Here is a 57371-nt window from a genome sequence, read left to right as displayed (position 1 = left end):
GCGACAGCTGGTGCGAAGCGCCCGGACGATTTCGCGTGGCGATGAACCGTTCTTCGGCTAGCTTGGCGCGCGGAGTGAAACATCGCGGGCGAACCGATGACCGACTTCCTGCGCCACTGCACCGGCGGACATGAGCGTGCCATTCCGGCGGGCACCATGCTGCTCGAGGAGGGGCATAGCACCGGGCATCTCTACATCCTGCTCGAGGGGCGGCTGGAGGTGATCAAGGCCGGCGCCACGGTGGCGGTCGTGTCGGAGCCGGGCGCGCTGTTCGGTGAAATGTCGCTGCTGCTTGAGCAGCCTCACACGGCGACCGTGCGCGCCGCCGCGGATTGCCTGATCTACGAAATTCCCGACGCTCGGCGCTTCCTGGCTGAAAATCCCGAGGCGACGCTCGCGATTGCGCGCATGCTGGCGCAGCGCCTGAACGTCGCCAACAGCTATCTCGCCGACCTGAAGCGGCAATATGCCGGCCATGGCACCCATCTTTCGATGGTCGGCGAGGTGCTGCAGAGCATGATCAACCTGCCGCCGCAGCAGGTTTCGCCAGGAACGGATCTGGAATCCGATCCACGACTCTGAGCCAGTCCGGCGCCGCCGTTACGGGTTGCGCCGGGCGTTGCAGCGGGCCGGCGAGATCGATCCATTCGGCTTGCCCGGCCGCCAACCAGAAGGCGCGCCCTTCATCGGTGTCGAGCACCATGTAGGTCGGCGGTCGCCCGGGCTGCCGTCCGGTGTTGAACACCCAAGTCTCACCGACGCGATCGAACCAGGACCCGTCCTTGATGAACGGCGACTGGTGGACGTGGCCGGAGATCACCATCGCCGGGCGGTGCCGCGCGATGAAGCCTTCGAGCTCGGTGTCGCCGAAGAAGCGCTTGCCGCCCCAGCTCACCGGCGAGTTGGCCGGCGGCGCATGATGCACCCAGATCCAGCGGGCTGCGTCGCGCGTCGCGGCGGCATCGAGCTGGCGTCCGATCGCGGCCTTGACCAGCGGACCGTCCCACCATGGGCAAAGCGAGAACAGCGTATCGCCGATCAGGACGTCATCGCCGTCGGCCGCGATGCCGAGCTCGCGGACCGTCCCGATCCAGGCCGCGATCTTCTCGCCATCCGGGCTGCGCTCCTCCAGGTCATGATTGCCCGAGCAGATCATGACCCGCGTCTTGGCCGCCAGGAGCACGAGATATGTCTTCACGACCACGATCTGGGCGCGAATGTCGACGATCGAGGCGAGATCGAGCGCATCGCCGGCGAACACCACCGCATCAAAATGATCGGCAGCCGCCGCCAGCCAGTCGAACTGCGGCAGCGAGTAATGAAGATCGGCAACGATAAGAGTGCGCATGTGGCTCCTGACGCGCCTGATCGAAGCAAGAGCGAGACCAGAACCAGCGAGACCAGAGGCTGTCCCGCTATTGCATTGCGCTGCTGCGCTCGCCAGCAGGTCCGCGCGCATCTATCGATCCCTCGCCCGCGGCGGTATGATGGGGCCGTTTTTCAGCCGCAGCTGCTAATTGCGAGTGTCCCATGTCTCGTCGTCCGCGACCGCCCATGACTGTTTCCTTCGTCCGCACAGGCGAGCGCCGCTACGCGGTGCGCGCGACGCTCGGCGACGGACGCACCCTCGAAATGAGCCCGGCGCCAGGCTTCGATCCCTGGATGCCGCATGATCTGCAACACTTCATCGTCGAGAAGCATCTCGGGATTGACGGCGCCGTGTTCGGGCGGCTCGCGGCCGGCGGCACGGCCGGGACTTTTCATTTGGTCCCGCATGCGACCTCGTCCCGCGAGACCGCGCGGCTGCGTCGCAGGCATGAGGCCAGGGACCAGCGCCTGATGCCGGAACGCAGCGAGGACTATGCCCGCTCCGAGCGCGCCACCTATGTGTGCTGGCAGGACTGGCTGCAGCAGGCTGACGATCCGGCGCTGCGGGCGCGCGGGGCCGAGATGGCACCGTCGGCGCGCAGCCTGCTAAATGGGATGTCAGCGGAGGAGCGCGCGGCCTACACGCCGATGCGGCGCGACGCCATCCGACAGGAGTTCGCGCGGCTGAGCCGATGTTGGAGCGCTCTCGCCGTCGGCGAAAGTCTCTCCGAACCGTGGTCAGAACCGGCCCACTTTCTTCCTCGAGCGCATCGCGGCCTCGTGCCTTGACAGGACAGGCGGCTGCATGCGCCATGCCGGCTCTTGCGATGACCTCAATCAGACAGGGCACATCATGCAATTGCCGGCAGGGGACGAGCGCAACGCCGACCAGATCGCCTATTGGAACGGGCCGGGCGGCCAGCGCTGGTCCGATCGCCAGGAGGCGCAGGACATCCTGCTCGCACCGGTGTCGCAGATCCTGATCGACCGCATCGCGGCCAAGCCGGGTGATCGTGTGCTCGATATCGGCTGCGGTTGTGGCGGCCTGTCGATCGCGCTGGCCGGGCAGGTGGCGCCTGGCGGGCATGTGCTCGGGGTCGACATTTCCGCCCCGATGCTGGAGCGGGCGCGCGCGGTGGCGCCGGCCGGGCTTCCCGCCGAATTCGTGCTGGCCGACGCGACCGTGCATCCGTTCGCGCCGGCGAGCTTCGATCTGCTGGTGTCGCGGTTCGGCGTGATGTTCTTCGCCGATCCGGTGGCGTCGTTCGCCAACATCCGCCGCGCGCTGAAGCCGGGCGGCCGGGTCGTATTCGCCTGCTGGCGCGAGCCGAAGGCCAATCCCTGGATGATCGCGCCGCTGCAGGCGGTCTATCGCCACGTCCCGAAGCTGCCGGAGATGGCGCCCGACGATCCCGGTCCATTTGCCTTCGCATCGGAAGCGCGGGTGACGCGCATCCTGGGCGAGGCCGGCTTCAGCGACGTCGCGCTGGAGGCACATGCGCTGTCGCTCGACGTCGCGATCGGCAAGGGGCTCGATGCGGCCGTACAATCGGCCTTCGAGATCGGCCCCGCCAGCCGCGCGCTGGAGGGGCATCCCCAGGAGACGCGCGATGCGGCGCGGCAGTCGGTCCGCGAGCTGCTGACGCAGTATGGACGCGGCGACAGCGTGACGCTCGCCGGCTCGATCTGGCTGGTGACGGCGCGCGCCTGACGGCGCTCAGGACTGCTCTTCCCAGATCATCGCCAGATGGACGATGGTCTGCACCGCCTTCTCCATGTCCTGAACGCTGACCCATTCGAGACGCGAGTGGAAGGCATGCTCGCCGGCGAAGATGTTGGGGCAGGGCAGGCCCATGAACGACAGCCGCGAACCATCGGTCCCGCCGCGGATCGATGTCCTGACCGGCGTCAGGCCGGCGCGGCGGATCGCCTCCTCGGCATAGGTCACGATCTCCGGATGCAGATCGATGACCTCCTTCATGTTGCGGTATTGCTGCCGAACCTCCATCCGGTAGCTCGAGCGCGGATAGTCCTTCAGGACGTCCCTGACGATGTCCTCGAGCAGCGCTTCCTTCTGCCGCAAGCCCTGCTCGCTGAAATCGCGCACGATGAAATCGAGCCGCGCCTGTTCGAGCGCGCCGGAGATCCCGACCGGATGCAGGAAGCCTTCCTTGCCCTCCGTCGTTTCCGGCGAGCAGCTATCCTTCGGGAGCCGCTCGATGATCGCAGATGCGATCTTGATGGCATGCTCCATCTTGCCCTTGGCAAAGCCGGGATGGGCGCTGACACCGTTGATGAGGATGGTGGCACCGTCGGCGGAGAAGGTCTCGTCCTCGATGTTGCCGGCGGTCTCGCCATCCATCGTGTAGCCGAAATCGGCGCCGAGCTTCTTCAGGTCGACCCGGTCGACGCCGCGGCCGATCTCCTCGTCCGGCGTGAACAGGATCTTGATGGTGCCGTGCTTGATCTGCGGATGGCTGATCAGGAACTGCGCCGCGTCCATGATCTCGGCGATGCCGGCCTTGTTGTCGGCCCCCAGCAGCGTGGTACCGTCCGTGGTGACGATGTCGTTGCCGATCTGGTCCCTCAACGCCGGATGCTCGGCCGCACGGATGATCTGGCTCGGGTCCTTAGGCAGCACGATGTCGCCGCCCTGGTAGTTGCGCACGATCTGTGGCTTCACGTCGGCTCCGGAGCAGTCGGGCGACGTGTCCATGTGCGAGCAGAAGCAGATCACCGGCACGGCCTTGTCGGTGGTGGCCGGGATGGTCGCATAGACGTAGCCGTGGTCGTCCAGATGGGCGTCCGAGAGGCCCATCGCCTGCAGCTCGGCTGCGAGCAACCGGCCGAGATTCTTCTGTTTGAGCGTCGAAGGGCAGGTCGGCGATGTCGGGTCCGACTGGGTGTCGATCACGACATAACGGAGCAGACGCTCGGTGACGGAGTGGGTGTAGCTGCGAAGCGGATCGGACATGTGCACCACAAGGACAGGAGAGATATGTTACCGTATGCATCGGTATATTAATATATCAGTTATTGCATGCCAGATACCAGGGTTCATCGGGCTATCAGTGGTTCCCCCGATCAAAGCGCATCCGCCGGCTCCTTTGCTGCGGAATGCGACGTCGCGACCCGCTGTGATCGGTACCGCCCGCCGGCGGCTGAATTGCGCGCTCCTGCGCGCATGGGACCTAAAGGATACCCAGTCCGGCGATTCGAAACTCATCTTCCTTTGCGGTCGTGCCGTTGCGGTCCCGAAGAAAAAAGACGGATCATCGACTTGGCCCATCATCATGCGCGATTTACGGCGGATGCCCGACGCCACTCAGAGAGACCGCGCTCCGGCGTCCTCGATTGACCGCTCATCAAGGACTTCGCACAGCTATCGGTTCATTGTCCTTGACTTCGAAACATCGCCCCTTTAAGTCGCACTCCTCCGCGGATTTCGCGATCACGCGGGAGTAGCTCAGTTGGTTAGAGCGCCGGCCTGTCACGCCGGAGGTCGCGGGTTCGAGCCCCGTCTCTCGCGCCATGTTTTCAATGGCTTAGCTTTCGATTTGATCCTTTGGCCGCCGCAAGCCGTGCGACCGCGTGATCTCTCCCCGGCCACCACCTGACGCTTCGCCGAACTGCAGGCGCTCCGTCGCTAATCTTTCCGATCGGGCACGAAAAAGGCCACCCAGCGGGTGGCCTGCGACCGCTGTCAGCAGCGGACCGACGGCTCAGCGCACCATCGAGTCGCTGGAACTCGTCACGGTCACAGGCTTGCCGGCCTTCACGACGTGCGATGCCGTCTGGCTGTAGTCCACATTGGCGCGGGTCGCGATACCGAAAGCGGTTACCGCGATGCCTGCGATCAGGGCAACGACGACGATCTTCATGTGAGTCGATCGGTCTGCGGAATGCAGCGAGTGGTTCATGTCAGCCTCCCGGCGTCTCAGAGCGCCACTTTGTTGCCTGGACATGTACCTCCGCTTTGTTTCGATCCGGTTTCTTCGTTTCCTCAAAATGGTTTCATCGGTTGCAGTCGGCGCGCCGGCAATCGGGAGTATGCGGCCGGAGCCCATGATCGGCACCCATGCCGGCATCGGCGGTGACCGCGGCCGCGCCGGCCGCCGCAGGTGATCTTGATCCGGCGGCCCTTCGTGACCATCTGACGTGATAACGGACGCCTATCGGGTGATGGTCCAGTCGCCTTGCTTGGATCGCTCGATCGAACGCTGATCCGCATCCCTCTCCGACCCCGCCCAGCCTGCGCACGGCGGCGTGCGCGCTCGCGATCGCTGATCACCTCAGCATCCCGCGCCGGTCCGTGCGACACCGTAATGCTGCGGGTCTGCAATGCGGCTCCTGCACGCGTCATCCGTGGCGCCGTGGCTCGGTGTGTCCAGGTTTCCGCAATGTGGGGAGGGATGACACCGGCGAGACGGCTTGTCTTGCGCGGCTTGGTGCGCTGCGCTAAGGCTTCGACCAATTCCAATGCAACGAATCTGCGGTTTGCACCGAAACCGCAGAGGAAAGTGGCGCCGATGACCGGCATCCTCCAGAACTATCTCCCCCTCGTCGTGTTCATAGGTGTCGCAGCCATCATCGGGGTGGTTCTGCTGATCGCGCCCTTCCTGGTCGCCTACCAGCAGCCCGATCCCGAGAAGCTCTCCGCGTACGAATGCGGCTTCAATGCGTTCGACGACGCGCGCATGAAGTTCGACGTCCGCTTCTATCTGGTGGCCATCCTTTTCATCATCTTCGACCTCGAAGTCGCCTTCCTGTTCCCCTGGGCAGTGGCATTCGGCAAGCTCGGCGCGGCCGGCTTCTGGTCGATGCTGGTGTTCCTGGCCGTGCTGACGGTCGGGTTTGCCTACGAATGGAAGAAAGGCGCGCTTGAATGGGATTGAGCCCGACCACGTCCTCGACCGGTCCGGTGATCGCACCGGCCCCGAAGGGCATTCTCGATCCCGCGACCGGCAGGCCGATCGGTGCCAACGACCCGTATTTCCTCGAGGTCAGGCACGAACTGTCGGACAAGGGATTCTTCGTTGCCACCGCTGACGATCTCATCACCTGGGCCCGCACCGGCTCCCTGATGTGGATGACGTTCGGCCTGGCCTGCTGCGCCGTCGAGATGATGCAGGTCTCGATGCCGCGCTACGACGTCGAGCGCTTCGGCTTCGCGCCGCGCGCCTCGCCGCGCCAGTCGGACGTGATGATCGTCGCCGGCACCCTGACCAACAAGATGGCGCCGGCGCTGCGCAAGGTCTACGACCAGATGCCGGAGCCGCGCTACGTCATCTCGATGGGGTCGTGCGCCAATGGCGGCGGCTACTATCACTATTCCTATTCGGTGGTCCGCGGCTGCGACCGCATCGTTCCCATTGATATCTATGTGCCCGGCTGTCCGCCGACCGCGGAAGCGCTGCTGTACGGTGTTCTGCTGCTGCAGAAGAAGATCCGGCGCACCGGCACCATCGAACGCTGAAGGTTTTTTCGTTATGGACGACGGCAGGCTCGACGCCCTTGGGCAGACGATCGTGAGCGCGCTTCCGGGCGCGGCGATCGGCCATTCGGTCGCTTTCAATCAGCTCACGGTGAGCGTGGAGCCGGGTCGGATCGTCGAGGTTGTGAAGTATCTGCGTGATGATCCGGCTCTCCGGTTCGTCAACATCACCGACATCACCGCGGTAGACTACCCGGAGCGCGCCAAGCGCTTCGACGTCGTCTACCACTTCCTGTCTCCGACCCTGAACGCACGGATCCGGCTCAAGGCCGAGGCCGACGAGACGACGCAGGTGCCGTCGCTGATCGACGTCTTCCCGGGGGCGGATTGGTTCGAGCGCGAGGCCTACGATCTCTACGGCGTGATCTTCGTCGGTCACCCCGACATGCGCCGCCTGCTGACGGATTACGGCTTCGACGGCCACCCGCTGCGCAAGGACTTCCCCACCACCGGCTTCGTCGAGGTGCGCTACGACGACCAGGAGAAGCGGGTGATCTACGAGCCTGTCAGGCTCAACCAGGAATTCCGCAAGTTCGATTTCCTGTCGCCCTGGGAAGGCGCGGACTATCCGCTGCCCGGCGACGAGAAAGCGACGAAGTGAGTGGGAGCGCGAGCATGAACGAGCAGAGCCCGGCACTCCGCAACTTCACGATCAACTTTGGCCCGCAGCATCCGGCGGCGCACGGCGTGCTGCGCCTTGTGCTGGAGCTGGACGGTGAGGTGGTCGAGCGCGTCGATCCGCATATCGGCCTTCTGCATCGCGGCACCGAGAAGCTGATCGAGACCAAGACCTACATGCAGGCGATGCCCTATTTCGATCGGCTCGACTACGTCGCGCCGATGAACCAGGAGCATGCCTTCTGCCTCGCCGCCGAGCGCCTGCTCGGCATCGAGGTGCCGCGCCGCGGCCAGCTGATCCGCGTGCTTTATTCCGAGATCGGCCGGCTGTTGTCGCATCTGCTGAACGTCACCACGCAGGCGATGGACGTCGGAGCGCTGACCCCACCGCTGTGGGGCTTCGAGGAGCGCGAGAAGCTGATGGTGTTCTATGAGCGCGCCTCCGGCTCGCGCATGCACGCCAACTACTTCCGCATCGGTGGCGTCCACCAGGACCTGCCGCCGAAGCTGATCGACGACATCGACGCGTTCTGCGACCCGTTCCTGAAGGTGGTCGACGATCTCGACCGGCTCCTTACCGGCAACCGCATCTTCAAGCAGCGCAACGTCGACATCGGCGTCGTGACCCTGAAGCAGGCCTGGGAGTGGGGCTTCTCCGGCGTGATGGTGCGCGGCTCTGGCGCGGCCTGGGACCTGCGCAAGTCGCAGCCCTATGACGTCTATGCCGAGATGGAGTTCGACGTTCCCATCGGCAAGAACGGCGATTGCTACGACCGCTATCTGATCCGCATGGAAGAGATGCGCCAGTCGGTGCGTATCATGAAGCAGTGCATCCAGAAGCTGCGTGCACCGGACGGGCAGGGCCCGGTGATGATCACCGACAACAAGATCGCGCCGCCGCGCCGCGGTGAGATGAAGCGCTCGATGGAAGCGCTGATCCACCACTTCAAGCTCTATACCGAGGGCGTGCACGTCCCCGCGGGTGAGATCTATGCGGCGGTCGAGGCGCCGAAGGGCGAGTTCGGCGTCTATCTTGTCGCCGACGGCACCAACAAGCCCTACAAGTGCAAGATCCGCGCGCCGGGCTTCGCGCATCTGCAGGCGATGGATTTCATCTGCCGCGGCCATCTGCTCGCCGACGTCTCGGCCATTCTCGGCTCGCTCGACATCGTGTTCGGAGAGGTGGACCGCTGATGGGCCATGCGCCGATCCAGTTCGATCGTGCTTCCGGAGCGCTCGAAGGAGCGAACCTCTGGGAGCGCACGGCTGCATTGGCGTTGTCGACCGGCTCGAAGATTTCCTCGCATTTCTCGCATCGCGGCTACAATCGCTGCGCCAACCTGCTGCGCTTGGCGCTGCCCGAGCGCGACATCGCGGTGAAGCTCAACCCGGACGCCGTGTTCGAGTTCCCCTATGGCGACGGCTACTGGAGCAAGCTTCTCAACCGCGACTATCACTATGAGGACGAGCTCGAGCTGCTGTTCCTCGGCACCGTCGATGTCGACTACACCTTCATCGATGGCGGGGCCAATTACGGCTACTGGTCGGTGCTGGTGTCGAGCACGCCCTACGGCTCGCACAAGGCGATCGCGATCGAGCCGTCCTCGGCGAACTTCGCCAAGCTTGCGAACAATGCGCAGATCAACGGCGGCCGCTTCGAAGTGATGAAGTGCGCCATCGGCGAACGCCGCGGCGTCGCGCATCTCACCGGTACCAAGCACGAGGCCTTCAGTATCGCCGGCGACAGCGCTGGCGGTGAGCAGGTGCCAGTGATGGCGCTCGACGATCTCATCGACGACGGCAACGTCGCCGCTTCCGGCAAGTACCTGATCAAGCTCGACGTCGAGGGCGTCGAGATCGAGGCGATCAAGGGTGGGGCGCGGCTGCTTGCGACCGACAGCATGGTCCTGTGCGAGGAGCACGGCCAGGATCGCAATCATACGGTGTCGCGCTACATCCTCGATGAAACGCCGATGCAACTGATGGTCTACGACCCCGCGAGCGGCCGCTTCGAGATCGTGACCGAGCTGTCGATCCTCGACCGCATCAAGGCGTCCGCTCACGTCGGCTATAACGTGTTCGGAACTGCAAGTGCCTTCTGGCAGAATCGCGTCGCAGCGCTCAATGCAAGTGCCGCGCGCCGCATGCAATGAAAGACTGAAGAGCCATGTCCGTCCGCCGTCTTGCCCCGAAGGAAGTCCAGCCCGCGAGCTTTGCGTTCACGGAGGAAAACCTCGCCTTCGCCAAGGCTCAGATCGCGAAATACCCGGAAGGCCGGCAGGCCTCGGCGGTGATCGCGATCCTGTGGCGCGCCCAGGAGCAGAACGAGGGTTGGGTGTCGGAGGCGGCGATCCGCGTCGTCGCCGACATGCTCGGCATGCCCTATATCCGCGTGCTCGAGGTCGCGACCTTCTACACCATGTTCCAGCTACAGCCGGTCGGCAAGAAGGCGCACGTGCAGGTCTGCGGCACCACGCCGTGCCGGCTGCGCGGCGCCGAGGAGCTGATCGAGGTCTGCAAGCACCGCATTCATCACGACCCCTTCCATCTGTCGAAGGATGGCGACTTCAGCTGGGAAGAGGTCGAGTGCCTGGGCGCCTGCGTGAATGCGCCGATGGTGCAGGTCTGGAAGGACACGTATGAGGACCTGACGCCGGAGAGCTTCGGCAAGGTGCTCGACGGCTTCGCGACCGGCAACCTGCCGACGCCTGGTCCGCAGAACGGCCGCCAGTTCTCGTCGCCCGCCGGCGGTCCGACCACGTTGAAGGAAAAGACATGAGCCGCAAGCGCACCCGCGTTGCGGCCCTGAGCCAAGAGGGCGCCGCGATGAAGAACTGGCGCTACGTGGCGCTGCATACGCTCGCGGCCGCCGCTTTCATTTTCGTGCTGCAGCGGTTCGCGCTCAACGCGACGCTGGAGTCCAGTCTGCTGTGGGCGCTGGTGTTCGGCGGCTGCGCCGCCTTCATCGCCACCATGCAGTCGAACCGCTGACATCCGAGGAAGCCGTCTGATCATGCTCGACGACAAGGACCGCATCTTCACCAACCTCTATGGCCTGCACGATTGGGGCCTCGAAGGCGCACGCCGGCGCGGCAGCTGGGACGGCACCAAGGCGCTGATCGAAAAGGGGCGTGACTGGATCATCAACGAGATGAAGGCCTCGGGCCTGCGTGGCCGCGGCGGAGCCGGATTTCCGACCGGCCTGAAATGGTCGTTCATGCCGAAGGAATCGACCGACGGCCGGCCGAGCTATCTCGTGGTCAACGCCGACGAGTCCGAGCCCGGCACCTGCAAGGATCGCGAGATCATGCGGCATGATCCGCATCATCTCGTCGAGGGCTGTCTGCTCGCCAGCTTCGCGATGAATGCGCATGCCTGCTACATCTATGTGCGCGGCGAGTTCATCCGCGAGCGCGAGCGGCTGCAGGCGGCGATCGATCAGGCCTATGAGGCCAACCTGATCGGCAAGAACAACATCCATGGCTGGCCGTTCGATGTCTACGTCGCCCACGGCGCCGGCGCCTATATCTGCGGCGAGGAGACCGCGCTGCTGGAGAGCCTCGAGGGCAAGAAGGGCCAGCCGCGGCTGAAGCCGCCATTCCCGGCCAATGTCGGCCTCTATGGCTGCCCGACCACGGTCAACAACGTCGAGTCGATCGCGGTGGCGCCGACCATCCTGCGCCGCGGTGCGGCGTGGTTTGCCGGCATCGGCCGTCCGAACAATGTCGGCACAAAACTGTTCTGCATCTCCGGTCACGTCGAGCGGCCCTGCAACGTCGAAGAGGCGATGGGCATCCCGTTCCGCGAGCTGATCGAGAAGCATTGCGGCGGCATCCGTGGCGGCTGGGATAATCTGAAGGCGGTGATTCCGGGCGGCTCGTCGGTGCGCATGGTGCCGGCCGATCAGATCATCGACACGCCGATGGATTTCGACAGCCTGTCGAAGCTGCGCTCCGGTCTCGGCACCGCCGCCGTGATCGTGATGGACAAATCGACCGACCTGATCCGGGCGATCGCGCGCATCTCCTATTTCTACAAGCATGAGAGCTGCGGCCAGTGCACGCCGTGCCGCGAGGGCACCGGCTGGATGTGGCGCGTGCTGACCCGCATGGCCGAGGGCCGGGCGCACAAGCGCGAGATCGACATGCTGCTCGAGGTCACCAAGCAGATCGAGGGGCACACGATCTGTGCGCTGGGTGACGCCGCGGCGTGGCCGATCCAGGGCCTGATCACGCATTTCCGTCACGAGATCGAAGCGCGGATCGACCAGTATTCGCACAAGGCCGATGTCGACGACGTCGGCGTGCGCGATCCCGCGCACATGGTGGCGGCGGAGTAGGCGATGGCAGGCCGACCTGCCAGCAAGGTTTTCCTTCGCGCCTGTCGCGCCTTCACGGTGCGCGACGGCGCGGTGGCTTGTGGTTTGAGAGAGATGTGAGGCAATGACCAAGATCATCATCGATGGCAAAGAGATCGATGTGCCGCCGGAGTACACGCTGCTGCAGGCGTGCGAGGCGGCAGGCGCCGAGATCCCGCGCTTCTGCTATCATGAGCGGCTGTCGATCGCCGGCAACTGCCGGATGTGCCTCGTCGAGGTGAAGGGCGGACCGAAACCGGTCGCGAGCTGCGCCTGGGGCGTGCGCGATTGCCGGCCGGGCCCGAAGGGCGAGCCGCCGGAAATTTCGACCCGGTCGCCGATGGTCAAGAAGGCACGCGAAGGCGTGATGGAATTCCTTCTGATCAACCATCCGCTCGACTGCCCGATCTGCGACCAGGGCGGCGAGTGCGACCTGCAAGACCAGGCGATGGGCTATGGTGTCGACACCAGCCGCTTCGCCGAGAACAAGCGCGCGGTCGAGGACAAGTATCTCGGCGCGCTGGTCAAGACCTCGATGAACCGCTGCATCCAGTGCACGCGCTGCGTCCGCTTCTCGGCGGAGGTCTGCGGCGTGCCGGAGATGGGCGCGATCGGCCGTGGCGAGGACATGGAGATCACGACCTATCTCGAGCAGGCGCTGAGCTCGGAGCTGCAGGGCAATCTGGTCGACATCTGCCCGGTGGGCGCGCTGACCTCCAAGCCTTATGCGTTTGCGGCGCGTCCCTGGGAGCTCGGCAAGACGCAGTCGATCGACGTGATGGACGGCGTCGGTTCGGCGATCCGCGTCGACACCCGCGGCCGCGAGGTCATGCGCATCCTGCCGCGCATCAATGACTCCGTGAACGAGGAGTGGATCTCCGACAAGACGCGTCATGTCGTCGACGGCCTGCGCACGCAGCGGCTTGACCGTCCTTATGTTCGCGAGGATGGCAAGCTCCGCGCTGCATCCTGGCCGGAAGCGTTCAAGACGATCGCGACCAAGCTGTCGCGCATCGACGGCAAGCGCATCGGCGCGATTGCCGGCGATCTCGCCGCAGTCGAGGAGATGTACGCGCTCAAGGATCTGCTCGCCAAACTCGGCTCGACCAACGTCGCGGTGCAGGGCGGTGACAGCTTCGATGCCAAGCTCGGCCGTGCGTCCTACCTGTTCAATCCGACCATCGCCGGCATCGAGCAGGCCGACGCGATCCTGATCGTCGGTGCCAATCCGCGCAAGGAAGCGGCTGTGCTCAACGCCCGCATCCGCAAGCGTTGGCGCTCCGGTCAGCTCAAGGTCGGCGTCGTCGGTCCCAAGGCCGATCTGACCTATGCGTACGAGCACATCGGCGCTGGCACCGACTCCCTGAGCGACGTCGCTGCCGGCAAGCATTCGTTCGCGACCACCTTCCGTAACGCCAAGAACCCGATCGTGCTGGTCGGCGCCGGCGCCGCAGCGCGCCACGACGGTGCGGCGATCCTGTCGCTGGCCGCCAAGATCGCGATGGACGTCAACGCCGTGCGCGACGACTGGAACGGTTTTGCCGTGCTGCACAATACGGCGTCGCGGGTCGGCGCCCTCGACATCGGCTTCAACGGCACCGGACTGACCGGCGCCCAAATGACCACCTTCGGCACGATGGACGTGATGTTCCTGCTCGGCGCCGACGAGGTCGAGGTGCCCGAGGGCGTGTTCACCGTCTACATCGGCACCCACGGCGACCGTGGCGCGCATCGCGCCGACGTGATCCTGCCGGGCGCAGCCTACACCGAGAAGTCCGGCCTCTACGTCAACACCGAGGGCCGGGTTCAGGTCGCCGGCCGCGCCTCGTTCCCGCCGGGTGAGGCGCGCGAGGACTGGGCGATCATCCGCGCGCTGTCCGACGTGCTCGGCAAGAAGCTTGGCTACGACTCGCTGGCCGCTCTGCGCGCTGCGATCATCAAGGCCGTGCCGCATCTTGGCCGCATCGACCAGATCGAGGCGGGCAAGATCGCCGACATCAAGACCCTGGCGGGCAAGGGCGGCAACCTCGAGAAGGCGCCGTTCAAGCCGCTGATCGACGACTTCTATCTCACCAACCCGATCGCGCGCGCATCGGCGGTCATGGCGGAATGCTCCCGCCTGGCCTCCGGGCAGATGCTGACGGCAGCGGAGTGAGCGTGACCTGATGGCTGATTTCTTTGCAAGCTCGTTCTGGACCGGCTTCCTCTGGCCGCTGATCGTCATGGTCGCGCAGAGCGTCCTGCTCCTCGTCGTCCTGCTGGTCGCGATTGCCTACATCCTGCTGGCCGACCGCAAGATCTGGGCGGCGGTGCAGATCCGCCGGGGTCCCAACGTGGTCGGGCCCTGGGGCCTGTTTCAGTCCTTCGCCGACCTGCTGAAGTTCGTGCTCAAGGAGCCGATCATTCCGGCCGGCGCCAACAAGGGCGTGTTCCTGCTGGCGCCGCTGGTCTCCTGCGTTTTGGCGCTGGCGGCCTGGGCGGTGATCCCGACCAATCTCGGCTGGGCGATCGCCGACATCAATGTCGGCATCCTCTTCATCTTCGCGATCTCGTCGCTGTCGATCTACGGCATCATCATGGCCGGCTGGTCGTCGAACTCGAAGTACCCGTTCCTGGCGGCGCTGCGCTCGGCGGCGCAGATGGTGTCCTACGAGGTCTCGATCGGCTTCGTGATCATCACGGTGCTGCTGTGCGCCGGCACTCTGAACCTCTCGGCGGTGGTCGAGGCGCAGCATGCCCGCGGGCTTGCGAGCCTGATCGGCCTGCCGCAGCTGACGATCCTGAACTGGTACGTCTGGCCGCTGTTCCCGATGTTCGTGGTGTTCTACGTCTCGGCGCTGGCCGAGACCAACCGTCCGCCCTTCGATCTCGTTGAGGCGGAATCGGAACTCGTCGCCGGCTTCATGGTGGAATACGGCTCGACGCCGTACCTGCTGTTCATGCTCGGCGAGTATGTCGCGATCACCACGATGTGCGCGCTGGCGACGATCCTGTTTCTGGGCGGCTGGCTACCGCCGATCGACCTGCCGCCGTTCAACTGGGTGCCGGGCGTCATCTGGTTCTCGCTCAAGCTGTTCTTCATGTTCTTCCTGATCGCGATGGCGAAAGCGATCGTGCCGCGCTACCGCTACGACCAGTTGATGCGACTGGGCTGGAAAGTGTTCCTGCCGCTGTCGCTGGCCATGGTGGTCATCGTCGCAGGCGTGCTGCACTTCGCCGGCATCGCGCCGAAATGAGGCTGTCATGAACATTTCCGCCACCGCACGGTCGCTGCTGCTGCAGGAGTTCGTCTCCGCGTTCTTCCTCGCGATGCGTTACTTCTTTCAGCCCAAGCCGACCCTGAACTATCCGTTCGAGAAGGGCCCGATCTCGCCGCGCTTCCGCGGCGAGCACGCGTTGCGCCGCTATCCCAACGGCGAGGAGCGCTGCATTGCCTGCAAGCTCTGCGAGGCCGTCTGCCCTGCGCAGGCGATTACCATCGAGGCCGGCCCGCGCCGCAACGACGGCACCCGCCGCACGGTGCGCTACGACATCGACATGGTGAAGTGCATCTATTGCGGCCTGTGCCAGGAGGCCTGCCCGGTCGACGCCATCGTCGAGGGACCAAACTTCGAGTTCGCGACCGAGACCCGCGAGGAGCTGTACTATGACAAGGCCAAGCTGCTCGCGAACGGCGACCGCTGGGAGCGCGAGATCTCCAAAGCCATCGCGCTCGACGCGCCGTACCGCTGAGGCCGTCCGATGATCCTTCCTGCGCTCTTCTTCTATCTCTTCGCGGCGGTCTGCGTAGCCTCGGCCGTGATGGTGATCGTCTCCAAGAACCCCGTTCATTCGGTGCTCTATCTGATCCTCGCCTTCGTCAACGCCTCCGGCCTGTTCGTGCTGATGGGAGCCGAATTCCTGGCGATGATCCTGGTCGTCGTCTATGTCGGCGCGGTTGCGGTGCTGTTCCTGTTCGTGATCATGATGCTCGACGTCGACTTCACGGAACTCCGCGAGGGCTTCCTGCAGTATATGCCGATTGGCCTCGTCATCGGCGGCATCTTCCTGTTCGAGCTGCTGCTGACGGTGTCGTATTGGGTCATCAACCCCTCGACGCCGAAGGCGATCACGGCGGAGATCCCGACCAACGTCACCAATACCGAGGCGCTCGGCCTCGTGCTGTATACGAAGTACATCCATTACTTCCAGCTGTCGGGCATGATCCTGCTGGTGGCGATGATCGGCGCGATCGTGCTGACCCTGCGTCACAAGGCCAGTGTCAAGCGCCAGGACATCAACGTCCAGAACGCCCGCACGCCCGAGATGGCGATGGCGGTCCGCAAGGTCGCGGTCGGGCAGGGGCTGCAGGATACGGACGCCGCGGAGTGGGTGAAATGACCATCGGATTGGGGCACTACCTCGCCGTCGCCGCGATGCTGTTCACGCTCGGCATCCTCGGCATCTTCCTGAACCGCAAGAACATCATCGTCATCCTGATGTCGGTCGAGCTGATCCTGCTCGCGGTGAACATCAACCTGGTGGCGTTCTCCACCTTCCTCGGCGACATCGTCGGGCAGGTGTTCGCGCTGCTGGTTCTGACCGTTGCGGCGGCGGAAGCCGCGATCGGCCTCGCCGTGCTGGTGGTCTACTTCCGCAACCGCGGCTCGATTGCGGTTGAAGACGTCAATCTGATGAAGGGCTAAGGGCGCATGATCCGCACAGATGGGGGCCGGCTTGCCGGCAAGGTCATGCGTAAGGGGACGGGCGAATGATCCAGGCCATTGTCTTTCTGCCGCTGCTCGGCGCGATCCTGGCCGGCCTGATCGCGCTGCTGGGGGCGCATGGACGCCACCCGAGCGGCGATGTGGTCGAGCATCATCACGACGACGGCCATCACCACGGCGCCGCCGACGCGCAGGCACATGACGATCACGGTCATGGGCACGATGACCATCATGTCGCCGAGCCGCCCGCGGCCGGCACCTGGGCCGCGCAGGTGATCACGACGGCGCTGTTGTTCGTGTCGGCCGGCCTATCCTGGGCGATGCTGATCAGCGTCGGCTTCATGCATCATGAGGCCGGGGTCAAGGAGCTGCTGCCCTGGATCAATTCCGGCGAGCTGCAGGTCTCCTGGGCGCTGCGCGTCGATACGCTGACGGCGGTGATGCTCGTCGTCGTGACCAGCGTGTCCTCGCTCGTGCATCTCTATTCGATCGGCTACATGGATGAGGATCCGAACCGTCCGCGCTTCTTCGCCTATCTCAGCCTGTTCACCTTCGCGATGCTGATGCTGGTGACGGCGAACAACCTCGTGCAGCTGTTCTTCGGCTGGGAGGGCGTCGGTCTCGCCAGCTACCTGCTGATCGGCTTCTGGTTCCAGAAGCCGTCGGCCAACGCTGCCGCGATCAAGGCCTTCGTCGTCAACCGCGTCGGCGATTTCGGCTTCGCGCTCGGCATCTTCGCCGTGTTCCTGCTGGCGAAGTCGACCGACTTCGAGACCATCTTCAACGCCGCGCCGAGCTTCGCGGGCAAGACCATCAACTTCCTCGGCTGGAATGCCGACGCACTGACGCTGACCTGCCTGCTGCTGTTCATGGGTGCGATGGGCAAGTCGGCGCAGTTCCTGCTGCACACCTGGCTGCCGGACGCGATGGAAGGTCCGACCCCGGTCTCGGCGCTGATCCACGCCGCGACCATGGTCACCGCCGGCGTGTTCATGGTGGCGCGCCTGTCGCCGCTGTTCGAGCTCGCGCCCAATGCGCAGGCCGTGGTGATGTTCTTCGGCGCGACCACGGCGTTCTTCGCCGCGACCGTCGGCCTCGTGCAGAACGACATCAAGCGCATCGTCGCGTACTCGACCTGCTCACAGCTCGGCTACATGTTCGTGGCGATGGGAGCAGGGGCCTACTCGGTCGGCATGTTCCACCTGTTCACGCACGCCTTCTTCAAGGCGTTGCTGTTCTTAGGGTCAGGCTCGGTGATCTACGCGATGCACCACGAGCAGGACATCCGCAACATGGGCGGCCTGTGGCGCAAGATCCCGTACACCTTCGCGGTGATGACGGTCGGCACGCTGGCGTTGACCGGCTTCCCCGGCTTCGCAGGCTTCTTCTCCAAGGATGCGATCATCGAGGCTGCGTACGCCGCACACAATCCGTTTGCGACCTACGCGTATTTCCTCACCATTGTCGCCGCCGGCCTGACCTCGTTCTATTCCTGGCGTCTGGTGTTCAAGACCTTCTTCGGCACGCCGCACGACCAGCACCACTACGATGCCGCACATGAGAGCCCGATCTGGATGCTGATCCCGATCGGCGTGCTCGCGGCAGGCTCGATTCTGGCTGGCCTCCCGTTCAAGGGTGTGTTCACCGATCCCCATGGTGTCGAGCACTTCTTCGGCGAGTCGCTGAAGATGAACCCGCACATCCTGGAGGACATGGAGCATATGCCGTTCTGGCTCGCTCAACTGCCGTTCATCATGATGGTGCTGGGCTTTGCGGTCTCCTACTTCTTCTACATTAGTCGTCCGGACATCCCGGAGGAGCTGGCCGCCCAGCAGCCGCTGCTCTACAAGTTCCTGCTCAACAAGTGGTACTTCGACGAGCTGTATGACGTGATCTTCGTCCGTCCTGCGAAGTGGCTCGGCCGCTTCCTCTGGAAGAAGGGCGACGGCTTCGTCATCGACGGGTTCGGTCCGGATGGTGTCTCGGCGCGGGTGCTCGACATCACGCGCAACGTCGTCAAGATCCAGACCGGATATCTCTATCACTATGCCTTTGCCATGCTGATCGGCGTCGCCGGCCTGATCACCTGGTTCATGTTCATGGGGGGCCAGCAATGACCACCTGGCCAATTCTCTCTGTCGTCACCTTCCTGCCCATCGTCGGCGCGCTGCTGATCTATCTGGTGCGCGGCGACGACGAGGCGGCCCGTCGCAACGCGCGCTGGATCGCGCTGTGGACCACGCTGATCACCTTCGCGGTGTCGGTGATCCTGGTGCTGCGCTTCGATCCGGCACAGACCGACTTCCAATTCGTCGAGAAGTCGAACTGGCTGGCGGCCGGCATCAGCTATCACATGGGCGTCGACGGCATCTCGCTGCCGTTCGTGATCCTGACCACCGCTTTGATGCCGTTCTGCATCATCGCGAGCTGGAAGTCGGTCACCAACCGGCTGCGCGAATACATGATGGCGTTCCTGATCCTGGAAACGCTGATGGTTGGCACGTTCTCCGCGCTCGACCTCGTTCTGTTCTATCTGTTCTTCGAGGGCGGCCTGATTCCGATGTTCCTGATCATCGGCGTCTGGGGCGGCCCGCGCCGGGTCTACGCCTCCTTCAAGTTCTTTCTCTACACGCTGCTTGGCTCGGTGCTGATGCTGCTCGCCATCATGGCGCTGTACTGGAACGCCGGCACGACCGACATTCCGACCTTGATGCATACGGCGGTGCCGCGCTCCTTGCAGACCTGGGCATGGCTTGCCTTCTTCGCCTCCTTCGCGGTGAAGATGCCGATGTGGCCGGTTCACACCTGGCTGCCGGATGCGCACGTCGAGGCGCCCACCGCGGGCTCGGTGATTCTCGCCGCGATCCTGCTGAAGATGGGCGGCTACGGCTTCCTGCGCTTCTCGCTGCCGATGTTTCCGCTGGCGTCGCACGACTTCGCGCCGCTGGTCTTTACGCTCTCGGCGATCGCGATCATCTACACCTCGCTGGTCGCGCTGATGCAGGAGGACATCAAGAAGCTCATTGCGTACTCCTCGGTGGCACATATGGGCTTCGTGACGATGGGCATCTTCGCCGGCACCATGCAGGGCGTCGCCGGCGGCGTGTTCCAGATGATCTCCCACGGCATCGTCTCGGGCGCGCTGTTCCTCTGCGTCGGTATCGTCTACGACCGGATGCACACCCGCGAGATCGCGGCCTATGGCGGCCTCGTCAACCGGATGCCGGTCTATGCGCTGGTGTTCATGGTGTTCACCATGGCCAATGTCGGCCTGCCCGGCACCTCCGGCTTCGTCGGCGAGTTCATGACCCTGCTCGGCACTTTCAAGGTGTCGATCCCGACCGCGTTCTTCGCGACCTTCGGCGTCATCCTCTCGGCGGCCTACGCGCTGTGGCTCTACCGCAAGGTGGTGTTCGGTGCGCTGAGCAAGCCGTCGCTGGCCAGCATCAAGGATCTCACCCTGCGTGAGGGCGTGATCCTGTTTCCGCTGGTGGCGCTGACCATCCTGTTCGGCGTTTATCCGAAGCCGATCCTCGATATGTCGGCGGCGTCGGTGCAGCAGCTCGTCAACAACTACAATACCGCCGTGACGGCCGTGAAGGCCGCCGCGCTGCTCCAATGATGAGACCTTGAGGGGTCGGGACACAGACGATGATCGAGAATCTTGGGCCTCAGCTTTGGGTGGTGTTGCCGGAGCTGCTGTTGGCCGTGGGGGCCATGGCGCTGTTGATGCTGGGCGCGTTTCGCGGACAGGGGACGACGGGGCTCATCACCTGGCTGGCGGTCGCTCTGCTGATCGTGGTCGGCATCCTGGTGCTCGGGCAGCCGGGCGGCCAGGCGTTCGGCGGCAGCTTCATCGCTGACAGCTACGCGCGCTTCCTGAAGATCCTGGCGCTGATCGGCTCGATCGCGACGCTGATCATGTCGGTCGAATTCCTGTCGGCGCCGGACCGCCGCATCTTCGAATATGCGATCCTGGTGCTGCTCTCGACCTTGGGCATGCTGGTGCTGATCTCGGCCGGCGACCTGATCACGCTCTACCTCGGTCTCGAGCTGATGTCGCTCGCGCTCTACGTTGTCGCGGCCAGCCATCGTGACAACGTCAAGTCGACAGAGGCCGGCCTGAAGTACTTCGTGCTGGGCGCGCTGTCCTCCGGCATGCTGCTCTACGGCGCCTCGCTGATCTACGGCTTCACCGGCACGGTGAGCTTTGCCGGGATCGCAGCGGCGACGAAGACCGGCAGCGTCGGCATCATTTTCGGCCTCGTCTTCCTGTTCGCCGGCATGTGCTTCAAGGTCTCGGCGGTGCCGTTCCACATGTGGACGCCGGACGTCTACGAAGGCGCGCCGACGCCGGTGACGGCGTTCTTCGCCTCCGCGCCCAAGGTCGCGGCGATGGCCGTGTTCGCGCGCGTCGCGCTGACCGCGTTCCCCGGCATCACCTTCCAATGGCAGCAGATCATCGTGTTCGTCTCGATCGCCTCGATGGCGCTCGGCTCGTTCGCCGCGATCGGCCAGACCAACATCAAGCGCCTGATGGCCTATTCCTCGATCGGCCACATGGGCTTCGCGCTGGTCGGTCTCGCCGCCGGTACGGTCGAGGGCGCGCAGGGCGTGCTGACCTACATCGCGATCTACGTCGCGATGACGCTCGGCTCCTTCGCCGTGATCATGGCGATCAAGCGCAACGGCCAGTCGTTCGAGAAGATCAGCGATTTTTCGGGACTTTCGCGCACCAATCCGCTGCTCGCCTTCTTCTTCGCGATGCTGCTGTTCTCGCTGGCCGGCGTTCCTCCGCTCGCGGGCTTCTTCGCCAAATGGTACGTGTTCGTCGCCGCGATCAAGGGCGGGCTGTTTACACTGTCGGTGATCGGCGTCCTTACCAGCGTGGTCGGCGCCTACTATTATCTGCTGATCGTCAAGACGATGTATTTCGACGAGCCGCTGCCTACGCTCGATCCCGTCAGGATCGAGCTGCGCACCGTGCTCGCGATCTCCGGCATCTTCAACATCCTGTTCTTCGCCTATCCCGGCCCGCTCGTCAGCGCGGCGGCGGCCGCGGCGAAATCGCTGTTCTAGATGACGTTTGCGCTAGGGTCCCAGGCCGCCAAGGCTGGCTACGGACTCGTCACGTTCGACCAGACCGGCTCGACCAATGTCGAGGCGCTGAAGTCAGCCCGAGAGGGCGGCAGGGCGCCATGCTGGTTCGTCACATCGGAGCAGACGGCCGGGCGCGGCCGGCGCCAGCGTCCGTGGATCGCCCCGCGTGGCAATCTGGCCTCGAGCGTGCTGGAAGTGCTGAACGTGGCTCCTGCGATCGCAGCCACACTCGGCTTTGCCGCAGGCCTCTCCATCGAGAGCGCGTTGCGCCAGGTGAGCATCGAGGCTGCGCTGCGGTCCGGAGCACACGCGTCATTTGCGCTGAAATGGCCGAACGACGTTCTCGCTGACGGCCGCAAGATCGTCGGCATGCTGCTCGAGGCGGAGCAGGTGGCTGGCGGATTGGCGGTGGTCGCCGGCATTGGAACCAACGTGGTGGCGGCGCCGCTGGATACCCCGACACCGGCGGTATCGTTGGCGGACCTCGGCATCCAGGTGACCGCCGAGGATCTGTTCTCGGCGCTGTCGGATGCCTGGGTCGAATATTTCGGCATCTGGAACGAGGGGCGGGGCTTCGGTGATATCCGCAGGCTCTGGCTGGAGCGGGCGGCAGGCCTCGGCCAGCCGGTCGCCATCAGGTCCGGACATGCTATCATCGAGGGGATTTTCGACACGATCGACGAACAGGGTTGTATGCTGGTGCGGACCGCGGAGGGACGATTGGAGCCGATCACGGCCGGTGATGTTCATTTCGGCTCGGTCGCATCCAAAGGAGCGGTCTAGATGGCACGTCCCGACGAACTGACATTTGCGCCGCTCGGAGGTGTCGGCGAGATCGGCATGAACCTGTCGATCTACGGGCTCGGCAATCGCCACCAGCGCTCGTGGCTCGCGATCGATCTTGGCGTCTCCTTCGGCGATGAGGAGCATCTGCCGGGCATCGACCTGATCATGCCCGACGTCGCCTTCCTGGAGAAGGAGCGCAACAACCTGGTCGGCCTCGTGCTGACACACGCGCATGAGGACCATTTCGGCGCCATCATCGATCTGTGGCCGCGGCTGAAATGCCCGATCTACGCGACCAAGTTCAGCGCGGCGCTGTTCGAGGCCAAGTGCGAGGCTGAGCGCCTCCCGGCCAAGATCCCGGTCAAGGTGATCCCCTCCGGCGGCCGCGTCGACATCGGTCCGTTCAACGTCGAGTTCATTCCGGTCGCGCATTCGATCCCTGAATCGCACGCGCTAGCGATCCACACCGAGGTCGGCACCGTCCTGCACACCGGTGACTGGAAGATCGATCCGACGCCGGTGTTGGGCGCGCCGACGGATGAGAAGCGGCTGCGCGAGCTCGGCGACGCCGGACTTCTCGCCTTGATCGGGGATTCCACCAACGCGGTGCGCGAGGGACGCTCGCCGTCGGAGGCCGAAGTTGCCAAGACGATTACGACCCTGGTCAAGGAGGCGCGCGGCCGCGTGGCCGTGACCACCTTCGCCTCCAACGTCGCGCGTATCCGCGCCGTCGCCGAAGCGGCGCGCGCGGCCGAGCGCGAGGTCGTCATCGTCGGCCGCGCCATGGAGCGCGTGGTCCAGGTCGCGCGCGAGACCGGTTATCTCGATGGCGTGCAGAACTTCCGCGGCATGGACCTCTACGGCCACTTTCCGGCCGACAAGGTGCTGGCGCTGTGCACGGGCAGCCAGGGCGAGCCGCGCGCCGCGCTCTCGCGCATCGCCAATGACGATCATCCGCTGGTCACCTTGAACAAGGGCGACACTGTCATCTTCTCGTCGCGCACCATCCCCGGCAACGAGAAGGCGGTCGGCGCCGTCATCAACGGGCTGGTGCAGCAGGGTATCGAGATCATCACCGACCGCAATCATCTGGTTCATGTCTCCGGCCATCCGCGCCGCGACGAGCTGCGCGACATGATCGCGTGGACGCGGCCGCAGCTCCTGATCCCCGTCCATGGCGAGGCGCTGCATCTGCACGAGCATGCGCAACTCGCGCGCGCCTGCGGCGTGCCCAAGGTGATCACCTGCCGCAACGGCGATCTTGTCAAACTTGGTCCCGGCGATCCCGGAATCATCGACCAGCTGCCGGCAGGCCGCCTCTACAAGGACGGCACCATCGTCGAGGACTCGAAGTCGCGCGCCGTGGTCGAGCGTCGCAAGATGGCCTTTGCCGGCTGCATCTTCGTGGCGCTCGCCATCACCGAGAAGGGCGAGCTGGCCGACGATCCGGAAGTCGACATGGTCGGCATCCCCGAGAAGAATGCGGCGGGCGAGGAGATGGACGACATCGTCTTCGATGCTGTCGTTTCGACCTTCGAAGGGCTGCCGCGGGCGCGCCGACGCGATTCGGACGCAGCGGCAGAATCCGTCCGGCGGGCGGTGCGTTCGGCGGTCAATGAGCAATGGGGCAAGAAGCCGATCTGTCTCGTTCACGTCCTGGAAGTCTGACGCAGGCCGATCAAACGGCGGTTCAAAAGAAAAGTGGAGGTTGTCATGCTGGGCCGGCTCAACCACGTCGCCATCGCGGTCAAGGACGCCGAAAAGGCCGCCAAGATCTACGGCGCGGCGTTCGGCGCCGAGATATCCCCAGCCGTCCCGTTGCCTGAGCACGGCGTGATCACCGTGTTCGTGACCCTGCCCAATACCAAGATCGAGTTCATTCAGCCGCTGGGCGAAGCGTCGCCGATCGCGAAGTTTCTCGAGCGCAATGCGGATGGCGGCATCCATCACGTCTGCTACGAGGTGGCCGACATCATCGCCTCGCGCGACACGCTGATCAAGGAGGGCGCCCGCGTGCTCGGCGACGGCCAGCCGAAGATCGGCGCCCATGGCAAGCCGGTGCTGTTCCTGCATCCGAAGGATTTTTCCGGCGCGCTCGTCGAGATCGAGCAGGCCTGAGGCAGCGGGGCGATCATGGCCTATACGATCTCTACCTGGCTCGCGATCTACTTCGTGCTGTGGTGGGTCATGCTGTTCGTGACCCTGCCGTTCGGCGTGCGCAGCCAGCACGAGACGGGCGGCGGCTCGCCCGGCACCGATCCCGGGGCGCCGACCATCAGCCTGATGGGACGCCGCCTGATCTGGACGACGCTGCTGTCGGCCGTGATCTTCGGCCTTGCGCTGGTGGCCTATCAGGCCGGCTATCTCAGCATCGAGCGACTGTCGCGGCTGATGGGGATTCCGTTCTAGCTGCCGCTCGCATCGCACAACGTTCTCTCGAAGCCGATGCGCGGACGCGCGTCGGCTTTTTTGCTATAGGAGGTCAAAACAAGTTCGACAGGGAGGTTGCGCGTGACGACATCGGCCGAGGCCCGGAACGGGACGCCATCGGGCTATCGCATTCTGAACGAGACTGATCTTCGAAACTATCTCGCGGGGATCCCTTCAGTTGCAGGGCAACTCGGCGGACCGGCCGAGCGCTGGTCGATCACCGAGGTCGGCGATGGCAACCTCAATCTCGTCTTCATCGTCAAGGGATCGTCCGGCGGACTCGCGGTGAAGCAGGCGCTGCCTTACGTGCGGCTGGTCGGCGAGAGCTGGCCGCTGCCGCTGTCACGCGCCCACTATGAGCATCTGGCGCTGACGCATCAGAACCGCCTTGCCCCGGGCCTCGTGCCGGCCATCGTTCATCATGATCCGGCGCTGGCGCTGACGGCGATGGAGCTGCTGGAGCCGCACATCATCATGCGCAAGGGGCTGGTCGCGGGCACGATCTATCCGGCCTTCGTCGATCACATCACGACCTTCATGGCGCGGACGCTGTTCTTCTCGTCCGACCTGGCGCTCTCTGCCGCCGCGAAGAAGGAGGCGATCGCGAGCTTCGCCGGCAATCACGCGCTGTGCAAGATCACGGAGGACCTGATCTTCACCGATCCCTATCGGATCGCTGAGCAGAATCGCTGGACCTCACCATGGCTCGACGCGACCGCGGCCGACATTCGTGCTGATCTCGATCTTCATGTCGCGGTCTCCCGGCTGAAGCTGAGGTTCTTGTCGAGCGCCGAGGCGCTGATCCATGGCGACCTGCACACCGGATCGATCATGGTCACGGAGACTGAGACCCGGGTGATCGATCCGGAATTCGCCTTCTACGGCCCGATGGGCTTCGACGTCGGTGCTGTCCTGGCCAACTTGTTGATGGCCTATTTTGCGTCGGCCGGACACGAGCGCGCGCCCGCCGACAGGGCGGCATTCGAGGGCTGGGTGCTGATCACCGTGGATCAGGTGTGGAGCACGTTCGCGGGCAAGTTCCTGGCGCTGTGGCGCAGCGAGGCCACCGGCGATGCCTATCCGCTCTCGCTGTTTCCCGGTGAAGCAGGAACTGCGCGGCTTGAGGCCGAAGGTCAGGCCTTCATGGCGCGCCTGTTCCAGGATGCCGTCGGATTTGCAGCCGCGAAGATCATCCGTCGTATTCTCGGCCTGGCGCACAACATCGATTTCGAACTGATCGAGGATGAGAAGCGGCGCGCGACCTGCGAGGCGCGGGCATTGCGCTTGGCCCGAACGCTGATGGTGGAGACGGCATCGTTCACGTCGATCGAGGCCGTGACACGCGCCGCGCGCGAGCTGCGTCACTGGCAGCCTGGTTTTTGATTCACGGGGTCAACGTCATTGCGAGGAGCAAAGCGACGAAGCAATCCAGAATCTTCGCAAGCCTCTGGAATGCTTCGCTTCGCTCGCAATGACGGAAACAGATGCGTAGGGTGGGCAAAGGCACGCGGCGACGGTCTGTCGTCGTTTGCACTGTCAGATCGCGCCGTGCCCACCATGTCTCACGTGCCACGTAGCTCGATGGTGGGCACGCGACCGCCCTACGACACACGCTCAATCCGCCGCCTTGGCGCGCAGCCGCTGCGCGTAGACGTTGATCACCAGCGCGGCGAGCAGGATCAGGCCGCGGATCAGAATCTTCAGGAAGCTGTCGATGTTGACGTGGTCGAGGCCGTTGTTGAGCACGCCGAGCACGAACAGGCCGACGATGGTGTTGCCGATGCCGCCGCGGCCGCCGAACAGGCTGGTGCCGCCGACCACGACGGCAGCGATCGAATCCAGCAGGTAGGTGTCGAACTCGTTCTGCTGCGCGCTGCCGAAATGCGCCACGCCGAGCATGCCGCCAATTCCCGAGCACACCGCCGAGATCACCATGACGCTGCCGAGGATCAGCTTGACGTTCAGGCCGGAATACTCCGCTGCCTCGCGGTTGCCACCGACCATGTAGACGTAGCGGCCGAACCGCGTGTAGGTCAGCACGAGGTGCCCCAGCAGCAGCATGAGGGCGGCCACGATCACGATCCAGGGCACCCCCGCCAAGGAGCCGGAGCCGAGCGTCGTGATGATGGGCGGCACCTTGTAGGCGATCTGGCCGCGCACCAGCATGGCCGAAATGCCTGCGGCGATCTGCATCATCGCGAGCGTCATGATGAAGGAGGGAATGCCGATCACGGTCAGGCCGAAGGCGTTGACCACGCCCAGCAGCGCGCACAGCGCCAGCGCGAGCAGGATGGCGGCAAAGCCGGGCATCGGCAAATTGGCGATGTTGACGTAGGACTCCTGCAAGGTGAAATAGGCCACCGCGATGCCGGTCACGTTGGCGATGGCAGCGATCGACAGGTCGATCTCGGCGCACAGGATCACGAAGGTCAGTCCGACCGCGATGATGCCGGTCACCGACACCTGGGTCAGGATGTTGCCGACATTGTCGAGCGTGGCGAAGGATGGACTCGCGATTGCGAAGAACGCGGTGAGGAAGATCAGCGTCAGGAATGGCGCGATGTTGCGCATCTGCGAGCGCAGCAGCGCTGCGACCCCGCCGGCGCGTCGTGGTTGCGCCTCCGGCATCGGAACGGTCTCGCCATGCGCCATGACAATCTCCCTACGCCGCCTCGAGCAGACGGTCTTTGCTGATGGTCTCGCCGGCGAATTCGCGCACGACCTCGCCGCGCTTGAGCACGATGACGCGATCGGCCAGTGACAGGACAGTCTCCGGCTCCGTCGAGAGCACGATGACGGCAATGCCCTGGTCGCGTAGTTTCCGCACGATCTGGATCACGTCACTCTTGGCGCCAACATCCATGCCGCGGGTCGGCTCGCACAGCACCAGGAGCCGGGGCGGGTGGCTGAGCCATTTGGCCAGCGCGACCTTCTGCTGGTTGCCGCCCGAGAGCAGGCCAAGGTCGATCTCGACGTCGGCGGGACGGATCTGCAACTGCTCGACCTGGCGCTTCGCAAGCGCGCGCTCGCGGGCCGGCTTCAGCAGCACCGCGTTGATGCGGTCGAGGATGCTGATCGAGACGTTCTTGTAGACGGGCTCCTGCAGGAACAGCATGTCGCGGCGGCTCTCGGGCACGAAGGCGATGCCGGCGCGGCGCGCATCCGCCGTGCTCTTGAAGCGGTTGCGCTCGCCCGAGACGCGCAGCTCGCCGGCGTCGGGCGCGAGCTTGCCGAATAGGATCCGCGCCAGCTCGAGCTGGCCGCAGCCCATGAAGCCGTAGATGCCGAGCACCTCTCCGGCATGCACCGAAAATGAGACGCGCTTCAAGTTGCGCGCCAGCGACAGGCCCGCGGCCTCGACCACCACCGGCTTGTCGGCCGGCGGCGCGGGCAGGGTGATGTCGTGGGTGTAGCTGTCCTCCAGCGCGTCGCGGCCCTTGCCGATCATGGCCTCGATCAGCGCCGCCTTGCTGGTATCGGCCGCAGGTGTCTCCATGATCTTGCGACCGTTGCGGAAGACGGTCACCTCATCGGAGATGAGCAGAATGTCTTCGATGAAGTGCGAGATGAAGATGATTCCGGTGCCCTGCTCGCGTAGCGCGCGCAAGGTCGCGAACAGCCGTTCGACCTCGGGCGGTGACAGCGCCGAGGTCGGCTCGTCCAGGATGATGATGCGCGCGCCGGAGAACAGCACACGCGCGATCTCGATCAGTTGCTGCAGTCCGATCGGGAGATCGCCGAGCCGGCTCATCGGATCGGCGTCGATCCCGAGCTTCTTGAGCTGTTCGGCGGCCTCGCGCGCCATCCGGCGCCACTGCACGATACCGAGGGCATTGGTCGGCTGGTTGCCGAGAAACACGTTCTCGGCAACCGTGAGATCAGGTGCGACGCTGAGCTCCTGATGCACCATGGCGATGCCGGCCGCACGGGCGTCCCGCACGGAGTTGAAATGAACCTCGCGGCCGTCGAGCAGGAAACGGCCGGAGAAGCCGGTGTGCACGCCGGCGATGATCTTCATCAGCGTGCTCTTGCCGGCGCCGTTCTCCCCGACGAGACCATGGATCTCGCCGGGGCGAAGCGTGAAGTCGACGCCGCGCAACGCGGTGACGCCGCCGAACGACTTGGTGATGTCCTGCAATTCCAGAAGAGGCGGGCGGCTGTTCGACATGGGGAGAGACTTCAGATCAGGAAGTGATCCTCCATCCATTGCATGCCGGCGGCATTGGCCTTGGTCACGACGGGCCCATCGGTGATGACGTGCTTCGGAATGCCCTGGCCGCTCTTCTCGCCGGCGGTGACCGCGGCGACGCCTGCGACGATCGCGCCGCCATGAATACGGCAGGACGGATTGCGGACGGTCGCGAACATGCGGCCCTCGCTGACCGCCTGGATCGCCGGCGGCATGGCGTCGACGCCGCCGATCAGGATGTTGGTGCGGTTGCGCGCCTTCATGATGTTGTAGGCGGCGAGCGCCATGTCGTCATTGTGGAAGAACGCCGCGTCGATCTGCGGGTATTTGGTGAGATAGGTCTCCCACAGCCGTGCCGCCTTCGACACGTCCCAGTCGGCCGGCTGCGTGTCCAGCACCTCGATGTTCGGGAACTGCTTGATCACCGAATTGAAGCCCTTGGCGCGGCCCTGCGCGCCGGTGTGGCCGAGCGCGCCCTGCGTCATGATGATCTTGCCCTTGCCGCCCATCGCAGTCGCCAGAGCCTGCGTGACCGATGCGCCCATGAATTCGTTGTCGGGGGCCAGGAACGAATGGACGTTGATCTGATCCAGCGGCGCGATCAGCGTGTCCATGTCGATCACGGGAATGCCGGCATCGATCATCTTCTGCACCGGCTGCGTCAGCGTTCCGATGCCGAACGCCTGGATGGCGACGAAATCCCACTTCTGCGACGCCATGTTGTCGATCGCGGCGCGCTGCTTCACCGCATCGAGCTGACCGTCGAACCAGGTGACCTCGACATTGAGCAGCTTGCCCCACCATTCCGCAGCCTGCTTGCCCTGGGCGCACCAGGTCGCCTGCAGGCCGGCATTGGAGAAGGCCGCCTTGAGGGGCTTTTCGGAGCGGCCCATCTCGGCGGCCATCGCCGGATTGATGCCGAAGCCGGCGAGAAGGGCCGCCGCAGAGCCCGCGGCCGTCGCCGCCTGGAGAAGATCGCGCCTCGTCGTGGACGTTTTTTTAGTGCCGGACATCCCGTGCTCCCTGTCCCATCGTTGTCCGGCGGCGTCATTGATCGCGCCGCCGAGAGCAGCAGTGTTTCACAACCCCATTGATCACGCCACAGCCGGATGTTGTGCGTTGCACCGAGCGACTGTCGCGCTGCACGCGCGATGTCAGAAAGCCGTGATGTGCTCGTGGTACGCGGCAGCGCAGCTTTGGGAGAGAGCCTTTGGCCACGACACGCATTGCCGTGATCGCCGACATCCATCACGGCCGGGATACACCAACGAAGCGGGGATCGGCGGCGCTGCAATTGCTCGAGCGCTTCGTCACGGAGGTGAACGCCGAAAACATCGATGCGGTCATCGATCTCGGCGACCGGATTTCTGACGAAGATCCCGAGCGCGATCGTCTGCTGCAAAGCGATGTCGCGATGTGTTTTGCAAAGCTTGCGCCGACGCATCATCACGTCAGCGGCAATCATGATGTCGCATTGCTCAGTCTCGCCGACAATGAAGCGATCATGGATCGTCCGAGCGGGTCGCGCGCCCTGATCATCGGCGATGTCAGGTGCGTGTTCTGGCAACCCGACGTGACTCTCACGCCGACGCGCGGCCTTCGCCTCTCCGCGGGCGATCTCGACGCGCTGGTCGAACTGCTCGCGCAGGATGATCGTCCAACCTTGCTCGTCAGCCACGTGCCGTTGTCAGGGCATGCTCAGATCGGCAACTACTACTTCGAAGCCAATCCGGGACACGCGGCCTATGCCGAGACCGACGCAATCCGCACGGCTATCGCGGACGCGCCGTGCCCGATCGTCGCGCTCGCCGGCCATGTTCATTGGAATACGCTGACGACGGTCGATGGCACACCGCATCTGACCTTGCAGTCGTTGACCGAGACGTTCATCTCGGGCGATCCGGCCGAGGCGGCGGGCATTCTCGCGATCGATGATGGTGTGCTGCGCTGGACCGTGACCGGCCGCGAGCCGCTGTCGGTGACACTGCCCTGGCCAGCGGCCAAGGCGCGGTGGCGTGATCCATTGGAGCGCTTTGCGACGGCTGCGGTGGCCTGATGTAATTGCGTGTTCAGGCGGCGTTCATCCGGCCCGCGATACCGTTAACGGGAAATATTGTGGCGCGCTGCGACGACTGCAAAAAAATAGAGCAGGGCAGCGGGCCCTGCTCGGAAATTGTGTCGACCCTTTAGATATCCCGCAAGTTCAGATTTGATCTTGTTAAGCGGGGTGACGCTGCTTGTTGCGCGCCAGGGCTCCTCCCGAGACTTGGACCACCAGACTTCCGCAAGCGTTAGCCTGAGGCCCAAATTCGTAGACGATCTTTTTGCGTTTGTCATCCTTTTCGGCAACGATTGTTCAAAATTCGCGCACTCTCTGAAATGATCGGTAAGTGCTTGCAATTGACGAGTTTTATTTTCGTGTTTTCTCGTGATGGGTGCTGAATTACCGTGAAAGCGGTCGGCCCATCGGTTGCGGCGGGATTGTTCTTAATCAACGACCGCTGGCGAAATGTGCCGACTGTGCCTTGTCCGACCTCGACTCCTGGCGTTCGCTCGGGCACAAGAATTCAGTTCATTTGGCAGGCTTTGATGCGGCAGCGGCTGCAGGCGTTTCTCCCGATCATGCTGATCGCACTGATGGTGCAGATCCTGGCGCCGATCGGTGCTGCCTGGGCGGCGGCTTCAGCCGCGGCTGACCCGCTGCGCGGCCTCGAAATTTGCCACAGCCAGTCTGGTTCCCAGTCGTTGGACGATGAGTCGCCGGCGAAGCTCGCACTCCACGGCTGTTCGCTGTGCTGCCTGGCGCAGCCGGTCACACTGGATGGGCCGGAGCTGTCCGCCATCGCCACACCGCAACGGGAATCGGGCGAGGTCGTGTGGCGCGCCGGTGATCCGGCCGGCCGGATCACCAAGGCCTTCTCGAACGCGCAGGCAAGGGCTCCGCCCGCAGCGTGACGCGCTGGCTGCTGTGCGGCCCTTATCTCCCAAATCGCATAACCACCGTGCGTTGTCTGCTCGGCCGTGACTGGCGCGCGGACACGTGCCAATCGATCGAGCCGCCGGCGCATTGCCGCCAAGAAAAGGATAACCGACATGACCTTCCTCGGACGCTCTCTGCTTGCATTCGCTCTCCTGTTGGGCGGATCTTCTGCCGCCTTCGCCGCGGATGTGAAGGCCGGTGACCTCGTCATCACCCAGCCATGGAGCCGCGCCACGCCGGGCGGCGCCAAGACGGGCGCCGGCTATCTGACCATCGAGAACAAGGGCAGCGCGCCGGACCGCCTCGTCGCAGTGACGGGCGACGTCGCCGGGCGAGTCGAGATTCACGAGATGGCTGTCACCAACGGCGTCATGACCATGCGTCCGCTGGACAAGGGACTCACGATCGAGCCGGGCAAGACCGTCGCGCTGGCGCCGGGCGGCTATCACCTGATGCTGATGGATCTGAAGAGCCCGCTGAAGCAGGGCGACAAGCTGCCGGTCACGCTGGAGTTCGAGAAGGCCGGCAAGGTCGCCGTGACGCTCGAGGTGCAGGCGGTCGGCGCCAAGGGGCCGGGCGGAGAGGGCGGCAGCATGATGAAGCAGCACGATCATTCCGGCATGAAGATGTAGGCCGGGCGCACTGCGACTCCGACGGAGAGGCCGGCCTCGATGCAACGGGTGGTGAACGCTGCCATGACAGCCGGTTCGCTCGCGAGCCGGCTGGTGGCGGTCGGCCGTGCTCGGGGGCCTGCCGCCCGCTTCCGTCGAAAGCTCGGCCGATATCTGCCGGTCGCCCTGCTAGCAATGCTGTTGCAGGTGCTAGCGCCAGTGGCGGCGTCCGCCATGACGGCTGTGACGATCGCGACGGCCGATCCGTTTGGCGGGGTGGTGATCTGTCATGCCGAGACGGATGCGGCGCCATCGAATGGCGATACCGACCGCACCGCCTGCGGCCTCGACTGCGTCATGTGCTGCGTGCTGCACGCTGCCGCGGCGCTCGACGCGCCGCCCGCGCCATTCGATGCGGCTCCGCTGCGTCTGACGGCGTCCATCGTCTGGACTGCGCGCGAGCTCCGCCTCGTTCATCTGCTCGCCCGGGCACAGGCGCAACCAAGAGGACCTCCCTTCCTTTCCTGAGCACAGAAATCGTCATCGGCGCCGCAGCAGCGCGCCAATCCGTTCTGAACCAGGAAGACCGGCCGTGCAGCCGGCATCGGGGAAGTCAAACATGTTCCGTCGTCATGCCCTTGGTGGTGTGAGCGTGCTCGCCCTGCAGCTCATGCTGCTGCAATCGGCCACGATCGCGAGCGCCGAGACCGAGAAGGAATTGCCGTCCGTCACCGTCGACGCGCCGCGCGCCGCGCCACAACGGGCCGTGCGCAAGCCGATCGCGCAGGCAACATCCGTCCGCACTCACGTGCCGAAGCCGCCTGCCGCATCCGTGGCCAGCAGCTCCGGGCAGGGAGGAGCGGTGTCCGACCCAGCCTCGGGTGACGGCGCCGCTCGCAGCCAGCTCAGCCAGTCGCCGTCCGGCCAGACCGCGACCACGATCGACCGCAGCCGCTACGATGACCGGCCTGCGTTTTCCGTCGGCGACATCCTACGCGAAAGCCCCGGCGTCTCGCTCAAGCAGGGCAACGGACCGCGCGATCTCGGCATCTCGATCCGCGGCTCCAATGCCCGCAACGGCTTCGGCATCCGCAACATCGCGCTGTTCGAGGATGGCTTTCCCGTCACGCAGCCGGACGGGCTGTCGCGCAGCGACCTGATCGATCCCCACGCCTACGGTGCGGTCGACGTGATCCGCGGGCCGTCCTCGGCGCTCTACGGCAACTATGCGACCGGAGGCGCGATCAATTTCCGCACCCGTCCGGGCGGCAGCATCGATGGCGCGGAGATCGGCAGCGAAGGCGGCAGCTTCGGCTACCTCAGCAACTACATGACGTTCGGCAAGAAGGTCGGTAATTTCGAGGGCTCGCTGTTCACCAGCGACGTCCGCGGCGACGGCTATCTCGGCAACAGCTGGTTCAACACCCAGACCGTCAACTTCCTCGGCACCTACAAGGCGACGCCCGATGACCGCTTCACGGTCAAGATCATCAACAACGACTTGGTCACGCGGCTGCCGCTCCGTTACACGCTGAGCCAATACTATCAAAACCCGTACCAGCAGGGCTGCACCACCTGGGCGTCCAGAGCAGCCGGCTGCGCGACCGTCGGGCTCAACAAGAACGGCCTCAATACGCTCGGCGGGGTGGACCAGGAGACCGCGCTGCAAGCCGGGCTCGGCCGTAACGACCGCCGCACCATCGTGGGCGGGCGCTGGGAGCACGACTTCGACAACAACACGAGCTGGCGCAATCAGTTCGTGTTCGACGACCGCAACATCAGCCAGCCGACCGGCTCGACCAGTGCGATCGGCGATTATCCGTCCTACAACTACATGAGCGACATCACCAGGCGGGGTGAGATCTTCGGGCTGGAATCGACCGCCCTCTTCGGGGCATTCTACAACACGCTGACCGCGTCCGGAGATACGCGCTTCGTCGTGCCCGGCGGCAACGCGGCGCTCGGCGGCCTCTCGGCCAACACCTGGAGCGAGACCACCAACTACGGCCTGCGGGCGCGCGAGGAGCTCAAGCTGACAGCGGCACTGACGGCGGTGGCCGGTCTCGGCTGGGAGCGTACCCATCTGCGCGGCGTGAACACCGCCTATACCTACGGCGCGACGACAACGACGACGATCACGACGGCGGACCGGAAGTTCGACAATCTCGCTCCCGAGCTGGCGCTGCTCTACCGGGTGAACAGCGACTGGCTGCTGCGCGCCCGCGTTGCCACCGGCTATGGCACGCCGCAGGTCTCGAACCTGTTCGTGTTGCCAACCGGCGATTTCGGCAACAACACCCAGCTGAAGTCGCAGACCAATCTGGGCTACGACGTCGGTTTCGACTGGACGCCGAACCGGTCTCTGACCTTCAGTGCGACGGGCTTCTATGAGTTCTTTCGCAACGAGATCGTCACCCAGGCCGTCACAGGTACGCAAAACACGTCGTACACCTTCAATGCACCGCGCTCGGAGCATCGCGGCGTCGAATTGGCGGCCGACTGGAGGTTTCTGCCGGGCTGGCGGTTCACCGCCGCCTACACCTATCTCGACCAAGTCTACACTGAATATACCGAGAACCTTGCGAGCGGCTCGAAGCTGTTCAGCTTCAACCGCGTTGGCAACAAGATTCCCGGCATCTCGCCGAACGAGCTGACCGCACGGCTCGGATACGATCACCATAGCGGGAGGCTCGCGGGGCTTGGTGCCTTCGTCGAGGTCCAGTGGAAGGATTCCTTCTATATGGACAACGCCAATCTGCTGAAGGCACCGGGCTATGAGCTCGTCAATCTGAACGTCCACTACAAGACCGAGCTTGCCTCGGATACGTTCAAGTCGATGAACGTCTTCTTCGAGGTCCGCAATGTGTTCGACCGCACCTACATCGCCTCCGCAAACAACCTGCAGAATACGGTGACGGGCGCCGGCGTGCAGGGACTGGCGGGCACCGGGACGATCTACGCCGGCTCACCGCGCGCCTTTTTGGCCGGCATGAAGGTGGCATTCCGATGAGGACCGAAATGACAAGGACGTCACGACTTCGAAGCGGCCTCGTTGGACTGGCGATTGCCTTGCTCTGTCCGCTCACCGCTCGAGCCCAGATGGCGCACCAGCACGGATCTGACGCTGCATGCGAGGGCACTGAGCTCCGATGCGCAACCAAGGTGACGCCGTTCTTCGCTGGCGACGGCAAGCTCTGGCTCGTTTGGATGGCCGGAGGACGGATCTCGGTTGCGAGCTCGTCCGACGGCGGGAAAACGTATTCCGCCACCGTGCCGGTCACCGAGCAGCAGCTCAACCTCGACTGGGGGCCCGATGCTCGGCCGAAGCTGGTGGTCGATGGCAAGGGCGCGGTTGCGGTTGCGTTCTCGATTTTCCGCGACCAAGCCTTCAACGGGCAGGTGCTGTACTCCAGGTCGGAGGACGGTGGCAAAAGCTTCGCAGCGGTTCGCCCGATCACGGCCAGCAACGAAAGCCAGCGCTTCGAGGCGCTGGCTTTGGACCAGGATGGCACCGTCTTCGTGGCCTGGCTCGACAAGCGCAACCGGGCGCCGGCGAAGGCCGCCGGGCGTTCCTATGAGGGCGCAGGGCTGTTCTTCTCGTCGTCGCGCGATGGCGGTGCCACCTACGCCGAAGCGACGCTCGCCCAGGACAACACCTGCGAATGTTGCCGGCTCGGGCTTGCGTTCGCGGGGCCGGGTCGTCCGGTCGTGATGTTCCGCAACATTTTTGATGGCAGCGTGCGCGACCATGCCGTGATCACGTTCAGTGATCTCGGCACGCCCGGCGAGGTCTACCGGGTCAGCACCGACGATTGGCAGATCAAGGCCTGCCCGCATCAAGGGCCGAGCCTGGCCGTGGCGCCGACCGGCACCTATCACGTCGCCTGGTTCACCAACGGCAAGGCTCGCAAGGGGCTGTTCTATGCGCATTCGCGCGACGGTGGCCGAACGTTCTCGGAGCCCATGTCGATCGGTCAGGCCGATCGCAATCCCACGCGGCCCTATGTGCTCGCGACCCAGGACAGCACAACGCTGGTGTGGAAGGAGTTCGACGGCGAGCGGACCACGGTGATGGGAATGCAATCGCGGGACGATGGCGAGACGTGGTCGAAGCCGCGCGCCGTTGCCAGCACGGACAATGCGTCGGATCACCCGCTGCTGGTCGCCCGTGGCAGGCAGATCTTCCTGTCCTGGATGACCAAGTCGGACGGCTATCGGTTGCAGCCGATTGGAGATAAGTCATGAAACGCGCATTCGCAGCCCTTGCGATCTTTGGCCTCGTCGCCTTGACCGCGTCGAGCACTGCAGCTCCATCATCGCTGAAACCGTTCGAGCGCGGCACCTGGCACGAGGTGCTGCGGGCCCATGCGGGTCGTCCGACCCTGATCCATTTCTGGGGCGTCACCTGCGGCCCCTGCAAGATCGAGCTGCCGCAGCTCGGCAAGTTCATGTCCGATCATCCCGAGATCGACGTGGTCACCGTCAGCGCCGACCTCGTGCCCAATCTGAATGCCGCGACCCAGGCCATGCTGGACAAGGCCGGTCTTTCCACGGCGGAGAACTTCGTTTTCGCCGACGGCTATGTGGAGCGCCTCCGGTTCGAGATCGATCCGTCCTGGCAGGGCGACATTCCGCGCACGATGCTCGTGACCCGCGAGGGCGTCGTCTCGACCATCGAAGGCAGCGCCGAGATCAGCGATCTCGGCAAATGGTCCTCGGAGCAGGGACGGTCGCGCTAGGACGGTCCGGGCGAGGGGATCAAGGCTGGCCGCGCCGCGGCCAGCCTTGAGATGGCGCCGCGGCGGGGTTCATCCTCCACTTCAGGGAAACCGGTAAATTGACTGGGAATCCGGCGGCTTAGCCGCTTTTTCTCAAACCCAGCCTTGTGTTTTGCCGCCTGATCCGGTTTGACTGCGCCAGCCCGAACCGAATCTCGAAGGCCTCGCCCATGCGTCTGTCGCGGTTTTTCCTGCCCATTCTGAAAGAAAATCCGAAGGAAGCCGAGATCGTCTCGCACCGGTTGATGCTGCGCGCCGGCATGCTGCGGCAGGAGGCGGCCGGGATCTATGCCTGGCTGCCGCTGGGCTTCAAGGTGCTGAAGAAGATCGAGCAGATCGTGCGCGAGGAGCAGAACCGCGCCGGCGCGCTGGAACTGCTGATGCCGACATTGCAACTCGCCGATCTCTGGCGCGAGAGTGGCCGCTACGATGCCTACGGTCCGGAGATGCTGCGCATCAGCGACCGCCACAAGCGTGAGTTGCTGTACGGGCCGACCAACGAGGAAATGATCACGGAGATCTTCCGTGCCTATGTGAAGTCCTACCGTAACCTGCCGCTCAATCTCTATCATATCCAATGGAAATTCCGCGACGAGCAGCGTCCCCGCTTCGGCGTGATGCGCGGCCGCGAATTCCTGATGAAGGACGCCTATTCGTTCGACCTCGACGAGGCCGGCGCGCGGCGCGCCTACAACAAGATGTTCGTCGCCTATCTGCGCACCTTTGCGCGGATGGGCCTGAAGGGCATCCCGATGCGCGCCGAGACCGGTCCGATCGGGGGCGATCTCAGCCATGAGTTCATAGTGCTCGCGGAGACCGGTGAATCCGGCGTCTACTGCGACCGCAATGTGCTCGACCTGCCGATCCCTCCGGCCTCCGTCGACTATGACGGCGACCTGACCCCGATCATCAAGCAATGGACCTCGCTCTATGCGGCGACCGAGGACGTCCACGACGCCGCCCGGTTCGAAGCCGAGGTGCCCGCTGAGCGGCGGGTCCATACCCGCGGCATCGAGGTCGGCCAGATCTTCTATTTCGGCACCAAATATTCGGAGCCGATGAAGGCGCTGGTCGCGGGCCCCGATGGGGCGGAGCTGGCCATCCACGGCGGCTCCTATGGCGTCGGCGTGTCACGGCTGGCTGGTGCGATCATCGAGGCCTGTCACGACGACGCCGGCATCAGATGGCCGGAGGAGGTCGCTCCGTTCCGCGCCGTGATCCTCAACCTGAAGCAGGGCGGCTCCGACACCGATGCTGCCTGCGAGCAGCTCTATCGCGATCTCCTCGCCAAGGGGGTCGACGTGCTCTACGACGACACCGAGCAGCGTGCCGGCGGCAAGTTTGCCACGGCCGACCTCATCGGCATCCCCTGGCAGATCATGGTCGGCCCCAAGGGCCTTGCCGAGGGCAAGGTCGAGGTGAAGACCCGCAGCGACGGCGCCCGCCAGATGATGTCCCCCGCGGACGTCGTGGCACGGCTCGGCGGCGGAACATTGGCTGGCTGAGACGCGCGTTCGATCATCGGATTATCCACCGGGGCTGCCCGTCCCTTCAGGCCAATCCGGCCACATTCGGCCCGAATCATGGGATGATCGCACAATGGATGACGCCATGACCGAACCGGTGCAGACCACCACCCCCTTCGCTCCCTTCGAGTGGATGCTGTCGGGGCGCTATCTGCGTGCGCGCCGCAGGGAAGGGTTCATCTCCGTCATCGCGGGGTTCTCCTTCCTCGGCATCATGCTGGGCGTCGCCACCCTGATCATCGTGATGGCGGTGATGAACGGCTTCCGCAAGGAGCTGCTCGACAAGATCCTCGGTCTGAACGGGCATTTGCTGGTGCAGCCGCTGGAGTCGCCGCTCACCGACTGGAAGGACGTCTCCGAGCGGATCGCGCAGGTGCAGGGCATCCGCCTTGCCGCGCCGGTGGTTGACGGACAGGGTCTGGGCTCGTCGCCATTCAATGCGTCAGGCGTGTTCATCCGCGGCATTCGCGCGCAGGACCTCACGAACCTGACGTCGATCGCCAAGAACATCAAGCAGGGCTCGCTGGAAGGTTTCGACGAGGGGCAGGGCGTGGCGATCGGGCGCCGGCTCGCGGACCAGCTGTCGCTGCATGCCGGCGACAGCATCACCCTGGTCGCCCCGAAGGGCGCCGTGACGCCGATGGGCACCACGCCGCGCATCAAGCCCTACAAGATCGCGGCGGTGTTCGAGATCGGGATGTCGGAATACGACGCCAGCTTCGTCTTCATGCCGCTGGCCGAAGCGCAGGCCTATTTCAATCGCAACAACGACGTCACCGCGATCGAGATCTTCACCAGCAATCCCGACAAGGTGGAGGAGTTTCGCAAGACGGTGACCGAGGCGGCCGGCCGACCCATCTTTCTCGTCGACTGGCGCCAGCGCAACTCGACCTTCTTCAATGCGCTGCAGGTCGAGCGTAACGTGATGTTCCTGATCCTGACCTTGATCGTCCTGGTCGCGGCGCTCAACATCGTTTCGGGACTGATCATGCTGGTCAAGGACAAGGGCCAGGACATCGCCGTGCTGCGCACCATGGGGGCTTCGCAGGGGGCGATCATGCGGATATTCCTGATCACCGGCGCCTCGATCGGGGTGGTCGGCACGCTCACCGGATTCGTCGTCGGCCTCCTGATCTCGATGAATATCGATTCGATCAGGAAGTTTCTGTCCTGGCTGACGAGCACCGATCTGTTTCCCAATGAGCTCTATTTCCTGTCGAAGCTGCCGGCTGAGATCGATGCCGGCGAGACCGCGGCCGTTCTGATCATGGCCTTGACCCTGTCTTTCCTGGCTACGCTCTATCCATCATGGCGCGCGGCCCGATTAGACCCGGTCGAAGCGCTTCGCTACGAGTGAGGCGCTGATGGAAGAGCAGGGGGCAGAGGATGTGCCGGTCGTTTATCTCCACGAGATCAAGCGGCGGTACATGCAGGGCGAGCAGCAGCTGACCATCCTGGACGGCGCCAAGCTGGCGTTGTGGGCGGGGCAGTCGGTGGCGCTGGTGGCGCCGTCGGGCTCGGGCAAGTCGACATTGCTGCACATCGCGGGCCTCCTCGAGAGCCCCGACGAGGGCGAGGTCTATGTCGGGGGCGTGCCGACGTCGCAGCTCACTGACATCGAGCGCACCCAGATGCGCAGGACCGATATCGGTTTCGTCTACCAGTCGCACCGGCTGCTGCCGGAGTTCACGGCGCTGGAGAACGTGATGCTGCCGCAGATGATCCGCGGCCTCAAGCGGTCGGAGACCGTGAAGCGGGCGACCGAGATCCTGGCCTATCTCGGGCTCGGCGAGCGCATCAAGCACCGTCCGGCCGAGCTCTCCGGCGGCGAGCAGCAACGCGTCGCGATCGCGCGTGCGGTCGCCAATGCGCCGCGTGCGCTGCTGGCGGACGAGCCGACCGGCAATCTCGATCCTGGCACCGCCGATCACGTCTTTCACGCGCTGATGCAGCTCGTGAAGGCAACGCGGGTCGCGATGCTGATCGCGACCCACAACATGGAGCTGGCGGGCCGCATGGACCGGCGCGTCTCCATCGTCGGCGGCAAGGTCGTCGAGCTCGACTGAGTCCGGCCGCAGTCAGGGCCTGATCACCGTCATCTTGAACGGCTCGCGATGGGCGGCGGCATGGGCGACCGCGTCGTTGGCATGATCGAGGTCGAAACAGGTCGGCTCGAACTGCGCAAGGTCGAGCAGCCCGGCCCTGATCAGCTCCACCATCCTGACCGTCGCGCTTGGCGGGTACATCCAGACGCCGTGGATCGTGACGCACTCGCGCATGATCCAGGGATAGGGCAGCTCGAGCCCGGCTCCGCCCAGCATCCCGACGCCGCCCATCAGCACCACGCGCCCATAGGGACGCACGGTCATCACGGCCGACCGCACGACCTGGGCGGTGACCGACGGCGGCATGATGTCGAGCACGCAGTCGATCGGGCGCGGCGCCGCGCGCTTCATGCGTGCGATGTCCTCGCCCTCGTCGCCCGAGAGCCTGACCGGATGGACGCGGGATCCGAACCGGCGCTTCAGCTCCGCCAGCATGACCTCGTTGCGGCCGGGCGCCACGACCGCAGCGGCGCCCATGGCAAGCGCCACCGCGACCGCGGCGCTGCCGAACCTGCCGGTGGCGCCGCTGACCAGGACGGTCTCGCCCGCGTGCAGATTGGCGGCAATAAAGCCGCCATAGGGCACGAGCAGGGTGCCGAGCGCGCACCAGCGCGCAGCGTCATCAGTGTCGATGGCCCCGATCGGCTTGGCGTTCTCCGTCGGCACGCGCATCCGTTCGGCAAACGAGCCGTGCCGGAAATATTGTTGCAGCCTCAGCCCGCCCGGTCCGCGCGCGCTCAAGCCCTGCAGGGTGATGTCGGGGGCGAAGGCTGCGTCACGCGAGCGCACGGTTGGATCGCAGAACACCCAGTCGCCGATGGCGAGATGCGTCGCGTCGGGGCCGAGGGCGCTGACCCGGCCGACCCCTCCGGTGCCGGGGATCACCGGCAGGTCCAGCAGGTACTTTCGTTCGCCGCTGAACACTTCATTCGCATAGGACAGCACGCCGGCCGCGGCGATGTCGACGATGATTTCGCCGGTGCCGAGCACGGGGTCTTCGACATGCTCGATCTCGAGCGGCGATCCAAATCGTTTGAGCACGGCGGCCTTCATGGTCCTTCTCCATTTTCGCGGTGGCGAGGCTCCAGCCTGCCGGTCTATGCTCCGCGCAGGAAGGCCTGGTATTATCCTGGGATTAGGCAAGCCCACGCTGGCCACACCTCCCGCGGGAGCGAACCATGAGGGATCCAGCACATGAGTGATCCGCGACATGCCGAGCTCGGCAACTTCCTGCGCTCGCGGCGCGAGAAGCTGACGCCGCAAGCGGTCGGACTCGCGGCCGGGCGGCGGCGACGCACCGCAGGGCTGCGACGGGAGGAAGTGGCCGAGCTCGCTGGCATCGGCGTCGACTGGTACATCCGAATCGAGCAGGGCCGAGCCGTGAAGCCGTCCTCCTCGACCATCGATGCGCTGGCGCGCGCCCTGCGCCTGAGCCGAACCGAGCATGCTCATCTCAAGGCGCTGGTGCGCGATCCTGCGCGCAAGCCGTTCGTGCGCGAGCAAGTGCCGGTCCGGCTGCGCGAGCTCGTGCAGAGTCTGAACCAGCCGGCCTACATCTCAGGACGACGATGGGATGTGCTGGCCTGGAATGCCGCGGCGGACGAGATCTTCGGCTTCTCGCAACTCGCCGACGATGAGCGCAACACGTTGGTGCTGATGCTGTGCAAGCCCGGCGTGCGCCGGCTGTTCGGCGCGCAATGGAAGGAGCTGGCGCAACGCATGGTCGCGCAGTTTCGCGCGACCTACGATCTTTGGGCGGGCGATCCCGCCTTCGTCGATCTGATCGTGCGGCTACGGCGCGGCAGCCGCGAGTTCGACGGCTTGTGGGCGGCGCACGACGTCAATGCGCTTGCTGCCGGCGAGAAGCTGCTCGAGCATCCGAAGAAGGGCCGCGTGAGGCTGCGCTACGCGACGTTCCAGTCCAATGACGATCCCGCGCTGAAATTGGCGATCTACTACACGTGATGACAACGCCGCTCCGGACGAGCGTGCGTTCAGCATGGGCCGGGAAGCACCACACATTCGTCCGCTTTGCGCATGATGATGCTACGCATTCGCAAGACTCGTCGTGCTGCCCTGAAGAATTCACGACTGAGACGTGACAGGGTTCGTTCCGTGACCGGGAGTTTCCCGATCACGATTTTGCCGTCGCGCGTATTGTGGCCATGGATGGACGCCGGCCACGACTCCTCCTTACATCTTATTAGTTGTTTGTTCATGTTGCGGGCAAAGCCTTGGAAAACAGGCCTTTGCGCCCAATCCCATAAAAGCCGGAAAGAATGGTTCTGATCTGCACATCGGTTGATGTCGGCGGAGCGAATGCGGGTGCAGGATCGCTTCGTCGCGCTGCATGTTTTTCGCACGAAACCAGAGGGCCTGGGGACTTTGGGACAGAAGCTACGGAGTTCGATGATGAAGACGCTTTTCGGCGCAACGGTGGGGCTCGGCGCAATCGCCGCGGCGACGTCTGCATTCGCAGCTGATCTTCCAATGAAGAAGGGGCCGTACACCAAGGCGCCGCCCGCCGTCGTGGCGACGGTGTATGACTGGAGCGGCTTCTATGTCGGCTTCAACGCCGGCGGAGGTTCCAGTCGGGATTGCTGGAATCTGGTTTCGAACGCCGGTGTGGCGGTGAACCCGGCAGCCAACCGCGAAGGCTGCTCCGGCGGCGGCGGCGCGGCCGTCGGCGGCCAGGTCGGCTACCGCTATCAGATGGCCAATTGGGTGTTCGGCGTCGAGGCGCAGGGCGACTGGGCCAACTTCAAGGGCACGAATCGCAACCTGATTCTTCCCAATGTCAGCGACCGTTCACGCACCAACGGCTTCGGCCTGTTCACCGGCCAGGTCGGCTATGCCTTCGACAACATTCTCGGCTATATCAAGGGCGGTGCCGCGGTCGTCGGCGATCGCTACGACACCTTCACCACGGGCACCAACGTGATGCTGGATCGCGCCAACACCACGCGTTGGGGTGGCACGATCGGTGCCGGCCTCGAATATGGCTTTGCGCCGAACTGGTCGGTCGGCGTCGAGTACGACCACATCTTCCTGGGCAACAAGAACCTGAACTTCGTCGCCGCGGCCGGCGCGCCCGCGATGACTCATCGCATCAAGCAGGATGTCGACATCGGGCTCGTGAAGCTGAACTACAAGTTCGGTCCGGGTTTCGGGATGATGCGCTGACGCAACGACATCTTCGATTGCTTCGGTTCGTCGGAGCCACGGCTTCGACGAACCTTCGATGGTATGGCCTGAGACGACAGCTCGCTGCGTCGAAGGCGGGGACGGGTCAGTCCTCTTCGAACACGAATGGGTTGGGGAACGGCGCGTAGGGATTTGGCGCCGGCGGACGCGGCTTGATCCGTTGCCTGTGCGGATACGGATAAGGCGTCGCGCGCGGGTCATTGCTGACGCCGGCGAAATAGGGATTCGCGATGCAGTTGAGCAGGCGTCCCGACGCCGTCGCCTGGCATTGCGCGTAAGTGTCGAAGGTGCAGTGGCTCAAGCCCGGAAACTCATCACCCTGCAGACAGAACGCATGCCTGACACCGACGGCGTGAGCCGGCGCATGGGTTGCGACCACGAGGCCGGCTGCAGCCAGGGCCGCAAATAAAACCTCACGCATCAACGATCTCCCTTCATCCCTTGATGACCAGAACGCGCGCGCTTCATGGCGAAGCACCGGCGCGACGGCCTCACGCGTGTGTAGTCGGTCGGCCCTCGATTGCAAGCTGGAAAGTTCCATCAACACACTGTGATTAAAGATTAATTTCCCAACATGTCTCGTGGCCTTTCAGCAGCGAGCTGTGACCGAGCGGCTACAGCAATTGTGGCGCAGATCGTTAAGAGATGCGGCTGGCCTGGGGGCCAAATGAGACGAGACTGGACCTGTGATGAAGAAACTTCTGTTGACGACGACGGCGCTCGTGGTGCTGGCCTCGCCGGCGCTTGCCGCGGATCTCGCTGCGCGTCCCTACACGAAGGCACCGCCGCCGGTGATGGCTGCGATCTATGACTGGAGCGGCTTCTACATCGGCGTGAACGGTGGCGGCGGCTGGAGCGAGAACACCTGGGATCTGGTCGGCGGCGGCCGCGAGGGTTCGCATGATGCATCCGGCGGCACCGTCGGTGGCCAGGTGGGCTATCGCTGGCAGATGGGCCAGATCGTGTTCGGCGTCGAGGCGCAGGGCAATTGGGCCGACCTCACCGGCGACAATCAGAGCGCGCTGTTCGGAACGCGTAACCGCACCAAGACCGATGCGTTCGGCCTGTTCACCGGCCAGGTCGGCTATGCCATCAACAACGTGCTGCTCTACGCCAAGGGCGGCGCGGCCGTGACCAGCAACAAGTACACGATCACCAACGCGGCGACCGGCGCGTTCCTCGCCTCCAACGACGACACGCGCTGGGGCGGCGTGGTCGGTGCCGGCCTCGAATACGGCTTCGCGCCGAACTGGTCGCTGGGCGTCGAGTACGACCATCTGTTCATGGATCGCCAGACCGTCAGCTTCGGCGCGCTCGGCTCCGACAGCATCAAGCAGGACGTCGATCTGTTCACCGCCCGCCTGAACTACCGCTTCGGCGGCCCGATCGCGACGAGGTACTGAGTCGGTCCTCGCCCGATCGGCGGATTGCAAAGCCCCGGCGTTCGCGCCGGGGCTTCTTGTTTGTGGGCCGGATTAACCATCTGCGGCGCGGGCGCGGCAACGGGTCGATCAGCGCGCTTGACCTGAGAACAGAAAAGGAACATTGTTCTTCATATGTTCTGAATCAGGGAGGTCCCGATGCTGAAGGTTTTCGTTCAAGAAGCCGCCGCGCTGGCGTCGATCACGCTGTTCGTCGGCATGATCGCGCTCTGGGCGCAAATCATTCCACAGCTTTAGTTTTCCGAGCGCAGCGGCTGGGGACAAGGCAGGCGAGGGCGCCGGACTCGCCGGAGGGCGTCCGATATGATGCGGAGCGAGTCGGTCGGGAGATAGGGCATGGCGCCGGGTCGTGACCCGAGCAAGCCCGGAAGGCGGCCCGACACCGTGATCGATCTCGGAAAAGCCCCAGGAAGTTGCAAAGCGAGCATGTCCAGCGCCGGATTCGTCCATCTCCACGTTCACTCCGCCTATTCGCTGCTGAAGGGCTCGATCAAGATCGGCAAGCTCGGCGAACTCGCCAAGGCCGATCGCCAGCCCGCGCTGGCGCTGACCGACACCGACAACATGTTCGGTGCGCTCGAATTCTCCGACAAGATGGCGAGCTATGGCATCCAGCCGATCGCCGGCTGCGAGCTCGCTATCGATTTCGGCGACATGGACCCGAATGCCCGCAATGCCGGTGCGGTCGCGCAGCCCTCGCGAATCGTCCTGCTGGCCGCACGCGAGGAGGGCTACCGCCACCTGATGCGGCTGAACTCGCGCGCCTTCCTGGACACGCCGACGCATCAGGCGCCGCACATCAAGTTCGAGTGGCTGAACGAGGGTGTCGATGGTCTGATTGCGCTCACCGGCGGGCCCGATGGGCCGATCTCGCTCGCGATCCAGCACGACATGGCGGCACTTGCGACGCAGCGCTGCGAGCGGCTGGCAAGCCTGTTCGGCGACCGCCTCTACATCGAGCTGCAGCGCCACGGGGTCGACCGCGAGCGCCGCGTCGAAGGCGGCCTGATCGATATCGCCTATGGCAAGGGCCTGCCGCTGGTCGCGACCAACGAGCCGTATTTCGCGACCGCCGACGACTACGAGGCGCATGATGCGCTGCTGTGCATCGCCGGCGGCCATCTGGTCGCCGACACCGAGCGCGTGCAGCTGACGCCGGATCACCGCTTCAAGACCCGCGCCGAGATGGCGGTGCTGTTCGCCGACCTTCCGGAGGCCTTGGCCTCGACGGTCGAGATCGCAGAGCGCTGTTCGTACCGGCCGCGGACGCGCAAGCCGATCCTGCCGTTTTTCACGGTCGGCGCCGGCACCGGCAGCGATGCCGTGGACGCCGCCAGCGCCGAGGCCGCCGAGCTGAAGCGACAGGCGGAGGAGGGTCTGGAGCGGCGCCTCAAGGTGCACGGCATGGCGCCGGGCATGACCGAGGAGGACTATCAGAAGCGGCTCGCCTTCGAGCTCGACGTCATCATGCGCATGAAGTACGCGGGCTACTTCCTGATCGTGTCGGACTTCATCAAGTGGGCCAAGGCACACGGCATTCCGGTCGGGCCGGGTCGTGGCTCCGGCGCCGGCTCGCTGGTCGCCTGGGTGCTGACCATCACCGATCTTGACCCGATGCGGTTCGCGCTGCTGTTCGAGCGCTTCCTCAATCCCGAGCGCGTGTCGATGCCGGACTTCGACATCGACTTCTGCCAGGACCGCCGCGGCGAGGTGATCTCCTACGTCCAGCAGCGCTACGGCCGCGACCAGGTGGCGCAGATCATCACCTTCGGCACCCTGCAGGCGCGCGGCGTGCTGCGCGACGTCGGCCGTGTGCTGCAGATGCCCTACGGCCAGGTCGACAAGCTGACCAAGCTGGTGCCGCAGAATCCGGCCGCGCCGGTGACGCTCGCCGCCGCGATCGAGGGCGAGCCGAAGCTGCAGGCGTTCCGCGACGAGGATCCGGTGGTGGCGCGCGCCTTCGACATCGCGATGCGCCTCGAAGGCCTGACGCGGCACGCCTCGACCCACGCTGCCGGCATCGTGATCGGCGACCGGCCGCTGAGCGAGCTGGTGCCGATGTATCGCGATCCGAAATCGGACATGCCGGTCACCCAGTTCAACATGAAGTGGGTCGAGCCCGCCGGTCTCGTCAAGTTCGACTTCCTCGGCCTGAAGACGCTGACCGTGCTCGACGTCGCCGTGAAGCTTCTGAAGCAGCGCGACGTCCACGTCGATCTCGCGACTCTGCCGATCGACGACGCGCCGAGCTATCAGATGCTGGCGCGGGGCGACGTGGTCGGCGTGTTCCAGGTTGAAAGCCAGGGCATGCGGCGGGCGCTGATCGACATGCGCCCGGACCGCTTCGAGGACATCATCGCGCTGGTGGCGCTGTATCGTCCCGGTCCGATGGCCAACATCCCGACCTACTGCGCCCGCAAGCACGGCGAGGAGGAGCCGGAATATCTGCACCCGATCCTGGAGCCGATCCTGAAGGAGACCTTCGGCGTCATCATCTACCAGGAGCAGGTGATGCAGGTCGCGCAGCAGATGTCCGGCTATTCGCTCGGCGAAGCCGACCTCCTGCGCCGCGCCATGGGCAAGAAGATCCGCGCCGAGATGGACAAGCAGCGCGTCCGCTTCGTCGAGGGCGCCACCCAGAACGGCGTGCCGAAGGACCAGGCGGACACGATCTTCGACCTGCTTGCCAAGTTTGCCGACTACGGCTTCAACAAGTCGCACGCGGCCGCCTACGCGCTGGTGTCCTACCACACCGCCTACATGAAGGCGCATTATCCGGTGGAGTTCATCGCAGCGTCGATGACGCTCGATCTCAACAACACCGACAAGCTCTCGGAATTTCGTACCGAGGCGCAGCGCCTGGGCATCAAGGTCGAGCCGCCGTCGATCAACCGCTCGGGGCCGACCTTCGAGGTCAGCGGCAACACCATCTTCTACGCGCTGGCGGCCCTAAAGGGCGTCGGTCCGCAGGCGATCGAGATGATCGTGGAGGCCCGCAACAAGGGCGGGCCGTTCACCTCGCTCGCCGACTTCGCCTCCCGCGTCAATCCGCGCGCGATCAACAAGCGCATCATCGAGACGCTGGCTGCGGCCGGTGCGTTCGACGTGCTCGACAAGAACCGCGCGCGCGTGTTCGCCGGCGCCGACGCCATCGTCGCCGCCTGCCAGCGCGCGCACGAGGCCGCGACCTCGGGCCAGAACGACATGTTCGGCAACGCCGCCGACGCGCCCGCGATCATCCTGCCCAACATCGAGAACTGGCTGCCGGCCGAGCGTCTGCGGCGCGAATATGATGCGATCGGCTTCTTCCTGTCGGGCCATCCGCTCGACGACTACGCCGCGGCGCTGAAGCGCCTGCGCGTCCAGAGCTGGGCCGAGTTCTCGCGCGCGGTGAAGACCGGCGCGACCGCGGGCAAGGTCGCCGCCACCGTGGTGTCGCGCATGGAGCGGCGCACCAAGACCGGCAACAAGATGGGCATCATGGGCCTGTCGGATCCGACAGGCCATTTCGAGGCGGTGCTGTTCTCCGAAGGCCTTGCACAATATCGCGACGTGCTCGAGCCGGGCGCGGCGGTGCTGCTTCAGCTCGGCGCCGAGCTGCAGGGCGAGGATGTGCGCGCGCGCGTGCTCCATGCCGAGCCGCTCGATGATGCCGCCGCCAAGACGCAGCGTGGCCTGCGCATCTTCCTGCGCGACACCAAGCCGCTCGACTCCATCGTCAAGCGCCTGCAGGGGCCGGAAGGTGCCGCGGCCAATGGCAACGGGGCCATCGCCAAGAGCGCCGCGCCGCCGTTGGTGCCCCGCACCGCCGCAGGCGAAGGCGAGGTGTCGCTGGTCATGATGTTGGACCTCGAAACCGAGGTGGAGATGAAGCTGCCGGGGCGCTTCAAGGTTTCGCCACAAATCGCAGGTGCCATCAAGGCGGTGACCGGCGTGGTCGACGTGCAGCAGCTGTAATCGAGGCGATCGTTCCGCTGGAGCGGCTGCGTTCGGCGATCTTGCTGGTCGAACAGGGGGACGAGGAACAAAAAAGCTGCGCGTGGGCTGTACGGACATGCCTCCGTTCAACCGCGGTTCAGCCATTCTCCCGCTGAATCCGCGGCGGGTGCCTCGAAGGGGCTTGAACCATGCGCTTGACCAAGATCACCGCGAAGATCGTCCTGAGTGTCTCGCTCTGCCTGCTCGCCTTGGCGGGCTTGCCGCGGCTTGCTGCAGCGCAGCAGCCCGGCGCCGAAAAGCGCATCGCCTTGGTGATCGGCAACGGGGCCTATGCCAAGGGTCCGCTGGCCACGGCGGCCAACGATGCTGGCCTGATTGCGCAGACGCTGCAGGCGGCGGGCTTCGACGTGGTGGGCGCCCGCGACCTCGATGCCGACACGCTGCGCAAGAGCTTTCGCGATTTCATTCACAAGGCCCAGTCAGCCGACACCAACACCGTCGCGATGGTCTATCTCGCCGGCTACGGCATGCAGCTCGCCGGCGAGAACTATTTTCTTCCCGTCGACGCCAACATCGGCAGCGACGTCGACATTCCGACCGAGGGCCTGCGCCTCAGCGACTACATCCGCCAGCTTGCGGCGACGCCGGTGAAGGCCAGCGTCGTGGTGCTCGATGCCGCGCGTCAGCAGCCCTTCATTGCCGGCGGCCCGGCGATCGCCGGCGGCCTGGCGCTGGTCGAGCCCGATGCCAACATGCTGATCGCCTTCAATGCGGCGCCGGGCACGATCGCGCCGAACGAGACCGGCGCCTATGGCATCTACGCGCGCTCGCTCGCCGAGATGATCCGCACCGGCGGCCTGTCGCTGCCGGAGGTGTTCGATAGGCTGCGGCTGCGCGTCAACGAGGAGACCAAGGGCGCGCAGGTGCCGTGGGATGCGCAGAAGATCCAGGCCGCCTTCTCCTTCTTCGAGCGGGCGCCGGACGCGCCGGCCACGCCGGATTCGCCCGAGCAGACCGCGGCGCTGCGCTCGCGCCCGATCCGCGAACTGCCGGTGCAGGAGGCCTATGCCGCCGCGCTGGAGCGCGACACGCTGCAGGGCTATGAGGATTTCATCGCCGCCTATCCGAGCGACCCGCTGGCGCGGCGCGTGCGCGCCCTGGTCGCCGCTCGCCGCGAGGCGCTGACCTGGCGGCGGACGTTTCGCACCGACAGCCCGGAAGCCTATTGGTCCTATCTGAAGCGCTATCCCTATGGCGCGCATGCCGAGGACGCCCGGCGGCGGCTGGCGATGTTGTCGGCAGCGCCGGCGCCGCCGCCGACCTTCGCGATGATCGAATATGACGTGCCGCCGCCGCCGCTCGACGAGGTGATCTATGTCGAACGTCCGGTGCTGCTGTTCTCGGATCCCGAATTCGATTTCGTGCCGCCGCCCCCGCCGCCGGTCTACATCCTGCCGCCGCCTCCGCCGGAGTTCGTGGAGCTGCCGCCGCCGTTCGCGCCGGTCGGCCTGTTCATCCTGCCGCGGCCGGTGTTCGTGCCGATCCCGGTTTATGTCCGGCCGCCGGCTTTCGTTGCGCCGCCGCCGAACAACATCATCTACCAGAACATCCACAACACCGCGGTCATCAACACCGTGATCAATCGTCCCGCACCTGCCGGTCCGATGTCCACCGGTCCCGCTGCGACAACCCAGCCGGCCGTGGCGACGGCGCCGGCATTGCCGCCCGCGGTAATGCAGCGCGCGACCCTGATCCAGCAGGGCAAGGTGCCGCCGCCCGCACCGGTCGCCAATCCTGGCGCGCGACCCGCCGGACCGGGCGGACCGTTGCCTGCTGGCGTTCCGCAGGCTGCGCTTCCAAATCAGGCCGGCCGGCCGGGGCAGGGCCCGCCAAACGCGAATGCGCTTCCGGTGCCGGGCCAACGTGGCGCGCCGGGGCTTCCCGCTGCGGTGCAGACGCCTGCGATCCGACCGGACATGCGGGCGAACCGCACGCCGCCCGGCGTACCCGCCGCGCCTCCCGCGGCGGTGGCTCCTCGCCCGGTTGCGCCGGCGGCCATTCCACACGCACCGGACGCGCGACCGCGGCTGCAGCCGGCCGTGCCCGACCAGATCCAGCATCGCGCAGCGCCGCCGACGGCTGCGCGGCCGAGTCCGCCGCCGCCACGGCCGCCGGCTGCGCCCGTGCTTCGAGCGGCGCCGGCGCGGCCCGCGCCGCCGCCTGTGATGCGCCCAGCTCCTCCGCCACAAATGGCCCGGCCGGCGCCGCCCCCGATGGCCCGGCCCGCTCCGCCGCCGATGATGCGGCCGGCTCCGCCGCCGCCAATGGCGCGTCCGAGCCCGCCGCCGCAGATGGCACGTCCAAGCCCGCCGCCGGTGGCCGCGATGGCGCGGCCCGCCGCACCGCCGCCGATGGCAAGACCGGCAGCACCACCGCCGCGACCTGCTCCGCCGCAGGCCCCGGGCAAGCGGTGTCCACCGAACGTGCCGCATTGCTGAGCCGGCCGGCGCAGCCGCGGCGCGCTGGTTGCATCGCAGGCCCGTTTTCGATATTGGCCGGACCGCCGGATTGATCGATCGTGGGCGCGCGACGTCGGCAGTCGACGACGTGTTGCGGGGGCACCATTGATATCAGCGTTTGTTGGCGCCGTGCGCGCGCTGCTGTGGCGAGGCGCGATCATGGCAACTCTTGGCAGTGCTGGGGTTGCGGGCGTCCCGTCCTATGCCAATGCGCAGGCGCTGCCGGGCGCCGAAGCCGTCTATGCCTCGGCGCCGCCGCGCCTGCTTCAGATCCGCACGCTCGTGGCCGATGCCGGTCGCCAGACCTCGACCGGTTCCGGCTTCCTGGTCTCCGCCGACGGGCTCGCGGTCACGAACTATCACGTCGTGTCGGACGCCGCGCTCGAGCCGAAGACCTACCGGCTCGAATATACGGGAGCCGATGGCACACAAGGCGGCGTGACGCTGCTCGCCGTCGACCTGCCCAACGATCTCGCGCTCGTTCGCGTCGACAAGCAGAACGCGCCATTCTTCTCCTTCGACAAGGCCGCGCTCGACGGCAGCCTGCCGAAAGGCGAGCGGCTGTATTCGCTCGGCAACCCGCTCGATCTCGGCTTCACCATCATCGAGGGCACCTATAACGGTCTCGTCGAGCACAGCTACAACGATCACATCCATTTCACCGGCGCGCTCAATCCCGGCATGAGCGGCGGGCCGGCGGTCAATGCGCAAGGCCAGGTGGTGGGCGTCAACGTCGCCACCCGCCGCGGCGGCCAGCTCATCAGCTTCCTGGTGCCGGCGCGCTTCGCCGCCGCGCTGCTGGCGCGCGGTCAGGATGCCAGGCCGGCGGCGGCCGATCTGCGCAAGGACGTGGTCGCGCAGCTCACCAGCTGGCGCGGAGCGCTCTACAAATCCTTGGGCGAGGAGGGCTTCCGCGACCGCGTATTTGGGTCCTATCAGGCGCCGGAGACGCGCGCGGGCTGGTTCGAATGCTGGGCGAGCACGAATGCCAGCGCGTCGCCGAAGCCGCGCGCCAGCATCAATTCGACCAGTTGCAAGGCCGAGGCGAGCGTGTATGTCGCCTCCGACCTCAACACCGGCGTGGTCGAGGTCAGCCACTCCTACGCGAAATCGATCGACCTCAATCAATTCCAGTTCGCGACCGTGCTGACGCAACTGGCGCAGCCGCGGCTGACCATGGGTGGCTCGTTCCGCAAATGGTACACGCCGCAGCATTGCCATGCGGATTTCGTCGGCGTCGCGCCGGCGGCCGCTCATCCGCCGCTGCGCGTATTGTGGTGCGCGCAAGGCTATCGCGAGTTCGACGGCCTCTACGACGTCGTGCTGGTCGCGGTCACGCAGGACCACGCCGACGAGGCGCTGGTGTCGCGGCTGAACCTGCAAGCGATCGCCTACGACGACGCCTTGCGCCTCGGCAAGAGCTTCCTCGAACGCCTGCAGGTCGCACGATGATCTGGATCGAGATCCTCTCCAAACACCGCGACGTCGCCGGCCGCTTCCGCGTCGATGCCACCGAGATCAGCATCGGCCGTGGCTATGACAATCACGTCATCCTTGACGATCCCTATGTTGCCGCGCGCCATGTGCGGATTTTCCGCAACGGCGAAGGGCGCCTCGTCGCCGAGGACCTTGGCAGCGCCAACGGTCTCTTTCTCGATCGCAGCAAGAGCCGGAAGCCGCAGCTCGTCCTCGATGGCATCAAGCCGATCCGGATCGGCCAGACACTGCTTCGGATCCGCGACGCCGGCCATGCCGTCGAGCCGGAGCGGCTCGCGGGCTCCGAACGCGGGACGCTGCCGATCATCGCGGCGATCGCGCTCGGCGTCGTCCTGCTCGCGATCAATGCGCTGATGACCTGGTTTGCGCAGACCACTGAGGCGCATCTGTCCGATTATCTCGTGCCGACCCTCACCATGATCGGGGTCGTCGTTGCCTGGGTCGGCGTCTGGGCGCTGCTGGCGCGGCTGTTTTCCGGTCGCTCGCATTTTCTGCGCCACCTCCTGATCGCGCAGGCGGGTCTGATCGCATTCTGGATCTACAGCGAGTTCGCCCAGATTGCCTCGTTCGCCCTGACCTGGACCGCCGTCTTCACCTACGGCTATGTCGTGTCGTGGATCGTTCTGGCGGCGACATGCTTCCTGCATCTGCGCGAGGTCGGGCGCACCCACATGCTCGCCAAGGGCATGGTAGTCGGGCTGCTGCTCGTGGTCGCGATCGCGGTTCAGACCGTGCAGCGGTCGGAGGCGCTGGCGAATTCCGGCCGTCCCAATGTCAGCCACGTGCTGATGCCGCCGTCCTTGCGCCTGGTTCCAGTACAGGACGAGCAGGTCTTCTTCGACGACGCTGCGCGGCTGAGGGCAAATCTCGACGCCGATCGGGCCGCGCTGACGCCGGCCGGTGTGGAGCGCTGAGCACAGTTCCACCGTCTTTGCTCCAGCAGATTGAAAGTTCCCCGGTTCCCATCATAGCCTCTATCCGGGTTTTTACGGGGAGGGGGCAATGAACAGGCGGGCGCTGCTGGGATTGGGAGCGGCATTTCTGGTATCAGGATGCCTAACAGGCAAAGAAGGCACCGAGTATGCGGTGGTGTCACAGAAGATCGGGGCGCCGCGTTCCGGACACTCCAGCATCGTCATCATGAGTTTGAAGGATGCCTGGCTCGACAGGACCACTTGCGACGCCAAGGTCGATGGCGTCGCGCTGAGCCGCCTGATCCCCGGTACCTACGTCTACCTCGACCGGCCGGCCGGTCCGCACCACCTCGTCGCCACCCAGACCCTGTTCCCGGGCGACTCGGTGCTCGATTTCAATACCGAACCGGGGCGGACCTATTTCTTCTCGATCAGGCCCAGCGATCGGTCCAGGGCCATGCAGGGCGGCGGCATGGCATTTGGCCTGCTGGGCATGGGCGTGATGGCGGCGGCCTCGTCGGGCGCCGACAACAAGGGCCCGGTCGACTTCGTTCCGCTCCAGGAAGGGCAGGCGAGGGCGGCGCTGGCGGAGCTTCTGCAGGCCGAATAGGCCCATTTTCCTTGCGTTGCGCCAAAATCCGGCTATATAGCGCGCCATCTCACACGGAAACTTGGCTCTCCTAGAGGGCGTCCGGTGGCAAGCCGGGCCTTAACGGTCTGTCTTTGCTCACGCGTTTCCGGAGGAATCAACCGGAGAATATCCAATGGCGCTACCTGAATTCACGATGCGCCAGCTGCTCGAAGCTGGCGTGCACTTTGGTCACCAGTCTCACCGCTGGAATCCGAAAATGGCCGATTTCATTTTCGGAGCCCGCAACAACATCCACATCATCGATCTCGCCCAGACCGTGCCGCTGCTGCACACGGCGCTGCAGGCTGTCAGCGACACCGTCGCCAAGGGCGGCCGCATCCTGTTCGTCGGCACCAAGCGCCAGGCGCAGGACAACGTGGCCGATGCGGCCAAGCGTTGCGCGCAGTATTTCGTCAATTCGCGCTGGCTCGGCGGTACGCTGACCAACTGGAAGACGATCTCGGCCTCGATCAAGCGCCTGCGTCATCTCGACGAGGTGCTGTCCTCTGGCGAAGCCAACTCCTACACCAAGAAGGAGCGGCTGACCCTGCAGCGCGAGCGCGACAAGCTCGATCGCTCGCTCGGCGGCATCAAGGACATGGGCGGTCTGCCCGACATGATCTTCGTGATCGACACCAACAAGGAAGACATCGCGATCCAGGAGGCCCAGCGCCTCAAGATCCCGGTTGCCGCGATCGTCGATACCAATTGCGACCCGAAGGGCATCACCTATGTCGTGCCGGGCAATGACGATGCGGGCCGTGCGATCTCGCTGTATTGCGACCTGATCGCGCGTGCCGCGATCGACGGCATCTCGCGGGCGCAGGGCGAGCTCGGGATCGACGTCGGGGCTTCCGCCGCGCCGCTGGAGGAAGAGCTTCCGGCAGCATCGGTCGCCTCGAAGTTCCAGGGGCTGCCCGGTCCGCGTGGCACCGCCGACGATCTCAAGAAGCTCACCGGCGTTTCGGGGGCCGTCGAGAAGAAGCTGAACGACCTCGGCATCTTCCACTACTGGCAGCTCGCCGAGCTCGATCACGACACGGCGCACCAGATCGGCGAAGAAGTGGGTCTGCCGAGCCGGGCCGATGCCTGGGTTGCCCAGGCCAAGTCGCTCGCCGACGCCTAAGACGACGCAAGAGAATCTGGCCGGCGTCTCGCGCCGGCCATCGCGACTGAGATAGGTTTTTCCTGGCAGCGGGCGGCGACCAGCCATCCGCTGCGTCGCGCTTTGGACAGGCAAAAGGACGTTCAACAATGGCTAACATCACCGCAGCGATGGTGAAGGACCTGCGCGAGTCGACCGGCGCGGGCATGATGGACTGCAAGGCCGCGCTCACCGAGAACGGCGGCGACATGCAGGCCGCGCAGGATTGGCTGCGCAAGAAAGGCCTGTCGAAGGCCGCCAAGAAGGCCGGTCGCGTTGCGGCCGAGGGCCTGATCGGCGCGCTGACCTCGGGCAAGAAGGGCGTGGTCGTCGAGGTCAACTCCGAGACCGACTTCGTCGCCCGCAACGAGCACTTCCAGGGCCTGGTCAAGATGATCGCCCAGGTCGCGCTCGACGTCGGCGCCGACGTGGAGAAGATCAAGGCCGCCAAGGTGGGCAGCATCACGGTCGAGGCCGCGATTGCCGATTCGATCGCCACGATCGGTGAGAACCAGACGCTGCGGCGTGCGGCTTCGCTCGAAGTGAGCCAGGGCGTCGTGTCGAGCTACGTCCATGGCGCCGTCATCGAGGGGGCCGGCAAGCTCGGCGTGATCGTGGCGCTGGAGTCGCCCGGCAAGACCGACGAGCTCGCCGTGCTCGGCCGCCAGCTCGCGATGCATGTCGCCGCGGCCAATCCGCAGGCGATCGATGCGGCCGGTCTCGATCCGGAACTCGTCAAGCGCGAGAAGGACGTGCTCGCCGACAAATATCGTCAGCAGGGCAAGCCGGAAAACGTGATCGAGAAGATCGTCGAGTCCGGCCTGAAGACCTACTACAAGGAAGTCACCCTGCTTGAGCAGGCCTTCATCCACGACAGCGGCAAGTCGGTCGCGCAGGCGCTGAAGGAAGCCGAAGGCAAGGTCGGTGGTCCGATCAAGGTCGCCGGTTTCGTCCGCTATGCCCTCGGCGAGGGCATCGAGAAGGAAGAGACCGACTTCGCTGCCGAAGTCGCCGCCGCCAGCGGCAAGAAGTA

At 65.1% G+C, this 57371-nt stretch carries 52 protein-coding genes and 1 tRNA gene (1 of these 53 cut by a window edge); 45 read left to right on the top strand and 8 right to left on the bottom strand.

Annotated features, from left to right (window positions below):
* The first annotated feature begins 96 nt into the window (after window positions 1–96).
* The gene (locus tag QW868_RS01790) at window positions 97–582 is read left to right on the top strand and encodes a cyclic nucleotide-binding domain-containing protein (protein ID WP_315780256.1); all 486 of its coding nucleotides are present in this window, start codon (window positions 97–99) and stop codon (window positions 580–582) included.
* Here the strand turns inward: QW868_RS01790 and QW868_RS01785 are convergent.
* Window positions 521–1348, bottom strand: a complete 828-nt coding sequence (locus QW868_RS01785) for a metallophosphoesterase family protein (RefSeq protein WP_316229785.1) — start codon at window positions 1346–1348, stop codon at window positions 521–523. The two genes, QW868_RS01790 and QW868_RS01785, sit on opposite strands and share 62 nt — an antisense overlap.
* Window positions 1349–1554: 206 nt before the next feature.
* Between QW868_RS01785 and QW868_RS01780 the strand changes: the two genes are divergently transcribed.
* Window positions 1555–2157: a hypothetical protein gene (locus tag QW868_RS01780; protein ID WP_315770859.1), complete on the top strand. Its 603-nt coding sequence runs from the start codon at window positions 1555–1557 to the stop codon at window positions 2155–2157.
* Window positions 2158–2221: 64 nt separating this feature from the next.
* A complete protein-coding gene (locus QW868_RS01775) occupies window positions 2222–3079 on the top strand; it encodes a class I SAM-dependent methyltransferase (RefSeq protein ID WP_315775073.1) in 858 nt (285 codons plus the stop codon).
* A 6-nt stretch (window positions 3080–3085) separates the two neighbouring features.
* Here QW868_RS01775 and pepT read toward each other — a convergent pair whose 3' ends face one another.
* The gene (gene pepT / locus QW868_RS01770; RefSeq protein WP_315738274.1) at window positions 3086–4342 is read right to left on the bottom strand and encodes a peptidase T; all 1257 of its coding nucleotides are present in this window, start codon (window positions 4340–4342) and stop codon (window positions 3086–3088) included.
* Window positions 4343–4823: 481 nt separating this feature from the next.
* On the opposite strand from pepT, the gene QW868_RS01765 reads away from it, so the two are divergent.
* Window positions 4824–4900: transfer RNA gene (locus QW868_RS01765), tRNA-Asp, on the top strand.
* Window positions 4901–5090: 190 nt separating this feature from the next.
* Here the strand turns inward: QW868_RS01765 and QW868_RS01760 are convergent.
* Window positions 5091–5288, bottom strand: a complete 198-nt coding sequence (locus QW868_RS01760; RefSeq protein WP_315780248.1) for a hypothetical protein — start codon at window positions 5286–5288, stop codon at window positions 5091–5093.
* 609 nt (window positions 5289–5897) lie between these two features.
* On the opposite strand from QW868_RS01760, the gene QW868_RS01755 reads away from it, so the two are divergent.
* From QW868_RS01755 to mtnK, 21 genes are all read left to right on the top strand, one after another.
* Entirely contained in the window at window positions 5898–6263 is a 366-nt protein-coding gene (locus QW868_RS01755; protein ID WP_008964559.1) for an NADH-quinone oxidoreductase subunit A, read from the top strand.
* Window positions 6260–6844: a NuoB/complex I 20 kDa subunit family protein gene (locus tag QW868_RS01750; RefSeq protein ID WP_284418856.1), complete on the top strand. Its 585-nt coding sequence runs from the start codon at window positions 6260–6262 to the stop codon at window positions 6842–6844. The genes QW868_RS01755 and QW868_RS01750 overlap by 4 nt, the downstream gene beginning before the upstream one ends.
* Before the next feature lie 13 nt (window positions 6845–6857).
* Complete coding sequence (locus tag QW868_RS01745; RefSeq protein ID WP_315756759.1) at window positions 6858–7463, top strand: NADH-quinone oxidoreductase subunit C; 606 nt, start codon at window positions 6858–6860, stop codon at window positions 7461–7463.
* A gap of 14 nt (window positions 7464–7477) precedes the next feature.
* Window positions 7478–8674, top strand: coding sequence for an NADH-quinone oxidoreductase subunit D (locus QW868_RS01740; protein WP_315711546.1), 1197 nt, complete (start codon window positions 7478–7480; stop codon window positions 8672–8674).
* Entirely contained in the window at window positions 8674–9633 is a 960-nt protein-coding gene (locus tag QW868_RS01735; protein WP_315738271.1) for an FkbM family methyltransferase, read from the top strand. Before QW868_RS01740 ends, QW868_RS01735 begins: the two co-directional genes overlap by 1 nt.
* Window positions 9634–9647: 14 nt before the next feature.
* Entirely contained in the window at window positions 9648–10259 is a 612-nt protein-coding gene (gene nuoE, locus QW868_RS01730) for an NADH-quinone oxidoreductase subunit NuoE (RefSeq protein WP_316229784.1), read from the top strand.
* Window positions 10256–10471 carry a hypothetical protein gene (locus QW868_RS01725; RefSeq protein ID WP_315756756.1) on the top strand — a complete coding sequence of 72 codons (216 nt, stop codon included), beginning with the start codon at window positions 10256–10258 and terminating at the stop codon, window positions 10469–10471. The genes nuoE and QW868_RS01725 overlap by 4 nt, the downstream gene beginning before the upstream one ends.
* Before the next feature lie 22 nt (window positions 10472–10493).
* Window positions 10494–11819, top strand: coding sequence for an NADH-quinone oxidoreductase subunit NuoF (gene nuoF / locus QW868_RS01720; RefSeq protein ID WP_315738269.1), 1326 nt, complete (start codon window positions 10494–10496; stop codon window positions 11817–11819).
* A gap of 103 nt (window positions 11820–11922) precedes the next feature.
* Window positions 11923–13992: an NADH-quinone oxidoreductase subunit NuoG gene (nuoG, locus tag QW868_RS01715; RefSeq protein WP_316229783.1), complete on the top strand. Its 2070-nt coding sequence runs from the start codon at window positions 11923–11925 to the stop codon at window positions 13990–13992.
* A gap of 10 nt (window positions 13993–14002) precedes the next feature.
* On the top strand, window positions 14003–15073 hold the full coding sequence (nuoH, locus tag QW868_RS01710; protein WP_315738267.1) for an NADH-quinone oxidoreductase subunit NuoH: 1071 nt from the start codon (window positions 14003–14005) through the stop codon (window positions 15071–15073).
* Between the two features lie 7 nt (window positions 15074–15080).
* Window positions 15081–15569, top strand: a complete 489-nt coding sequence (nuoI, locus tag QW868_RS01705; protein WP_006611003.1) for an NADH-quinone oxidoreductase subunit NuoI — start codon at window positions 15081–15083, stop codon at window positions 15567–15569.
* A gap of 9 nt (window positions 15570–15578) precedes the next feature.
* Window positions 15579–16217, top strand: coding sequence for an NADH-quinone oxidoreductase subunit J (locus tag QW868_RS01700; RefSeq protein WP_316229782.1), 639 nt, complete (start codon window positions 15579–15581; stop codon window positions 16215–16217).
* Window positions 16214–16522: an NADH-quinone oxidoreductase subunit NuoK gene (gene nuoK / locus QW868_RS01695; RefSeq protein WP_006611001.1), complete on the top strand. Its 309-nt coding sequence runs from the start codon at window positions 16214–16216 to the stop codon at window positions 16520–16522. The genes QW868_RS01700 and nuoK overlap by 4 nt, the downstream gene beginning before the upstream one ends.
* Before the next feature lie 65 nt (window positions 16523–16587).
* A complete protein-coding gene (gene nuoL / locus QW868_RS01690; RefSeq protein ID WP_315775067.1) occupies window positions 16588–18660 on the top strand; it encodes an NADH-quinone oxidoreductase subunit L in 2073 nt (690 codons plus the stop codon).
* Window positions 18657–20165, top strand: a complete 1509-nt coding sequence (locus tag QW868_RS01685) for an NADH-quinone oxidoreductase subunit M (protein ID WP_316229781.1) — start codon at window positions 18657–18659, stop codon at window positions 20163–20165. The genes nuoL and QW868_RS01685 overlap by 4 nt, the downstream gene beginning before the upstream one ends.
* Window positions 20166–20194: 29 nt before the next feature.
* The gene (gene nuoN, locus QW868_RS01680) at window positions 20195–21622 is read left to right on the top strand and encodes an NADH-quinone oxidoreductase subunit NuoN (RefSeq protein ID WP_316229780.1); all 1428 of its coding nucleotides are present in this window, start codon (window positions 20195–20197) and stop codon (window positions 21620–21622) included.
* A complete protein-coding gene (locus QW868_RS01675) occupies window positions 21623–22426 on the top strand; it encodes a biotin--[acetyl-CoA-carboxylase] ligase (protein WP_315780238.1) in 804 nt (267 codons plus the stop codon).
* Window positions 22427–24097 carry a ribonuclease J gene (locus QW868_RS01670; RefSeq protein ID WP_316229779.1) on the top strand — a complete coding sequence of 557 codons (1671 nt, stop codon included), beginning with the start codon at window positions 22427–22429 and terminating at the stop codon, window positions 24095–24097.
* 45 nt (window positions 24098–24142) lie between these two features.
* On the top strand, window positions 24143–24547 hold the full coding sequence (gene mce, locus QW868_RS01665; RefSeq protein WP_315738260.1) for a methylmalonyl-CoA epimerase: 405 nt from the start codon (window positions 24143–24145) through the stop codon (window positions 24545–24547).
* Between the two features lie 15 nt (window positions 24548–24562).
* Entirely contained in the window at window positions 24563–24838 is a 276-nt protein-coding gene (locus QW868_RS01660) for a DUF1467 family protein (protein ID WP_315756747.1), read from the top strand.
* 102 nt (window positions 24839–24940) lie between these two features.
* Window positions 24941–26242: an S-methyl-5-thioribose kinase gene (mtnK, locus tag QW868_RS01655; protein ID WP_316229778.1), complete on the top strand. Its 1302-nt coding sequence runs from the start codon at window positions 24941–24943 to the stop codon at window positions 26240–26242.
* Window positions 26243–26473: 231 nt separating this feature from the next.
* Here mtnK and QW868_RS01650 read toward each other — a convergent pair whose 3' ends face one another.
* Genes QW868_RS01650 through QW868_RS01640 form a run of 3 tightly spaced genes read right to left on the bottom strand, consistent with a single transcriptional unit; the run spans window position 26474 to window position 30061 of the window.
* Window positions 26474–27511, bottom strand: a complete 1038-nt coding sequence (locus QW868_RS01650) for an ABC transporter permease (protein WP_315775060.1) — start codon at window positions 27509–27511, stop codon at window positions 26474–26476.
* Window positions 27512–27521: 10 nt separating this feature from the next.
* On the bottom strand, window positions 27522–29027 hold the full coding sequence (locus QW868_RS01645) for a sugar ABC transporter ATP-binding protein (RefSeq protein WP_315780233.1): 1506 nt from the start codon (window positions 29025–29027) through the stop codon (window positions 27522–27524).
* A gap of 11 nt (window positions 29028–29038) precedes the next feature.
* A complete protein-coding gene (locus tag QW868_RS01640) occupies window positions 29039–30061 on the bottom strand; it encodes a sugar ABC transporter substrate-binding protein (protein WP_315711569.1) in 1023 nt (340 codons plus the stop codon).
* A gap of 197 nt (window positions 30062–30258) precedes the next feature.
* On the opposite strand from QW868_RS01640, the gene QW868_RS01635 reads away from it, so the two are divergent.
* The 10 genes from QW868_RS01635 to QW868_RS01590 all read left to right on the top strand — a co-directional run bounded on the left by QW868_RS01635 (window position 30259) and on the right by QW868_RS01590 (window position 41009).
* On the top strand, window positions 30259–31104 hold the full coding sequence (locus QW868_RS01635) for a metallophosphoesterase family protein (protein ID WP_316229777.1): 846 nt from the start codon (window positions 30259–30261) through the stop codon (window positions 31102–31104).
* A 533-nt stretch (window positions 31105–31637) separates the two neighbouring features.
* On the top strand, window positions 31638–32003 hold the full coding sequence (locus QW868_RS01630; protein WP_315780229.1) for a DUF2946 family protein: 366 nt from the start codon (window positions 31638–31640) through the stop codon (window positions 32001–32003).
* 138 nt (window positions 32004–32141) lie between these two features.
* Window positions 32142–32660: a copper chaperone PCu(A)C gene (locus QW868_RS01625; RefSeq protein WP_315738252.1), complete on the top strand. Its 519-nt coding sequence runs from the start codon at window positions 32142–32144 to the stop codon at window positions 32658–32660.
* Window positions 32661–32699: 39 nt separating this feature from the next.
* Window positions 32700–33167 (top strand): DUF2946 family protein, encoded by a 468-nt coding sequence (locus tag QW868_RS01620; protein ID WP_316229776.1) that lies wholly within the window; start codon window positions 32700–32702, stop codon window positions 33165–33167.
* Between the two features lie 91 nt (window positions 33168–33258).
* A complete protein-coding gene (locus QW868_RS01615; protein ID WP_316229775.1) occupies window positions 33259–35649 on the top strand; it encodes a TonB-dependent receptor family protein in 2391 nt (796 codons plus the stop codon).
* An 8-nt stretch (window positions 35650–35657) separates the two neighbouring features.
* Window positions 35658–36884: a sialidase family protein gene (locus QW868_RS01610; RefSeq protein ID WP_316229774.1), complete on the top strand. Its 1227-nt coding sequence runs from the start codon at window positions 35658–35660 to the stop codon at window positions 36882–36884.
* On the top strand, window positions 36881–37378 hold the full coding sequence (locus QW868_RS01605; RefSeq protein ID WP_316229773.1) for a TlpA disulfide reductase family protein: 498 nt from the start codon (window positions 36881–36883) through the stop codon (window positions 37376–37378). Before QW868_RS01610 ends, QW868_RS01605 begins: the two co-directional genes overlap by 4 nt.
* A gap of 209 nt (window positions 37379–37587) precedes the next feature.
* The gene (proS, locus tag QW868_RS01600) at window positions 37588–38922 is read left to right on the top strand and encodes a proline--tRNA ligase (protein ID WP_316229772.1); all 1335 of its coding nucleotides are present in this window, start codon (window positions 37588–37590) and stop codon (window positions 38920–38922) included.
* A 94-nt stretch (window positions 38923–39016) separates the two neighbouring features.
* Window positions 39017–40300, top strand: a complete 1284-nt coding sequence (locus QW868_RS01595; RefSeq protein WP_315711581.1) for a lipoprotein-releasing ABC transporter permease subunit — start codon at window positions 39017–39019, stop codon at window positions 40298–40300.
* A gap of 7 nt (window positions 40301–40307) precedes the next feature.
* Window positions 40308–41009 (top strand): ABC transporter ATP-binding protein, encoded by a 702-nt coding sequence (locus QW868_RS01590; protein WP_315738246.1) that lies wholly within the window; start codon window positions 40308–40310, stop codon window positions 41007–41009.
* Window positions 41010–41021: 12 nt separating this feature from the next.
* Here QW868_RS01590 and QW868_RS01585 read toward each other — a convergent pair whose 3' ends face one another.
* On the bottom strand, window positions 41022–42101 hold the full coding sequence (locus QW868_RS01585; protein WP_315780223.1) for a zinc-binding alcohol dehydrogenase family protein: 1080 nt from the start codon (window positions 42099–42101) through the stop codon (window positions 41022–41024).
* A 141-nt stretch (window positions 42102–42242) separates the two neighbouring features.
* On the opposite strand from QW868_RS01585, the gene QW868_RS01580 reads away from it, so the two are divergent.
* Both QW868_RS01580 and QW868_RS01575 read left to right on the top strand, forming a co-directional pair.
* Window positions 42243–43013 (top strand): helix-turn-helix transcriptional regulator, encoded by a 771-nt coding sequence (locus QW868_RS01580; RefSeq protein WP_316229771.1) that lies wholly within the window; start codon window positions 42243–42245, stop codon window positions 43011–43013.
* A 444-nt stretch (window positions 43014–43457) separates the two neighbouring features.
* Window positions 43458–44231, top strand: a complete 774-nt coding sequence (locus QW868_RS01575; protein ID WP_315711586.1) for an outer membrane protein — start codon at window positions 43458–43460, stop codon at window positions 44229–44231.
* Between the two features lie 106 nt (window positions 44232–44337).
* On the opposite strand, the gene QW868_RS01570 is transcribed toward QW868_RS01575, so the two are convergent.
* Window positions 44338–44673 (bottom strand): DUF3551 domain-containing protein, encoded by a 336-nt coding sequence (locus QW868_RS01570; RefSeq protein ID WP_315738242.1) that lies wholly within the window; start codon window positions 44671–44673, stop codon window positions 44338–44340.
* Between the two features lie 268 nt (window positions 44674–44941).
* Between QW868_RS01570 and QW868_RS01565 the strand changes: the two genes are divergently transcribed.
* The 8 genes from QW868_RS01565 to tsf form a co-directional block, all read left to right on the top strand.
* Window positions 44942–45655 (top strand): outer membrane protein, encoded by a 714-nt coding sequence (locus tag QW868_RS01565; RefSeq protein WP_315756737.1) that lies wholly within the window; start codon window positions 44942–44944, stop codon window positions 45653–45655.
* A 465-nt stretch (window positions 45656–46120) separates the two neighbouring features.
* Complete coding sequence (dnaE, locus tag QW868_RS01560; protein WP_315770844.1) at window positions 46121–49651, top strand: DNA polymerase III subunit alpha; 3531 nt, start codon at window positions 46121–46123, stop codon at window positions 49649–49651.
* 170 nt (window positions 49652–49821) lie between these two features.
* Entirely contained in the window at window positions 49822–52131 is a 2310-nt protein-coding gene (locus QW868_RS01555) for a caspase domain-containing protein (RefSeq protein WP_315810874.1), read from the top strand.
* Window positions 52132–52311: 180 nt separating this feature from the next.
* On the top strand, window positions 52312–53604 hold the full coding sequence (locus QW868_RS01550) for a serine protease (protein ID WP_315738238.1): 1293 nt from the start codon (window positions 52312–52314) through the stop codon (window positions 53602–53604).
* Window positions 53601–54563 carry an FHA domain-containing protein gene (locus QW868_RS01545; RefSeq protein ID WP_316229770.1) on the top strand — a complete coding sequence of 321 codons (963 nt, stop codon included), beginning with the start codon at window positions 53601–53603 and terminating at the stop codon, window positions 54561–54563. Before QW868_RS01550 ends, QW868_RS01545 begins: the two co-directional genes overlap by 4 nt.
* An 88-nt stretch (window positions 54564–54651) precedes the next feature.
* Complete coding sequence (locus QW868_RS01540) at window positions 54652–55173, top strand: hypothetical protein (protein WP_316229769.1); 522 nt, start codon at window positions 54652–54654, stop codon at window positions 55171–55173.
* 154 nt (window positions 55174–55327) lie between these two features.
* Entirely contained in the window at window positions 55328–56320 is a 993-nt protein-coding gene (locus QW868_RS01535; RefSeq protein ID WP_315738235.1) for a 30S ribosomal protein S2, read from the top strand.
* A 128-nt stretch (window positions 56321–56448) separates the two neighbouring features.
* A protein-coding gene (gene tsf, locus QW868_RS01530; RefSeq protein WP_315711597.1) for a translation elongation factor Ts crosses the window boundary here: on the top strand, window positions 56449–57371 show its 5' portion. The gene runs 1 nt beyond the window's last position; only the first 923 of its 924 coding nucleotides appear in the window; its start codon is at window positions 56449–56451; only part of the stop codon is in view: it crosses the right edge, with 2 bases visible at window positions 57370–57371.

Origin of the sequence: Bradyrhizobium sp. SZCCHNR1051, assembly GCF_032489615.1 — a bacterium.
Lineage (GTDB): Bacteria > Pseudomonadota > Alphaproteobacteria > Rhizobiales > Xanthobacteraceae > Bradyrhizobium.
This window is presented reverse-complemented; position numbering and strand designations above follow the sequence as displayed.

Bases quoted from the DNA above. Each gene is read 5' to 3' on its own strand.
- QW868_RS01790 (WP_315780256.1), top strand. From the start codon at position 97: ATGACCGACTTCCTGCGCCACTGCACCGGCGGACATGAGCGTGCCATT.
- QW868_RS01785 (WP_316229785.1), bottom strand. From the start codon at position 1,348: ATGCGCACTCTTATCGTTGCCGATCTTCATTACTCGCTGCCGCAGTTC.
- QW868_RS01780 (WP_315770859.1), top strand. From the start codon at position 1,555: ATGACTGTTTCCTTCGTCCGCACAGGCGAGCGCCGCTACGCGGTGCGC.
- QW868_RS01775 (WP_315775073.1), top strand. From the start codon at position 2,222: ATGCAATTGCCGGCAGGGGACGAGCGCAACGCCGACCAGATCGCCTAT.
- pepT (WP_315738274.1), bottom strand. From the start codon at position 4,342: ATGTCCGATCCGCTTCGCAGCTACACCCACTCCGTCACCGAGCGTCTG.
- QW868_RS01760 (WP_315780248.1), bottom strand. From the start codon at position 5,288: ATGAACCACTCGCTGCATTCCGCAGACCGATCGACTCACATGAAGATC.
- QW868_RS01755 (WP_008964559.1), top strand. From the start codon at position 5,898: ATGACCGGCATCCTCCAGAACTATCTCCCCCTCGTCGTGTTCATAGGT.
- QW868_RS01745 (WP_315756759.1), top strand. From the start codon at position 6,858: ATGGACGACGGCAGGCTCGACGCCCTTGGGCAGACGATCGTGAGCGCG.
- QW868_RS01740 (WP_315711546.1), top strand. From the start codon at position 7,478: ATGAACGAGCAGAGCCCGGCACTCCGCAACTTCACGATCAACTTTGGC.
- QW868_RS01735 (WP_315738271.1), top strand. From the start codon at position 8,674: ATGGGCCATGCGCCGATCCAGTTCGATCGTGCTTCCGGAGCGCTCGAA.
- nuoE (WP_316229784.1), top strand. From the start codon at position 9,648: ATGTCCGTCCGCCGTCTTGCCCCGAAGGAAGTCCAGCCCGCGAGCTTT.
- QW868_RS01725 (WP_315756756.1), top strand. From the start codon at position 10,256: ATGAGCCGCAAGCGCACCCGCGTTGCGGCCCTGAGCCAAGAGGGCGCC.
- nuoF (WP_315738269.1), top strand. From the start codon at position 10,494: ATGCTCGACGACAAGGACCGCATCTTCACCAACCTCTATGGCCTGCAC.
- nuoG (WP_316229783.1), top strand. From the start codon at position 11,923: ATGACCAAGATCATCATCGATGGCAAAGAGATCGATGTGCCGCCGGAG.
- nuoH (WP_315738267.1), top strand. From the start codon at position 14,003: ATGGCTGATTTCTTTGCAAGCTCGTTCTGGACCGGCTTCCTCTGGCCG.
- nuoI (WP_006611003.1), top strand. From the start codon at position 15,081: ATGAACATTTCCGCCACCGCACGGTCGCTGCTGCTGCAGGAGTTCGTC.
- QW868_RS01700 (WP_316229782.1), top strand. From the start codon at position 15,579: ATGATCCTTCCTGCGCTCTTCTTCTATCTCTTCGCGGCGGTCTGCGTA.
- nuoK (WP_006611001.1), top strand. From the start codon at position 16,214: ATGACCATCGGATTGGGGCACTACCTCGCCGTCGCCGCGATGCTGTTC.
- nuoL (WP_315775067.1), top strand. From the start codon at position 16,588: ATGATCCAGGCCATTGTCTTTCTGCCGCTGCTCGGCGCGATCCTGGCC.
- QW868_RS01685 (WP_316229781.1), top strand. From the start codon at position 18,657: ATGACCACCTGGCCAATTCTCTCTGTCGTCACCTTCCTGCCCATCGTC.
- nuoN (WP_316229780.1), top strand. From the start codon at position 20,195: ATGATCGAGAATCTTGGGCCTCAGCTTTGGGTGGTGTTGCCGGAGCTG.
- QW868_RS01675 (WP_315780238.1), top strand. From the start codon at position 21,623: ATGACGTTTGCGCTAGGGTCCCAGGCCGCCAAGGCTGGCTACGGACTC.
- QW868_RS01670 (WP_316229779.1), top strand. From the start codon at position 22,427: ATGGCACGTCCCGACGAACTGACATTTGCGCCGCTCGGAGGTGTCGGC.
- mce (WP_315738260.1), top strand. From the start codon at position 24,143: ATGCTGGGCCGGCTCAACCACGTCGCCATCGCGGTCAAGGACGCCGAA.
- QW868_RS01660 (WP_315756747.1), top strand. From the start codon at position 24,563: ATGGCCTATACGATCTCTACCTGGCTCGCGATCTACTTCGTGCTGTGG.
- QW868_RS01650 (WP_315775060.1), bottom strand. From the start codon at position 27,511: ATGGCGCATGGCGAGACCGTTCCGATGCCGGAGGCGCAACCACGACGC.
- QW868_RS01645 (WP_315780233.1), bottom strand. From the start codon at position 29,027: ATGTCGAACAGCCGCCCGCCTCTTCTGGAATTGCAGGACATCACCAAG.
- QW868_RS01640 (WP_315711569.1), bottom strand. From the start codon at position 30,061: ATGTCCGGCACTAAAAAAACGTCCACGACGAGGCGCGATCTTCTCCAG.
- QW868_RS01630 (WP_315780229.1), top strand. From the start codon at position 31,638: ATGCGGCAGCGGCTGCAGGCGTTTCTCCCGATCATGCTGATCGCACTG.
- QW868_RS01625 (WP_315738252.1), top strand. From the start codon at position 32,142: ATGACCTTCCTCGGACGCTCTCTGCTTGCATTCGCTCTCCTGTTGGGC.
- QW868_RS01620 (WP_316229776.1), top strand. From the start codon at position 32,700: ATGCAACGGGTGGTGAACGCTGCCATGACAGCCGGTTCGCTCGCGAGC.
- QW868_RS01615 (WP_316229775.1), top strand. From the start codon at position 33,259: ATGTTCCGTCGTCATGCCCTTGGTGGTGTGAGCGTGCTCGCCCTGCAG.
- QW868_RS01610 (WP_316229774.1), top strand. From the start codon at position 35,658: ATGACAAGGACGTCACGACTTCGAAGCGGCCTCGTTGGACTGGCGATT.
- QW868_RS01605 (WP_316229773.1), top strand. From the start codon at position 36,881: ATGAAACGCGCATTCGCAGCCCTTGCGATCTTTGGCCTCGTCGCCTTG.
- proS (WP_316229772.1), top strand. From the start codon at position 37,588: ATGCGTCTGTCGCGGTTTTTCCTGCCCATTCTGAAAGAAAATCCGAAG.
- QW868_RS01595 (WP_315711581.1), top strand. From the start codon at position 39,017: ATGGATGACGCCATGACCGAACCGGTGCAGACCACCACCCCCTTCGCT.
- QW868_RS01590 (WP_315738246.1), top strand. From the start codon at position 40,308: ATGGAAGAGCAGGGGGCAGAGGATGTGCCGGTCGTTTATCTCCACGAG.
- QW868_RS01585 (WP_315780223.1), bottom strand. From the start codon at position 42,101: ATGAAGGCCGCCGTGCTCAAACGATTTGGATCGCCGCTCGAGATCGAG.
- QW868_RS01580 (WP_316229771.1), top strand. From the start codon at position 42,243: ATGAGTGATCCGCGACATGCCGAGCTCGGCAACTTCCTGCGCTCGCGG.
- QW868_RS01575 (WP_315711586.1), top strand. From the start codon at position 43,458: ATGATGAAGACGCTTTTCGGCGCAACGGTGGGGCTCGGCGCAATCGCC.
- QW868_RS01570 (WP_315738242.1), bottom strand. From the start codon at position 44,673: ATGCGTGAGGTTTTATTTGCGGCCCTGGCTGCAGCCGGCCTCGTGGTC.
- QW868_RS01565 (WP_315756737.1), top strand. From the start codon at position 44,942: ATGAAGAAACTTCTGTTGACGACGACGGCGCTCGTGGTGCTGGCCTCG.
- dnaE (WP_315770844.1), top strand. From the start codon at position 46,121: ATGTCCAGCGCCGGATTCGTCCATCTCCACGTTCACTCCGCCTATTCG.
- QW868_RS01555 (WP_315810874.1), top strand. From the start codon at position 49,822: ATGCGCTTGACCAAGATCACCGCGAAGATCGTCCTGAGTGTCTCGCTC.
- QW868_RS01550 (WP_315738238.1), top strand. From the start codon at position 52,312: ATGGCAACTCTTGGCAGTGCTGGGGTTGCGGGCGTCCCGTCCTATGCC.
- QW868_RS01545 (WP_316229770.1), top strand. From the start codon at position 53,601: ATGATCTGGATCGAGATCCTCTCCAAACACCGCGACGTCGCCGGCCGC.
- QW868_RS01540 (WP_316229769.1), top strand. From the start codon at position 54,652: ATGAACAGGCGGGCGCTGCTGGGATTGGGAGCGGCATTTCTGGTATCA.
- QW868_RS01535 (WP_315738235.1), top strand. From the start codon at position 55,328: ATGGCGCTACCTGAATTCACGATGCGCCAGCTGCTCGAAGCTGGCGTG.